Below are 41,844 nucleotides of genomic sequence, written 5' to 3' on the forward strand. Positions count from 1 at the left end.
CCGCCGCGCTGGCGTTGATGGCATTGCTGCGCCTGATTTATATTTGGGGTGTGCTACAAATGCTTAATTTGGACAGCCAGTATATTGGCTGGTTTCAGATGAATGACTTTAATCTAAAAATGGTTGAGCATTTACACCGCTATTTTTCGCCATTTATGCTGGTGTTTGTTACTTTGATGACGCTGGTGCTGGATTTTTTGCGCATGTGCCGCTATTTGATTATCGCGTCATTTTTGGTCAGTTGGGTGGTGTTTTTTAGCAATAAAATGCCACCAGCGTTTACCATGATCGAGCAGCTGAGCCAGCCGATCATCGCGCCGTTTCGTAAGCTGCTGCCCGCTACAGGCATGTTGGATTTTGCACCGATGATTGGCTTTTTTGCCATCACGTTGTTGGAACTGGTCGTGCAAACCATGGCGGTATATTTGCTGACTTTGACTTAAAAATATAGCTAAGTGGTTAAAAATTTTAACTAAAAATATTAGTTAAAATTATGGGTAAAAATACGGACAAATCAGCCGCGCTGCAACACCACTTCAAGGACAAACTTGGTACCAAGAAACGCGATTGCCAACAATGCCACGCCGTACAGGGTCATATTCGCCGCGCGCCCCCCACGCCAGCCATAGCGCCAATGCCCAATCAGCAACGCGCCAAATACCAACCACGACAACACGCTAAACACCGTTTTGTGGGTCAAATGCTGCGCCAATAAATTGGTCGTATCAGCAAACCCAAGCCCCAGCGCAACCGTCAGCAGCACAAAACCTGCGCCAATCATATCAAACAACAACGCTTCCATGCTTTGTAGTGCAGGCAGGCGATTGACCCACAGCGGATGCTCACGCACGCGCTTAAGTTCAGCAATTTGTAAGCGAAGCACCACCGCTTGCACCGCCGCCATCACAAGTAGGCAATACGCCGCAATCGAAGCCACGATATGCGCTTGCAACATCGGTGAGAGTTGATAAATCGCATGATACGGCGCATCGGCAAGATAGCCCACCATCGCCCCACCCAGTGCCAGCGGCAACGCCAGTACGCCAAGCGCGACAATCGGACGCAGCAGACAAAAACCAACATAAAACAGCAGCACCAACCACGAGGTCAGCGACAGCACATTATATAGGTTAAAATTTAAGCCAAACGGCGTGGCGATTTTGGGATACAGCACCGCGGCGTGTGCCACCAAACCCACCACCGTCAGTCCCAGCACCAGCTTTTTTGACAGCAGTTGCCCGCGCAATAAGCCTTTGACGATATAGCCCATCGCCAAGCCATAGCACACCAAGCACACCCACCACACCGCTGTCATCATGATTACAACCTGACTTTGCCAAATCTTGATCGTTCACTGTCGGCACAGCGTTACGCAACACGCAGGGCAGATTGGCTTACCCACCGCCATTGAAAACGCCGCGCAAAGTCCTATTTTAACAGCAAATCATTAGCAGTTTTGGCATTTTTGTCATAAAATAGCAAAATATTACTGCTTATATTCAGCGCGGATTGGTAAAATTTTGCCAAGCGTTTGACAAAAAAATTTTAAGGGTGTTGTCAGCCAATGCTGATTTACACACCGCAATCAGTTAGGACGTGTTATGTTTGAGACGCTCACCGAACGCCTATCCACCAGCCTACGCAACATCTCAGGCACGGGGCAACTGACCGAAGACAACATCAAAGACACCTTGCGTGAGGTGCGTATGGCGTTATTAGAGGCGGATGTTGCCTTGCCCGTCACGCGTGATTTTGTCGCCCGTGTCAAGGAAAAAGCATTGGGGCAGGCGGTGCTCAAAGAGCTTGCCCCAGGGCAGGCGTTTGTCAAAATCGTCTACGACGAGCTCACCGACATGATGGGCAGCGCCAACCAAAGCCTTGAGATGACAGGCAAGCCACCAGTTGTCTATTTGTTGGCAGGCTTGCAAGGTGCAGGTAAAACCACCACCGCAGGCAAGTTAGCCAAGCTTTTGCAAACCAAACACAAGAAAAAAGTCATGTTGGTGTCAGCAGACGTGTATCGCCCTGCTGCCATCAAGCAGCTTGAGCAAGTCGCCAGTCAAGTCGGCGCAAGCTTTGTACCCTCTGATGCCAGCGAAGACCCGATTACCATTGCCAAGCGTGCCATCGAGCAAGCAAAAATCCAGTACCAAGACATTCTCATCATCGACACGGCAGGGCGGTTACACATCGATGACACGATGATGGACGAAATCAAAGCCCTAACTGCCGCCGTCAATCCATCTGAGACACTGTTTGTTGTCGATGCCATGACAGGGCAGGACGCCGCCAACACCGCCAAAGCCTTCAACGATGCCTTGCCGCTGACGGGCGTGATTTTGACCAAAACTGACGGCGATGCGCGCGGTGGGGCAGCATTGTCCGTGCGTGCCATCACAGGCAAACCGATTAAGTTTTTGGGACGTGGAGAAAAGCTGGACGCGCTTGAGCCCTTTCATCCTGAGCGTATCGCGCAGCGTATCTTGGGCATGGGCGATGTGCTGTCGTTGGTTGAAGAGGTTGAGCAAAAAATTGACCGCGAAAAAGCCGAAAAAATGGCGCAAAAAATCCAAAAAGGCGGTGAATTTGACCTTGAGGATTTACTGACCCAATTTCAGCAAATGCGTAATTTGGGCGGCATGGCAGGCTTTTTGGACAAAATGCCAGGCATGAGCAACGCTGAGGTACAAAAGGCAATCGAAGAATCACGCCCCGAAGACAAAATCAAAGAAATGGAAGCGCTGATTCACTCAATGACCCCGTATGAACGGCGCAACCCTGACAAAATCAACCCCAGCCGCAAACGCCGTATCGCCGCAGGTGCAGGCAAAGAGGTGCAGCACGTCAATCAACTGCTCAAACAGCATAAGCAGATGGCAAAAATGATGAAAATGCTGGCAGACCCAAGCGGCATCGAGCGCATGATGAAAGCCGTACAAGGGCTTGCCAAAGGCATGGGCAGCGGCGGACCATTGTTTGGCGGCAACCAACAAGCTGCCGATGGCAGCGCGGTGCAAATGCCAACCATGCCCAACGCAGGTGTTAATTTGGGCAATGGTAGCACGCCAAACTTGCCCAATAGCCCCAACAAACCGCGCTTTAAAACACGGTTTTAAGCCGTTAAAACCGTGAAACAAGCCATCAGTTGGGCAATAAAAGCCCAATAGTTGGTGCTAAATGATAGGGTGTATTGAGCCAAAAGGTTGGTTGCCAAGCAGCTGACCTTTTGGCGACACAGCCCCTTGAGCGATAGGAGTGTGCGTGACCAAACCTTTTTTAAAATGGGCAGGGGGCAAAGCCAAACTTGTGCCATTTATTGAGGCAAATCTGCCCAGCCATAAACGTCAGCGTTTGATAGAACCCTTTTGTGGTAGCGGTGCGATGAGTTTTGGCATTGATTTTGACAGTTATTTACTGGCTGACACCAATGCCGATCTTATCAATCTGTTTGCCACGTTAAAACACGAAAAACAAGCCTTCATCGATTATGCGCAATCGTTTTTTGTTGATGATAACAACCAAGCCGCGCGATTTTACGCACTAAGAGAACAGTTTAATCAATCCAGCGACATAGTAGAACGATCAGCGTTATTCATCTACCTAAACCGCCATGCGTACAACGGCTTATGCCGCTACAATCGTAACGGCATTTTCAATGTGCCGTTTGGCCGATACAAAACGGTTTATTTCCCAGAAGCTGAAATGCAAAATTTCATTGCCAAATCCAGTCGGATTGAATTGTTGCATGGAGATTTTGCAACCACCTTTGGCAAGATTGAACGCCAAGATTTGGTGTATTGTGACCCACCTTATATACCTTTGAGTCAAACCGCGTCATTTACAGCGTATTCAAAAGACGGTTTTGGCTACCACGATCAAGCGCGTTTAGCCCAGCTGGCAAACCAGATGGCAAGCAACACCGAAGGCATTTTGATATCAAACCACGACACCGATTTAACCAGAACGCTTTATCAAGGGGCGGATATCAAAACCATAGCTGTTCAGCGCAATATATCTTCAAAAGGCAACGGGCGCACCAAAGCCAAAGAAATTTTGGCGATTTTTAAATGACTTTCAGGTAATCATGGAACGCAAAGAAGCTATTGAAAAAATGCAGGCGTTGAAAGGTAAAAACCTACATGAGCTTGCATTAGAATACAATGTAACGGTATTAAGCCCACTTGGCAAAGTAAACAAAGGTTGGGCAGGTCATGTAATAGAACGATTTTTAGAACTGCCTCTAAATTCGGCACAATCACCAAATTTTGGATCATGGGAATTAAAATCAATCCCCATCAAGACTTTAAAAAATGGTAGATTGGCGTTCAAAGAAACTATGGCAATCACCATGATAGACCCCGTCAATGTTTGCCAAAAAGAATTTGAAGACAGCCATGTACTGGCCAAGCTTAGAAAAGCTGTGGTTGTCGCTAGAACCGTTGGCTCACATTATAGTGACGCTAGTTTTGTTTATGATATTGTGGAATTTGACCTTGATGAAGGAACGCCGTTGTATGAAGCGGTTAAGGCTGATTATGACACCGTAAGAAGTGCCCTGCTTGATCCGCAAAGAGGTTTTAACTCACTTACTGGTAGTATGGGCGTGTATATTCAGCCGCGCACCAAAGGCGCTGGGCATGGCTCAACTTCAAGGGCGTTTTATGCCAGACCGTTATTTTTATCACAATTTATTAAACTCAATTAAAAATAAAATACCGATTGTTAGGAAAATGTTTTCAATGCCGCCGATTATATGCCATTTTTGACTAAATAAAGCCTATCTTATAACAAGACAGCCTAATACGATTTGACTATGATGATGCAATCATGGGTATCTTGATCAGCCATGATGGTAACATTATTTGCTCAAAATTTGCTCAAAAGGAATTCGGCTGTATGCGCTCACACCCTGTTAGTTTACGTTCAATTTTTTCAACCACCTTGACAAAACCGCTGCTTGGCTTGACGGCACTAAGCCTTGGCGCATTGGCTTTGACAGGCTGCCCACGCGCGCCCACCCAACGCGCTGCTGACAATGCGGCGACTCAGACCGCCAGTCAGACTGCCACCAGTGACACCACCACCGCATCAACCAACCCCAATGAAATCCTCAACGTTTCTTATGATGTGTCACGCGATTTGTATAAAAAATATAACGACTGGTTTAGCCAACAATACAAAACCCAACACAGCACCGCGATTAGTATCAAGCAGTCACATGGTGGCTCAAGTAAGCAAGCACTTAGTGTCGCCAATGGCTTGCCTGCTGATGTGGTGACGATGAACCAAGGCTCAGACATCGCCATGTTGGTCAAAAAAGGCCTGATTGACCCAAATTGGCAAGCCGCACTGCCCAACCAAGCCGTGCCATACACCACCACGATGGTGCTATTGGTGCGCAAGGATAACCCCAAGCACATCAAAGACTGGGACGACTTGGCGCGCGATGGCGTAAGCGTGGTCATCGCCAACCCAAAAACCAGCGGCACTGCGCGGTATGGTGTGTTAGCCGCCTACGGTTACGCGCTCAAACACGGCGATGAAACAGCCGCCCAACGTACCTTGCAGCAAATTTTGTCACACGTGGCGACCTATGACAGCGGTGCGCGCGCCGCAACGACGACCTTTGCCCAGCGGCAAATCGGTGATGTGCTAATTACCACCGAAAACGAAGCGCATATCAGCCAACAGCAGTTTGCCAACGATGGCTTACAAATCGTGTACCCCAGCTATTCGGTACGGATCAACAACCCTGTCGCCGTCGTCACCGCAGTGACTGACAAGCGCGGTACCACCCAACTGGCGCATGATTATTTGGCTGGACTGTGGAGCAAACCTGCTCAAACGCTGATGGCAGAGGAATACCTCCGCCCCGTCGATGCTGAGGTATTGGCAAAATTCCGTGACCGCTTCCCCGATATTGCCACGTTCGATGCCAATGAAACCTTTGGCGATTGGGACACCATCATGGATAAATACTTCAAAGATGGCGCATTATTTGACCAACTTGCCAATCCTGCTAGTCTTGCCAGTGCGACAAAATAACACCTTTAACCATGCCACGATCTAACGTGCGGCAAGACTGTCCAAATCGTGTTGCAGCGCGTCAAAACACACGGAAGTATCAAAGCCGCGATATTGCAAAAAACGTAACTGACGGGCTTTTTCTTTTGGCGTGGTGGGTACACTTGCGCCAAATTTTTTGACGCGTGTTTCGACGGCAAGCGTCAGCCAATCGACGTTGGCAGCATCAGACTTAGCAGCATCAGATGCGGCGGTATCAGCCGCTGTGGGTGGGGTATCATCTTGGCTATCAGCTGGGCTAATGGTGGCGTTGTCATTGGCAGCAAAAAACTCTGCGTGCTTGCTCATCCAATCATCAATATCGCGCGCGCTATGCAAGGTTGTAAGCCCATGGCGTTTGATATCGTGCCAGATGCGCGTGCGCCCATGTCCTTTGCGCACACCTGCAGCAATCAATGCGGCGGTCATGCGTGTGTCGCTTTGGTAGCCCTCAGCGGCAAACTCAACCAGCAATGCCTCAACCCGCACGGCATCACACCCCTTTGCCAGTAGCTTGTCGCGCAGCTCTTGCGCCGAGTGTTCACGCCGCCCAAGATAATAAAACGCCAACCAACGCATATACGCGTCTTGCTTGATTTGGGCATGATAGGCGGCGCGTTCATCATCTGTCATCAGTTGGGCTTGGATATCTGCCAACAAATCGGCAGGCGCGTCGGAGGTGGGTTGGTTCATGGCGTTGTGTTGATGGGTGATGTCAGGCAAAATAGCAAAAGCCTAGGCGATGTACCTAGGCGGTGTGGTGTGCCAGTACGCTGGCTTATGATTCATCGACCAAAACTTCGTCTTCAGTGTCTTCGTCTTCATTGACGGTAGGCACATCAGCGAATTTTTCGGCGCGGATTTTGGCTTCAATCTCTTGTGCGATGGCAGGATTTTCTTCCAAAAAGCGGATCGCGTTGTTGCGCCCCTGTCCGATTTTGCTGTCTTGATAGCTGTACCACGCGCCCGATTTTTTAACCAAATCCATATCCACGCCAATATCAATCAGCTCACCCAAGAAATTGGCACCCACGCCGTACAAGATGTCAAACTTGGTTTCTTTAAACGGTGGCGCAAGCTTGTTTTTGATGACCTTGACGCGTGTTTCGTTACCGATAATGCTGTCGCCATCTTTGACCGAGCCAATGCGGCGAATATCAAGGCGCACTGAGGCATAAAATTTCAGCGCGTTACCGCCTGTTGTGGTCTCAGGTGAACCAAACATCACGCCGATTTTCATACGAATTTGGTTGATGAAAATCACCATACAGTTTGAGCGTTTGGCATTGCCCGTGATTTTACGCAAGGCTTGGCTCATCAAGCGCGCTTGCAAGCCCATGTGGCTATCGCCCATTTCGCCCTCAATTTCAGCTTTTGGCGTCAAGGCAGCGACCGAATCGACCACAATCAAATCCACCGCGCCCGAGCGCACCAGCATATCGGCAATTTCAAGCGCTTGTTCGCCATTATCGGGCTGGGTGACCAGTAGCGCATCGACATCCACGCCGAGTTTTTGCGCATACACAGGGTCAAGCGCGTGCTCAGCATCGATAAACGCACACGTGCCGCCTTGTTTTTGGCATTGCGCGATGGCTTGCAAGGTCAATGTGGTTTTGCCTGAGCTTTCAGGACCGTAAATCTCAACAATACGCCCTTTGGGCAAACCGCCGATACCCAGCGCGATATCTAACCCCAACGAACCCGTTGGCACCACATCAACCTTGACCTTGGCAGACTCATCACCAAGGCGCATGATGGTATTTTTGCCGTATTGCTTCTCGATTTGCGACAACGCGGCGGCTAACGCTCTTGCTTTATCTGCGTCCATATGGACTCCTTATTTAGTAGGTAGATTTTTGTTAAACTTAAATATAACTTAAAAAATGCCTATAAAATTTTTACTGATTGTTAAACGTTGATGAAGCTATGATAGCAAATTTTGGACTAAAAAAAAGCGCATGGACGTGGCAAAACGACATATCTTGTCGTATGAAAAATCAGACTATTTGGGCAACCAAATACCCTAAATAGTGCTGAAACACCGCCAAAACAAGCCACGTATGCCTGTAAATCATGTTAAAAACTGCTAAAACCAAATCGGCGCGAGCATTGGCTATTGTTTTGCCAACGCTTGTAAAACGGTGTTGTCGTCAAACACAAATCCTTGCGCCAACAATGCTTGTGGCACGACTTTTTGTCCATCAAGCAGTAGGGTTGCCATTTCACCAAACAATGTTTTAACGACAAAGGCAGGCAAGGTTGCCAGCGTTGGGCGGTGCAGCCATTGCCCCATCGCCTTGGTAAATTCGGTATTGGTGACGGGCTTGGGATTGGTCAGATTATAAATTTGCTGATGATCGAGCGGTTGGCGCAAATTTTGCGTGATAATAAACATCACCGCACGCACCCAGTCATGGCGGCTAATCCAGCTCATCACTTGCTTGCCGTTGCTAAGTTTGCCGCCTAACCCTAGCTTAAATGGCATTACCAGTCGTCCGACCATACCGCCGTTTGGGTCAATCACCACACCCGTACGCACGATAGCAACAGGCACAATACCTTGCACGCTCAACGCCAACTTTTCCCACACGGCGCAAATCTCGTGGGCAAAATCGGCTTTGACGGGCGCGTGATGCTCAGTTAGCGCGGTGGTGTCAGTTTCATCTTGCGCGCCGTACCAACCAATTGCTGAGCCACTAACCAGTAATTTGGGCTTGTCACCCATACGGGCGATATAATCGACTACCGCTTGTGTGGGCTGTAGGCGGCTTGCAAACAGCTGTTGTTTACGCGTATCTGTCCAGCGGCTATCGGCAATGCCTGCGCCTGCTAGGTTGATGATGACCGCATAGTATTTGTCGGTGCGGGCAAGGTCATTATAGCTCATCACTGCATCGGCGATATCGCGCTGCTGTTCTTGGATAGGTGAGCGCGACACCCATGTGACGTTTACGGTATTGCCATCGATGCCGCAGTGTTGTAACGCATGGGTCAAAGCCGTGCCTAAAAATCCTGAACCGCCTGTAATTAAAATATCCATAAATGATCCTGATAAAAATTTGTGTGCGTGAATAAAATCTTGTCACTGCTGCTTTTGTCATTGCTTTGATGACATCGATGAGAAGGGCGTAGATCATGGGCTAATGATCCCATGTATCATAGCAGACATGGCTGCCGATATAGCCAAAAAACTGCCTTGCCCCCGTCTTTAACCCACACAAATTTGCCACTTGTAAAACCAGACAATCACCCAAATAAAGCGTAAAGTCAAACAGTTGCTGCAAGCTTATGCGCAACGTCTAGACAGCCTAACAGTCATTTAACAATCAACACAAATTTTACTCACTTACATAAGATCAAAGATGAATAACTTTCAATATTACAACCCCGTGCGCATCGTATTTGGTGAAGGGCAAATCGACGCGCTTGCCGATTTGGTACCCGAAAACGCGCGCGTGCTTATCACCTATGGCGGTGGTTCTGCCAAACGCACAGGCACGCTAGATGAAGTCAAAACCGCACTGCAAGGCAAACACCGAGAAATCTTTGAGTTTGGCGGCATTGAACCAAACCCCGAATTTACAACCTTGATGAAAGCGGTGGACATGGTGCACGCCAACAACATCGATTTTTTATTGGCAGTCGGTGGCGGTTCGGTGCTTGATGGCACCAAGTTTATCGCGCTGACGGCAACGCTTGATGATGATGCCGACCACGAAAAAGCGTGGGAGGCACTCAAAGGTTATACCCGTGACATCAAACAAGCTTTGCCATTGGGTACTGTCTTGACAATTCCTGCCACAGGCTCTGAGATGAACTCAGGCGGCGTGATCAACCACAGCGAACGTAAAGCCAAATTGCCGTTTGGCAACCCGTTGGTGTTTCCACAGTTTTCTATCCTTGACCCTGCCAAAACGCTGACCTTGCCCGAGCGTCAAGTCATGAATGGCATTGCTGATGCCTTTGTGCATGTCATGGAACAGTATTTGACGTATCCTGTAAACGCCAAAGTGCAAGACAGCTACGCCGAAAGTCTGCTCAAAATCTTGATTGAAGAAGGGCGCGCGGTCAAAGCCGATCCCAACGACATGGCAACGCGTAAAAACATCATGTGGACAGCGACCATGGCACTCAACGGCTTGATTGGTGTTGGTGTACCACAAGACTGGACAACCCACATGATTGGGCATGAGCTGACATCGTTGCATGGCATCGACCATGCGCGCACCTTGACGATTGTGCTGCCTGCAGTGATGCGTGAGCTCAAAGACAGCAAAAAAGACAAACTGCTGCAATACGCCGAAAACGTTTGGCAAATCCGTGACGGCAGCGATGAGGACAAAATCGAGCAAGCGATCAGCCGCACTGAAGCGTTTTTCCGCGAGCTTGGCTTGCCTGTGCGTTTGTCTGACGTTGATTTGGACGCATCTGCAATCGCGCCGATTGTCAACCAACTCAAAGAACACAACATGGTGCAACTGGGCGAACACCGTACCAATGATTTGGCGGTCTCTGAACGCATTTTAAACACCGCGGTTTAATTGGTTTGATCAGCGCTTAATTATTTAGCCATCATGTCATAAAAAAAGACCTAAGCGCGCTTAGGTCTTTTTTTTAAGCCGCTAGATTTTGCGGCTGAGTGTTGCCAAATTATACGTGTTTTGGTGGGCGCGCGTTGGCTTCTGCTGCCGCACTGCCCCAAGTGATTAGCTGTTTGGTGTAATCATCGTGATCGATTTGGCATTCAATCAACACAGGACCGCCTTTGTGAGCTTTGGCTTGCATGATAGCATCGTTGAGCTCGCCTGCTGTCGTCGCCGTCAAGCCCAAGCCCTTGCCGTCTTTACCATTAAATGCGTTCATCAATGCTGCATAGTCCCAGTTTTGGTAGTAATTGTACGGGCCTTCGTGGATGGCTGATTCAATCACATAACCATAATTATTGACCACCACCATGATGATTTCTTGTTTTAATTCAATCATCTTAGAAATCTCTTGCACGGTCAATTGGAATGAGCCATCACCAATCATCAGCACCACGCGGCGCTCAGGCTGATCGCCTAACGCATAGCCGAGGCTGGCAGGCAATGACCAACCGATTGAGCCGTACTGCATTTCAATTTCAAACCCTGCACCATTTGGCAAACGCATATACATGCCATTGAACCAAGAATCGCCCGTTTCAACGACCAACGTGGTGTCTGCATCAATCAACTTGTGCTCAATTTGATTGACCATTTCGGCACGGCTTAGACGTGCATCGGCGGCTTGTGGGGTGTAATCCACCACCTCACCGATTTGGTTATCGCGGTTGAATTGCTCAAGGGTGGTTTTGTTGGCATTGACATGGGCCACCAAACCATCAAGCACCTGCGCCATGGGCACGTTGGTGAAGTCGGCTTCAGGCAGCTGTACATCCCAAGCGCGTACATCAATCATTTTTTCACGCTCTGGCAATGCCATCGTCCAGCCTACGGTTGAATAATCGGTGAACACGCCACCTACTGACAACACCATGTCTGACCATTCCATGATGGCATCACAACCAGGGCTGCTAACCTTGCCCAAATATACGCCGATAAATTGCGGATGATCTTCTGGGAAAAAGCTTTTAGCGTTTGGCAGGACAGCCACCGCACAGCCTAAAGCCTCAGCTAAGCGGCGAAACGCATCTACCGCACCAAATGAACGCAAATGCGGCCCTGCCAATAGCACAGGTTTTTCTGCTTGATTAAGCTGCTCGGCAATTGCTTTGATGGCAGCATTGAGTGCTGCTTCATTAACAGGCAGTGGCGTGTTACCACCTACAGGCGCGTCAAGTAGCAACGGCTGAGGAGCCGAACACTTAGCGGTTGATAGGTTGGCAGGAATTTCAATATACGCAGGCTTACGCTCACGAATCGCGGTGCGAATAGCGTTATCAATCTGAGCGGGTGCGTTTTCAGCGTGTAAAATCCGCTCTGCCGCGCACGTTACGCGTTTGATCATCTCATATTGATAGCTAAAATCATGCGTTGCAATACTATGATGGACAAAGCGATTAGAAAAAATATCATTGCTATTGGGTGCTGAGCACACAAAAATCACAGGCAACCGCTCGGCATACGCACCAACGATGCCATTGAGTGCCGAAAAAGCGCCCACGTTAAACGTCGTAATCATCGCGCCTGCGCCATTAGCACGCGCATAGCCTTCGGCTGCATAAGCGGCGTTTAGCTCATTGCAGTTACCAACATACTGCATGTTTTTGTTGCTTATAAGCTCATCAAGCAAAGTTAAGTTATAGTCACCAGGCACGGTGAAATAGTATTTTAGCCCGATTTCCTCTAGCCGAGTAGCTAGGTATTTACCAATGGTGGTTTGTTCCATGGATAACCTCGTATTTAGGTAGTTAAAAAATGCCCAAGTTGTAATGAAAAATGTCAAAACGGAGCGATGACTGGATGGTTGATTGATTTGATTAATATAGATTGATCAAAACACCAATTTAAAACGCATTTTTAAGTATAACAAACCGCAACACATTAAACTAAGCCTAAAAAGTTTCTGCACGTAAACATCGGTTTGGTTTTTAAACGGAGCGTTATTGGCGCTGATTATGCAATTTTGGAAGGCTAGGCTGAATAATTAAAAAAATATTTTGTAAAATGAAGACGTTATGGCAACCTAATGATTGCTGACGATCTATAAAACCGCGTAAATTAAGTATGATGTGGATCATCACATCCATGTATTGTTACACCCAAAGCCAAAGGATTAAACTTAAAACTACACAATACCTAACAAATTTTCACAAAATACTTTAAGCAATATATTGTGCAAAACCATTGCATATTTTACAATACAGACCATCAAGGGGAGTAACTTCCTACTTTCTTATAAGTTTGTCTTTCTTATAAGTTTGTGGCTTATCGTCATTACATAAGACATATTGGTTTGTCCTTATCGGTAAGTCAGCTATTGTCAAAATAGTTAGCCAGACCTTGACCTGTTGAATCACTTGTGGTTGGCATGGGTCGAGGTCTTTGTGTATTTGGCTGACTGTCTTTCATCGCTCACTACAAGATTGTCACATTTTTGATGATATGTAAGAGGAGCGAGTATGCTACTTGTCGGTTTATCGGATGCAGCATCAGCGGTGGCTATTGGTAGCCCGATGTTGTACGCGGTGTTTTTTGCCATCGTCGCTGCGCTGTTGTTGGTCGATTTTTTTACCTTTAAAACGCCCGGGGCAGGCGAGGCGGTATCTTTGCGCCAAGCAGGACTGTGGAGTGCCATTTGGGTGGGGGTGTCGGTGCTGTTTGCTGCAGGATTGTGGTGGTATATACAGCAGTCGGTCAGCACGGCAGTTGCCAATCAAAAGGTTGGTGAGTTTTTCACAGGTTATCTGCTTGAAAAGTCATTGGCGGTGGATAACGTATTTGTGTGGTTGATGATTTTTGGCGCGTTTGCAGTATCGCCTGCCATGCAGCGTAAGATTTTGTTGTATGGTGTGATTGGTGCGATTGTCATGCGTACGGTGATGATTTTTGCTGGAGCGTGGCTAATCCAAGAGTTTAGCTGGATTTTGTATATTTTTGGCGCGTTTTTGCTGTACACAGGGGTGAAAATGTGGCGCAATCATGAGGAGCAAAAAGACCCCAAACAATCTGGTTTGTACCGTTTTTTGCAAAAACATTTACGCGTGACTGATGATAGCCGTGATGATACTGGGCAAGAGCGGTTTGTTGTCGTTAAACAGGGCGTGAAGTATGCCACGCCGCTGGCAATTGTGCTGATTTTGGTTGAACTGTCCGATGTGATTTTTGCGGTAGATTCGATCCCTGCAATTTTTGCTGTCACGACCGATCCGTTTATTGTGCTTACGGCTAACTTATTAGCGATTTTGGGCTTACGGGCGATGTTCTTTTTGTTGGCAGGTTTGGCAGATAAGTTTCATTTGTTGCCGTATGCGCTCAGTGTGATTATGGTGTTTATCGGCGTTAAGATGTTGCTACTTGATGTGTTGCATGTACCGATGGCAATTTCGCTGGGCTTTATTGTGCTGGTCTTGTCTGTCACAGCGATTTTGTCGGTCAAGTTTCCACAATTGGGTAAAGTCTAAATTGGGTAAAGTATAAGTCGAGTAGAGCAGAAACTGCGCGCCAATGGCTGCTAGCTAAGGCGCAACAGGATGTTATGATCCAATAAGCCTTTGCCATAAAGGCTTATTTTTTGCTTGTTGTTGTCACGCCGTCTATCGCTAACCGCTATTTGGCGGGTGTGACCTTTGTGGTATTGCCAGCTAATCGATCACCTAAAATTATTTTGGATTGACCAGTCACCAAATGATCAGGTAAAACCTTACTAAAGGTGGGGATTTGTGCTAAGATGAAATTGATGGTTACGCTATTGTCGTTTTACTGCTCTTAAAAAACCATGTACAACAACAGGAGAATGCCATGAGTGTCATCAAGTCAATCACATCCCCGATGAAATTTTTGATCCAAGCCAATTTGCTGTCACAATTGGGTGAATACCTCAAGCCGTATGGTAAGGCAGGTCTGTTGGTTTGTGACCCTTTTATTTTGCAAAAAGCCCAACAAGACACCGAAGCAACCTTTAAAGAACACAATATCCAAGCAGTATTTAGTAAATTTAGCGGTGAGACCACAGACGATGAAATCAATCGTTTGCGTGCTATCATGGATGACAACAACGCTGAATTTGTGGTCGGGCTTGGCGGTGGTAAAACCCTAGATACTGCCAAAGCGGTGGCGTATTATCAAAAAGTGCCTGTGATTATTTTTCCAACACTGGCTTCGACTGACGCGCCTTGTACGGCTTTGACTGTGGTGTACAACAACGACGGTTCATTTAACCGTTATTTGTTCTTGCCCAACAACCCCGATGCGGTGTTTGCCGACACCAAAATTCTTGCCAGTGCACCTGCACGCTTCTTTGCAGCAGGGGTGGGTGATGGCTTGGCGACGTATTTTGAGGCACGCACGTGCTATGAGACAAACGGCACCAACTTGGTCATGATGAAACCAACGCTCACGGGTCTAGGCATTGCCAAGATGTGCTATGAAACTATCCGAGACTACGCGCCACAAGCTATGAGTGCTGTGGCAAGCAAAAGCGTCACCCCAGCATTAGAGCGCACCATTGAGGCGACGATTTATATGAGCGGCGTGGGTGCAGAATCAGGCGGTTTGGCGGCTGCCCATGCGATCCATAACGGCATGACTGTGGTGGAGGACTTGCACGCTGCCATGCACGGTGAAAAGGTGGTGTTTGGTTTGCTGACCCAGCTTGTTATGGAAGGCGTACCGCAAGCAGAGCTTGATGAGGTCATCGGTATTGTCAAAGCGGTGAATTTACCTTTAACGCTAGAGGATATGGGGCTTAAGGCGTTTAAAGAGTCTGAATGGCGCGAGGTTGCCAAGCTTGCCTGTAGCGAGGATGAAACCATTCACAATGAGCCGTTTGAGGTCACGCCCGACTTGGTGTATGACGCGATTGTGGCAACCAATGCCTTGCTACACGCTTATAAAGACAAATAACCCACGGCGTATTTTGTCCAAAAGACGGTCAGCTGACCGTCTTTTTTGGTTTTGGTGTGAGTGTCTTAAGCAATGTTTTGAAAAGATAATTTAGTAGCCCAACGCCTTGCCGTCAGGATTGCGCGGATCTGAATAACCATAAAAGCCTGTATCATCAGCCTGAATGATCTGAACGCGTCCCATGGGTGCTTTGGTGACGACTTTATGCCCTTTTTGCTCAAGTAATTTGATTGTATCGGGACTGATTCCGTTTTCAATACGCAGCTCATCAGGCAACCACTGGTGATGCACACGCGGCGTGACAATGGCTTCGGCAGGGTTCATACCGTGATCAATGGTATTAACGATACTTTGTAGCACTGTGGTAATGATCCGCGCACCGCCTGGGCTACCTGTAACCAGCCATGGTTTGTTATCTTTCATGACGATAGTGGGGGTCATCGATGACAAAGGGCGTTTTTTGGGCTCAATGGCGTTTGCGCTACCGCCAACCAAGCCAAACGCATTGGGCACGCCAGGTTTGACCGAAAAATCATCCATTTCATCATTAAGTAAAATGCCTGTGCCTGTTGCAACGATGCCGCTACCAAAATTAAGGTTAAGTGTATAAGTCACGGCAACGGCATTGCCAGCGCTGTCCATCACCGAAAAGTGAGTGGTCTGGTCGCTTTCGTAGGCCTGTGGTTTACCAGGTTTGATGGTAGTCGATGGCCGCGTGTGATTGTCATCGATAGTTTTGACCAGTTCGGTGGCGTAGTCTTTTGATGTCAAGCCTTTGATGGGCACTTGGACAAAATCTGGATCACCCAAATATTCTGCTCGATCAGCGTAAGCAAGCTTCATGCTCTCTGCCAAGTGATGGATATTGTTTGCGCTATTGACACCATCAGACTTGATGGGAAAATGTTCAAGCATATTAAGTATTTGTACCAAATGCACCCCACCTGAGCTAGGCGGCGGCATGGTGACGATTTTATCATTCGTTGCCGTAAAACCACCGACTTCAGGCGGTGGATATAAGGCAATTGTTAGAACCTGTTCACGATTAAAAAATATGCTAGGATAAGCGACATAATCGATTAATAACCGAATCAATCACCATGAGAAAATCCTATCCAAGCGACATTAGCCGAAAACAATTTGAGCACATACTACCGATTTTAGAAAGTGCAAGGAAGAAGACCAAACCAAGATCGGTTGACCTTTATGACGTATTTTGTGGGTTATTGTATGTACTAAGCACAGGTTGCCAATGGCAACAGCTGCCCCAAGATTTTCCCCATGCTATCTGTATTACCACTGCCAATATCACCGACCGAGAGAGTGCTACAACGTTACTTCGTCAAAATGCTAAACGCTTAAGTCGCGTAAACAATGTGATGGTTGATGGCAGTTATCGAGGTGAGCCATTTGCCAATAGTGTAAAGACCCTTTTAGGCGAAACCGTTACCACAGAAGTTGCCAAAAGAGATGAATTGCACAGGTTTAAGGTCATACCGAAGCGATGGGTTGTAGAACGTTCGTTTGCTTGGCTTGAGAAAAATAGACGCTTATGGAAAAACTGTGAGCGTCTTTTAAATTCGAGCCTTCAATTTACCAATCTCGCTTTCATCGTTTTATTGTTGAAAAGATTGTGAACAGGTTCTTAGATTATTGGCTTGCATTTTTTCCATCACATGCGAGCGGTGTACTTCTACTGGTCGTACCGAGACATTAACCCCCACCTCTGCACACGACAGAAACACTAAACTAAATTTGGCAAATACTTAGCAGATAAAAAACGAAGCAATTGATTGAATATGGCATAATCCCTACTGATAATAAACCGTCTAAAGCCATCAATCAAGCAATCAAGCCCAATAGCGAAAATACTTGCCAGAGGGCGACCATTGGTTTTAGGGCGACGTTTATAATGATTGGGTTTTTCGCTTAGCTTTACTAAACCTGCTTGATATGCCCAATAAAAGGCTAAAGCGGTGATAGCAACAAGTTTACTCACCCTATCTTGTATTGTTAAATGCGTGTCCTCAAGATTAAAGCCACGTCCTTTAAAACAAGAAAACAGCGTTTCAATCTGCCAACGCTTGGCATAAGTTGCCATCGCATCATCATCGTCAAAATCATTGGTCACCACAATCACATAATCGTTGTCGCTATCAAGCTTGGCGGATACCTTAACAGAGCAGTCATCAACCATTAAAGTTCGGTGTCTGCTAAAAACCGTTGTATGCGTCGGTAGTTGCTGTCGGTTTGTGTTGTATTGGGAAAGTGCCTTGCTATCTTTTTTAGGTTGCTACTTTGGGCGGTTATCAAACCTATTATCATTTGGCTGATGCAGTTGATTTTTGCCTTGTGTAGCTTTAGGTTTTGGGCTAATATAGTTTCTAGTCTGATAAGATTTGGCATGGTTTAATTCGTCGAAAAAATTACTATTATGCCTTGTTTTATCAGGCTTTTTTATTTTTTTGTCGTGTGCAGAGAAATTGTTTATAAACCATTAATAGTTTTCAAAATCAGTATCAGTGCCATAAATTATTAAGACTGCATTTAATCGCGTCTTTATCAATAGCTCTTTTTGCACTATCTACGGCGGGAGCATAAATCAAAATTTATCCCACTTGTTTTTAAGTGGGTGTTAAGCTGACGCTGGTTAAAAATTAACCAAGGCACAATTTGGGCACAAAATGGGCACACAAAAATTTTTAAGCGATTTTTCTGTGCCCAAAATCAGAAAAGTGGTCAAAATTTTCAACCACTAAAAATCGCTCAAACACTTGATATGACTGCAATAAAAAAGCCCCGATCGACTGACTGGGGCTTTTGGAATGTGGTAGGCATAACTAGATTCGAACTAGCGACCCCCACCATGTCAAGGTGGTGCTCTAACCAACTGAGCTATATGCCTAAATGTGGGAACGAATTATAGCATAACCATGCACAAACGCAAGTAATTTTTATGCCTCAATCTTTACGACACGAATAGATTTTGCAATATCTTTTTTGCTACAAAGTTTGCTAAGATAAGATGATGGTTTAGCCAATTTAGCCAATTTAGCCAAATAACAATCACACGATTAATCATCCAATCATGTCAAACGCCAAACCTAAGTTTTACAAACTCATCACCTTTGTGCCAGACTCACATATTGAGGCCGTCAAAACCGCGTTGTTTGCCGTAGGGGCAGGCAAGTTAGGCAACTACGCCGACTGCTGTTGGCAGGTGCTTGGGCAGGGACAATTTCGCCCGTTGTTAGGCAATCAAGCATACATCGGCAATACCGATGAGCTCACGCAAGTGCCTGAATGGCGCGTCGAGGTATTGGTCGCCGCCGCGCACGTTCGGGCCTGTATTACCGCGCTAAAATCTGCGCATCCGTATGAAACGCCTGCGTTTGAAGTCATCGCTTTGGTGGATTTGGCAGATTTTGATTAGACAAAATTTTAACCGATCGCTTTTAACAGTGACAGTTTAACCGCAAACATCGAACCTAAATATTCAACCCAAGGGGGAGCTTATGGCAACAAAAAAACCAACCCGCACGCAAGAGACACAAAATAACCAAAATAGTCCTGACGCTACCGAAACCATTGACCAAGACTATACCACGGACAGCCAAACGCTTGAGCAGCGCATTGAGCAAGAGCGCGCCGAAACCAAAGCATACATCAAGAAAAACGCCCTTGCCAGTGCCGCCGCCGATGACACACTGAACCCCGATGCGATTGCCACCAAGCAACAACGCCTACAAGCCTTGATTGATGGCATGTCAGTCGATGAAATCAGCACCGTACAAACCTTGCTCAATCAAGCCTTAGCCGAGCAGGACACAGATCGTGACGACGATAATGCGGACCAAACCAAATCCAAGCACGACAAAGATGACGAACTTGCCCCCAACTGGCGCGAAGGGGGTTATCCTTATAAAAACCGCATGTCACGCAAAAATTATGAGGCGCAAAAATACCAGTTACAAGTTGAGCTACTCAAAATGCAGCGTTGGGTACGCCAAACGGGGCAAAGAATTGTGATCTTGTTTGAAGGGCGTGACGCAGCAGGCAAAGGCGGTACCATCAAGCGTTTTATGGAGCACTTAAACCCACGCGGTGCCAAAGTCGTCGCGCTAGAAAAACCCACCGAGCAAGAACAAGGGCAGTGGTATTTTCAGCGTTATGTCGCGCACTTGCCCACCAAAGGCGAAATCGTGCTGTTTGACCGCAGCTGGTACAACCGCGCAGGCGTTGAGCGCGTGATGGGCTTTTGTACCGATGAGCAATACCAACGTTTTATGGAACAAGTGCCCGAATTTGAAAAACATTTGATCAGCTCAGGTATCTATTTGATTAAACTGTGGTTTTCGGTCAGCCAAGCTGAGCAACGCCGCCGATTTGCCGAGCGTGAGGCGCACCCACTCAAACAATGGAAGCTGTCACCGATTGACAAAGCCTCATTGGACAAATGGGATGACTACACACTGGCAAAAGAAGCCATGTTTTACAATACCGATAGCGCAGAATCACCATGGATTGTCATCAAATCCGACGACAAAAAACGCGCGCGCCTCAATGCCATGCGCTATGTGCTCAACAAAATCCCCTATGACAACAAAGACACCAGCGTCGTCGGCTCAGTAGATCCGTTGATTGTTGGGCGTGCAGGCGCGTTGTATGAAAAAGATGAAAAAAACGACTTGACGCTCAATGCACCAACGGCTGACAAAGACAAAAAAAATAACCGAATGATTGGAATAATATAGCCATGCACAAACGCCGCTTGCCCGATAAGCGGCGTTTTTTTTGGGATGCAAAAGTATGCAAAACAAATGGCTTACCTTGAAGCCAAATTGATGAATTTTTGATGAAATGTTTGAAAATTAATAAACTAAAAGGGATAATAAGATTGATACCCATATTTGCATAGGGGATTTTTGAATCGGCTTTTTGGCAAGATAAAAATTTAAACAAACTATGCCATTGATTGATGTTATCCAATAATTGTTTATCCAAAAAAAAGGTGCACCATGACCATACCAAACCCACCGCCAAACGATATGGGCAAATCCAACCCACCCAACAACACACAAGCTGCAACACCAAACCAAACCAACGCGGCACCCAGCGATCACAATCCTAACAACAAAAACTCTAATATCAACCAACCTAAGACCAATCCCAATAAATACCCGATTGGTTTTGCGCCCATCCCGATGGCGATTGCGGTTGCCATCACGTTACTGATTTGGTTTGTCGTCCCTGTGCCTACTGGTGTCAAGCCTGAGGCGTGGCATTTGTTGGCGTTGTTTGTCGGTACGATTGCGGCGATTATCGGCAAAGCCATGCCGCTTGGTGCGTTGTCGATTATCGCCATTGCACTGGTTGCCATCACGGGTGTGACCAACGACAAGCCTGCCGACGCACTCAAAGATGCGCTGTCAAGCTTCTCTAATCCGCTGATTTGGCTGATTGGTATTGCGGTGATGATTTCGTACGGTTTGACCAAAACAGGGCTGGGCGCGCGCATTGGCTATTATTTTATTTCGCTGTTTGGCAAAAAAACGCTTGGCATCGGCTACGCGCTGACGCTGGCAGAACTTGTGCTTGCGCCGATCACGCCTTCAAATACCGCACGCGGCGGTGGGATTATCCACCCGATTATGCGCTCGATTTCGCACGCGCTGGGCTCGGATGTTGAGGACGGCACGCAGAACAAAGTCGGACGGTATTTGGCACTGGTCAATTACAACGCCAACCCGATTACCTCAGGCATGTTTATCACCGCGACCGCGCCCAACCCGTTGGTGGTCAAACTGGTCGGCGAGGCGACAGGGCAGCAGGTACAGCTATCATGGACGACATGGGCGGTGGCGATGTTTGTGCCAGGTATTGCGTGTTTGTTGGTTATGCCGTTGGTGATTTATAAGCTGTGCCCACCTGAGCTCAAAGCCACGCCCAACGCGCCCGAATACGCGCACGAAAACCTTAAGGAATTGGGCAAAATCCACCGTGATGAAAAAATCATGCTCGGTGTGTTCGCGTTGCTGCTGCTGCTGTGGGCAAACGTGCCTGCGATGATTTTGGGTGATGCGTGGAAGGTCGATGCCACCACAACGGCGTTTATTGGCTTATCGGCGCTGCTTTTGACAGGCGTTTTGACGTGGGATGACGTGCTCAAGCAAAAATCGGCATGGGATACGATTGTGTGGTTTGCCGCGTTGGTCATGATGGCGACGTTTTTGAGCAAATTGGGCTTGATCGATTGGCTTGCCAATGTGATTAAAACAGGCATTGGGTATTTGGGGCTAGGCTGGGTCGGTGCGTGCATCATTTTGACGTTGGTGTATTTGTACACGCATTACATGTTTGCCAGTACCACTGCGCACATCACGGCGATGTTTGCCGCGTTTTATGGTGTGGGTATTGCGTTGGGCGCGCCGCCCATGCTGTATGCGCTGATTTTGGCAGCGGCGGGCAACTTGATGATGAGCCTGACACATTACGCCACAGGCACCGCGCCCGTGATTTATGGTTCGGGCTTTGCCACGTTGGGTGAGTGGTGGAAAACAGGGTTTGTCATGAGCGTAGTCAACTCAGTGATTTGGCTGGTGGTTGGCTTGGCATGGTGGAAGCTGATGGGCTATTACTAAGTTTGCTAAATTTTTAGCCAAATGGGCAAAATCGGTTGAATTTTGCCCATTTTTTTTCTGCTGGTTTTGCTACTTATTGGATAGGCAGGTTTAATGAGCAAACGGATTGCCCAACGCCACCAAATCCACGTTTTTTCCCGTCCACAAGGCAAAACTCAGCGCACCTTGATGAATCAGCATACCTAAGCCATCACTGGTTTTTGCGCCATGTTCGGCAAAAAACTGCAAAAATTGCGACGGCTTGCCGTACATCAAGTCATACGCTTTTGCCGCGCGTAGCTGGCTGTCAAACGGTAACGACGCGTCTGCCTCTGCCGTCAATGCGCTTGAGGTGGCGTTAATCACCAAGTCAAATGTGTGCTGTGGCAAATCAAACAGCCCTGAGGCGGACAAATTGGCAGATAGGGTATTTGAAACGTTGTCTGTGGCAAATTGCGTCACGATGGCTTGTGCTTTGGCAGGCGTGCGGTTGGCAATGTGAATCCGCGCCACGCCTGCATCAAGCAATGCCCACACGACACCGCGTGTCGCCCCGCCTGCGCCCAAAATCAGCACATTTTGCCCTGCAAGATCCCAGCCCAATTCACGCATGTGATTGACCAAGCCGCGCCCGTCGGTGTTGTCGCCGTACAATGCGCCATCTTGCCATGCCAGCGTATTGACCGCGCGCGCCGCTTGCGCTGCCTGTGATAACGTACCGCGCGCCTGCACCAAGTCAAACGCGGTTTGTTTAAACGGTACGGTGACATTCGCGCCCGTGCCACCGCCTGCAAAAAATGCCTCTATCACAGCAACAAAACTTGCCTCATCCACGGGGCATAATTGGCGTTGATAGCGCAGGGCAACGCCCGTTTGGGCGGCAAATGCGTGGTGTAAGGCAGGCGATTGGCTATGGGCGATCGGGTTGCCGATGACGATACAATGTAAGTTTGGCGTAGATGTTTGCTGGGTCATAGGTAAATAGATGTTTGCTAGGCCATAGGTAAAATGTTTTAACTCATCGTGCGTATTCTCCACCTATAACCTTTGATTTAGGTGGAGATATAAGAAACTTTCGCCCTAATCAGGGCGTTCTTGTTTTTCGATACACTGCCTAATTGTATCAATCGTAGCACCCCCTGTCGTGAGCAAACAATATGCCCTAGTCCAAAGTACAGGCTTGCAGTAAAAGTGAGCTAAATGCTTTGCAAATTCCTTTCTCATTAGTCGGCTAGTCACCGTTTTTAGATTATTGATAAATTTACTTGGCACGATATTGGGGGGCATATCTAGCATAGCCCCAGTAAAGCATTTTCTACGATACTTTGTGACTAACACTAAATGAAAGGTAATCTTATAAACACAATGATAATGGGATTTTAGTTGATTATTCATAATTGAAACTAAATAAAAATAATGCTAAATTATACCCATATTTCACTCAACTAACAAGCCATGCTCAAAGCCTACAAATACAGAATTTACCCAAACAGTGAACAAGCCTCGCTAATCGAAAAGCATTTTGGCTGTAGTCGGTTTGTGTTCAACTGGGCATTGGCATTGCAAAAACGCTACCATGCCATGTTTGGCAAATCATTATCTCGTACCCAAATCCAAAGTCAGTTAGTTAAGAAAAAGAAAACAGGCAAATTTGCATGGCTAAACGAGGTTAATAGCCAATCGTTACTTAATGCCTTGCTAAATGTCCACACCGCCTTTACCAATTTCTTCAAAGGACGTAGCCGCTTTCCACGGTTCAAATCTAAAAAAATCCTAGGGCGTAGCTACCAATGCCCCCAACATTGCACCGTAAACTTTGAGCAAGGCATTATCAATCTACCCAAAATCAAAGGCATTAAAACCATATTTAGCCGTGAATTTGTTGGCAATATTAAAACCGTTACGATTAGCAAAACCGCTACAGGTAAATACTATGCAAGCGTGTTGGTAGAAAATACTGATATATTGCCAACACCAACCACCATTGAGCCAAATTTGACTGTGGGTATTGACTTGGGCATCAGTCACTTACTCAATCTATCAGACGGTAGCAAGTTTGATAATCCAAAGCATTTAGCCAACGCCAGTAAGCGACTGGCGATACAGCAAAAAATCTTTGCTCGCAAACAAAAACAAAGTAAAAACTATCAAAAACAAAAATTAGCCGTTGCTCGTATTCACGAAAAAGTACGCCATCAACGCCTAGACCTACACCACAAAATCACGCATAGCCTTATCTGTGAAAACCAAGCGACAAGCTATGCACTTGAAGATTTAGCGGTGAAAAACGTGGTAAAAAATCGAAAACTTGCCAAAGCGATTCATGACGTGGGTTGGGGGCAGTTTGTTACCCTGCTTACTTACAAGGCGAATTGGCATGGTAAAAATATTCTAAAAGTCAATCGGTTCTTTGCCAGTAGTAAAATTTGTTCGCATTGTCATCACAAATTAGACAGTCTGCCGTTGTCAGTCAGAAATTGGACGTGTCCTAGCTGTCAAACACACCATGACCGTGATACCAATGCTGCGAGCAATATACGAAAGCAGGCATTAGCTGATGTAGCAGGACTTGCTACTGTGTAAAGAGTTCCCCCAGTGCAATACTTATCAGCGTAAGTGCACTGGCGAAAGGTAACAACTCAATCTAGGTTGGCGTTGTTATGGGTCGCAAAGATTCCCCCACCATAACCGCTAGGTTTGGTGGTGGGAGTATGTCAACTATCAAGCAATGGACAATCAAGGCGCGACCACAGGCAAACCAAGCAGTGGCAATACACCATCTAAGCCGCTGTGATTGATGGCATAGTCGGCTTGCGCACGCACGACAGGCTTGGCATGATAGGCAATGCCAACATCGGCGGTGGCAAGCATGGGCAAGTCATTCGCGCCATCGCCCACCGCGACCACTTGGCTGGTTGAAATCGCCAACCGCGCCGCGGCTTCTTGCAAAATTTGGGCTTTGCGCGCGCCATCGACAATCGGTGCGACAACCTCGCCACGGATTTTACCGTCTTGCACATCAAGCGCGTTGGCATACACCTCGTCAAGCCCAAGCTGTGCCTGCACATGGCGGGCAAATGGCAAAAAGCCGCCCGATACCAACACGGTGTGATAGCCGTGTGCTTTAAGTGTGCTAATCAGCCGCTTGCCGCCACGGCTTAGCGTGATATCCTGCGCGATAATGTCATCAATCACTGCCGCAGGCAAGCCATCAAGCAATGCCACGCGCCGTGTAAAACTTTCGCTAAAATCAATCTCACCGCGCATAGCAGCTTCGGTGATAGCATTGACCTGCTCACCGATACCTGCACGTTTTGCCAATTCAACGATAACTTCTTGCTCAATCAAGGTTGAATCCATATCAAACAGCGCCAGTTTGTGTGCACGCTGCCACGTTGATAGCGGCATGATATTGACATCGACATGGGCAAAGCGTTGGTCGGCAAATGCCGCTTTGAGCGTAGCAGGCAAGGTGTGCGCCGCGCTGTCATGGACACCTGCCAGCAGCCATTGCACGCACGTGACAGGGCTGATTTGCTCATGGGCGGCAAGTTTGTCATTGTCACGCCACGCGTATTCATCCACCGCGGTGTGCTGAGCCAGCACGCGCACCGCCGAGCCAAGCTGAGTCAATGCCACGCCGACGTGCGCAAGCAGCCCAAGCTCAAGCTTAGCCGCGCTTAAGCTTAAAATCCAGTGGTTGGTTGTATCGGTGTGTGGGTGGTTGGTCAGCCAATGCGCCCACGTTTGCCGCCCACCTGCCAGATAATTGGATAAATAATTCGTTGTCATGGCATTTGCCCCTTGTTTGCCCAGCCAATAAGGCTGATAATGTAAGCCGATTTGTGCCTGTTACGTTTTTAACTTGCCTTAGATTGCCGTTTTTTTCCTGTTGAGTCTGTCAGTTTAGCACACCTATGAATCAATTAGCCCCACGTCAAGGTATTTTTGCGGTTATTTTGTTAATTAGCTTTTGTTTACATTTAGTCGCGCTGATGCTCAGCAGTGAAAAACAACAATACGACGCACGCAGCGCGAAAGCTGAGCAAATCGTCCAGCAGCTGAGCCAAGAGGCGATCACCGCGCTGAGCAACCAAGACCGCATTAGCTTGAGCGTGTTGGCAAATCGTTATCAGATTGACCCCGACGTTGCGCGTATGGTGATTACCGACCCAAGTAAACACGTGTTGGTACAAACTGGACAAACCCAAACCGAATCAGGGCAGATCATTGAGCAGCCGATTATTGCCAACAGCCAAGTGCTTGGCTATGCCAACTTGACCATGAAAGCGGTGTCCAAAGGCGAGCTGGTTGCCAGTCAATGGCTGTTTGTGCTTGCCTCAGCGGTGCTACACGCATTTTTGTGGCTGATTTATGGCTACGTTGCGCGTCCAACCGCTGCCCAATTGGCACAAATCGGTGAGCGCGTGCAGCAAAAAATGGCATTGGCGCGTGGTCTATCACCTGCTTTAGACAAACCTGCCCCTGATGCTACCACCACCGTGTACGCGCCGATCCATGATGGCGACACAGATGAACACACAGCCGACGATCGCGCGCGCGGCGGCAAAACCATCCAAGATTACCTCAACGCCCAACGCAACGCCCAGTCGCAAGCCGACAGCGCGTCCAAAACCGCCGAGCCCATATCATCTAAGCCAGTCACAGACTTGAGCGCGCAAGCTCCCGTTACCACCAGTACAAGCGGTTTTGCAGCAGACCCTATGCATGGGCAAGCTGTGGTGTTGGTGCAGTTTTATGATGAGTTTAACCTGCTTGAGCATCTAGCACCTGAGGTGGCAACGCCATATTTTGCGCTGTGCCAAGCCTTGTTGCAGCGCGTGGTTGAAAGTTTTAATCCGCCCAAAGGTGCGCTGCGCCGTTATGCCAACCGCGTGCACATCAGCGAGGTCGGCACGTTTGACCACAATGGCGCAACGCTACAGCTGACAGGCGATACGAACCAGTTGGCACTGGCAAGCATGTTGATTGGTAAGCTATTTATCATGTTGGGCCAAGTGGTATATGAAAAACACCGCGAATTGTCACGCTTTGCTCTGCCTGTGTGCGTGGGTGCGGCAGGTGCTGACCAACAAGCTGACCTTGCGCGTGTGCTTGCCAAACGCAGTAAAGCCAATGGGTTGTTGGTGCTGTTTGCTGCGCCGATGCTGCGCCCACTAAGCAGCAGTGTGCGTTTAGAAAACTTGCGCCAACCGACCACACCTGCCGAGCGCGAAGCCGCGTTCTATCAAGGCTTGACCGCTGACATCATGCAAGCGCTGATTCATCAACGCGATGCCATTTTGACCAGCCACAGCGAGCACTAAGCCAAGCACCAAACACAGGCGCCAGTTTTTGCCAAATCTTTTTAGATAACCAAAAAAATTGCGCCTCTGCCCTTGACAATTTGCCAAAAAGAACTTATAAGGCAAAACAGCAACCAGTTGCTGGCGCGGTCAATCACCGCGCCCAAATTTTCCCAAGCATTTTTTATCACCGCAAGCAATTCCTTCACCACATGACGAGGGCAAGCATGGCAAGTACCGATTTAGACGACAGCTTTGAAGACGATAACTTTGATGATGACGATGACGCGCGACTGGTCGATGATGACGCGGTTGGCAAACGCAGCAGCCTAGAAAAACGCCGCTTGATTGACAGCCTGCTAGAGGAAAAACGCCTAGCGCGCTCACTCAAAGACACGTTTGATGATTTTGATGAGCTAGACGATGATTTTGACGATTTAGATGATTGATTGGCCGTCTAATTACACGACCAACCCACGGTGAGCACCATCAACAATAACCACCATCAGGTAACCCAAACACAAATAATCTACACAAGTGAGAACAACGATGGAATTTGATGATTTAATCGAGTATTTGGACAGCGATGCCAACGAATTTGGGCTAAGCGCATTGGCAACCCACGGCTTTTTGACGGCAACCTTGGTTGGTAAGCCGTTGGCAAATTGGCAAGCGATGTTGTTTGAAGGGCACCAAGCGCAGGTATCGCCCGATGTACTGACCGCGATCGGTGAATGGCGTGATGAGCTGCAAGCTGCCTTGCAAGAAGACCACACCATTGAGCTGCCGTTTGACATCGATGAGCTAGACGAACTGATGGGCGCAGAGGATTTTGATATCGATGACACCGCGTTGGCAGAGTGGTCGGTTGGCTTTGTGGATGCCATGTATGCCAGTGAGGATGAAGCCGATGACTGGTTTGCCGATGCCGACACCGAAGAAGATGTTGCCATGCTGACCTTGCCGATGGTGCTATTTAGCGGCATTGATGAGGAGCAAGACGATATGCAGGCTTTGCTACAAGACCAAGACACCGTGCGCCAAATGGCGGCGGCGATGGAGAAAAATTTGGTTGAGTTGTATTTGCTGTTTCATACCAACGATTAAGGTTGGCATATGATCCAAAAAACGCGGCTATCGAGGGGATAACCGCGTTTTTTTTGAATGGATTTTGCTTGCTGGTTTAAGCCTTGCTAGTTTAAGCTTTGTTACGCGCTGATTTTTTGTGCTTTCTGGCTTTTTTGTCCTGCATGGCTTGCAAAGTGGCTTGCACCTCACCGTCTTCAAGCGCGGCAAGCTGACGCAAAATATGCAGCACGTCAAGTTTTAAAATAAAGCCTGCACTTTGCGCCATGTCATCCATGCGTGTATCAAACTCAATCAAATCATCTGCCGACAGCGTGATATAGCCTAGGCGTTCAAGCGCGTCCAAAAAGCTGCTAAACAGCGCACGGTCAAAGAAGTCTGGCATATCGTCTTCATACAATGCAGACACACGTTGACCAAGCAAATAGCCCAAATCTACGGTTTGTGCCTTAGTCAGCTTGCCTGAACCTTGCTGGCTAAGCAGTGCCAAAATCATAAAATAACGCTCAAGGCTTGCCTCAACAGCGTTGGCAAGTACGGCAAGCTGCTGATAGCGGCGCGTATTGGGTGCAGGTGGGGCAAAACGGGTGTGCGCATCGATGGTGTTGTGATCAATCGCAGCCAGCATGGCGGTGGGCTGCGCGCTAGCGTTTGTCTGCATGACAATCAGCCCTTCATCCGCCAACACCGCCAAATGCTGACGCAGCGTGATGTCAAGCTCACGCGATGGGTATTTTAAAAACAACTCAGCTTGCAAAAACGGATACATCACGCCGACCACACGCGCGATATCGGCATACGTCATGCTGCCATTGCGCTCGACCAAACAAGCGCACAGTGACAACAAAATATACACATGCAAAATATTGTTGCGAAAATAGCTCAATAGCGCAGCTTGCCCATCGGCAATACGGATCAAATCGCCAAGCATGTGCGGTGTGCGCTCAATCAACTGTAAGCGAATGCCATAGTCAATGATAGCTTGCGGTGTCTCAGTAGTAACAGAGGTATCCTCATCGTACGGCAATCGTTCGGCAAGGCGTTGGTACAGTGCCAGCTGCTCAAGACAGCTTTGTTCATCAAGCGCGCCGTGCGGTGTATCAAGCAGCACCAATGACAGCAGCGATACGGGGTTAATCACCACCGCGCGGTTGATGCCCTGCATGATTTTGATGCTTAAATTATCAATCATCTGCATGGCGTTGGCAGGCATGGGGGCGTCGGTGCGGTCATGCGGCAGGCAGGCAGGCGCGACATCATATTTTTGCATAAAATCCGCCAAAAACAACGGCTGCCCAAAGCTGACATGTACCGTACCAAAAATCCGCTCGATTTTACGCGCCGCTTTGAGTAAACCTAACAGCGATTCGCTTTCTTTGGGCTTGCCTTGTAGCTCGCCGACGTAGGTGCCGCCTTCCATGATGCGCTCATAGCCGATGTAGGTTGGCATAAACACAATCGGCTTGCCTGCCTCACGCAAGTGGCTTTGTACAGTCATGGCAAGCATGCCTTTTTTGGGTGGTAATAGCCGTCCTGAACGCGAACGTCCGCCCTCAATAAAGTACTCAAGCGGTGTGCCACGCACCAAAATACTGTGGACGTACTCACGAAACACCGCGCCGTACAGCGGATTGTCCTTAAAGCTGCGCCGCATAAAAAACGCGCCGCCGTTTTTCAAAATTTGTCCCAAAATCGGAATATTAAGGTTGTCACCTGCCGCGATATACGGTACGCGCAAGCCACGGTTAAAAATCAAATACGACAGCAGCAGATAATCCATGTGGCTGCGATGGCATGGCACATACACGATTTCATGATCCACCGCCAACGCGCGCACGCGCTCAAAGTGGCGCACCTCAACGCCGTCATACAGCTGCGTCCACAGCCACGTCAAAAAACGCTCCAAAAAACGCACCGTGGCGTGTGAATAATCGCTGGCGATTTCATTGAGATAGCCACGCGCCAATTGGCGGCTTTCGGCAGTGCGGCGCTGATTGGTCTGGCTATCAAGCTCGATGGAGTGCTGCACGGCAGGTGAGTACAACAGCTTATCAACAACATTACGGCGGTCGGACAAATCAGGGCCCAAAATCGCCGCTTGCTGTTGGTCAAGATACACCTGTAAGCGCGTTTGCACCATACGCGCTAGGCTGTCAATGGCGGCAGCTTGTGAAATCAATGCCGTGGAAGTCACCGCAAATTGTGCTTGGCTGGTATCGGTGAGATCATTGGTCAAAATTTGGTTGGGCTGGTGGTTTGGCGTGGTGTCGGTTGGGACAGCGGCTTGTTGGGTGTTGAGTAGCGTACGCAAATCGATGGCAGGATGAAATTCAACAAACGTATCGCGCCCTTTTACCCCAATATTAAACAATTGTTTGCCAATACTGGGCACTTGCCACTCATCGGCGGTCAATAGATTAAACAATGAGTCTTCTTTTTCGGGCGCGCGTCCCCACAAAATTGTCACAGGAATCAAGCGTACATTGAGCGTTGGGTGCGACAAAACGGCGGTAATCAGCCGCAACAAACGCGGCGATGTGGTGACATGCTTGTGACGGTAGTGGTGCAAAAACACCATCGCGGAGGATTCGCGAATACCGTGTGCGCTATCGACCACATCTGCCAGTGCAGGCGGCAAGTTTTGTTGCTTGGTTTCGCGGTCAATCACCAAATCAATCAAAATACTGTTGCTGCGTGAGTATTCCTTGAGCACATAAAACGTCAGCCCATCATCGGCAGCGTGGGCGGGCGGTTGTGGGGCGTCTGTCGCTGTATATGCCGTGGTTTGGGCTGTTTGATCGGCTGGCGCAGACGTGGCGGTGTCGGTTGGTAATTCGCCAATCAGTTGCGGTTTGACGGCAAGCCCGAGCAGATTGCCCGACAAACGGCGGTAGGCTTGTTTGAGCCATGGGTTCAGCCGTTCGGTAATGGGCTGGGTGAAGGGCGCTGTGCGGTTTTTTTGGGGGGTTGGGCGTTTAATTGGCATACCGATGTCCTGCGATTGGTCAAAATCCATCGCTTATTTTTGATTTTGTGTGTAAAAATAAACCGTTATTGAACGTCAAGTCCGCTAAGGCAAAGTACAAATGGCTTTATCATGCCACAAAATGTTAAATTTCTAAACCATGTAGCACAAAATTTGTTGCGTTTGTATAATATCAAACAGGCGTTTTGCGCCGCTATTTGTCTTGTTGCTGATATTGACCCATTGTTTAAGCGGTTAATGTCAGCCAAGCTGTCAATCACTGTCACTGCCATTGTTAAAAAAACCAAAAGAATCCGCCATGCTTGAGCCCACCGCCACCCCTTGCCCATCATCCAATCAGCCCAATGCTGCCAACACGCCACCGACAGATGCCGATTATCGCGCGTTGGTCGCGCAGCTGCTTGAGACCTTAACACTGGTGCCAACGGGTGCAGCAGGTGGCTTTGTTGGGCAAAGTTATGACTACGTTGGCGCGCGGATTTTTGGTGGGCAGGTGCTTGGACAGGCGTTGATGGCAGCCAGCCACACGGTCGATCACGCCAAGCCGTGTCATTCATTACATGGCTATTTTTTGCGCGGTGGTGATGTGCGCCGCCCTGTGTATTATCAGGTTGAAACTGTGCGCGATGGGCGTAGCTTATCAGCGCGGCGCGTGACTGCTCAGCAGTATGACGATGACCAACGCCCGACGGTGATTTTTTCGATGATGGCATCGTTTTCGCCCATCGAGGCAGGACTGGATTACCACAGCGCGATGCCAAGCTATCCGTCGCCCGACACGCTATTGACTGAGCAGCAAATCAAAGACAGCGTGATTGGCAAAATTCCCGACGCACTCAGGGCACGTTATATGCGCCGCCGTCATGTCGAGATTAAACCTGTGACACCGCGTGACCCAATTCACCCCACACCCATGCCGCCCAAGCAAGCCAACTGGATACGCATTCCGCAGCTTGGCGCGCAATCCATGCAGATTCAGCAGGCGTTGTTGGCATTTTGTTCAGACTTTTATTTGGTTGGCACGGGGCTGATGCCGCACGGGATTAGCTTTTTGACCAAGGGTTTGCAGGCGGCAAGCATTGACCACAGCATGCATTTTCATCGCCCGTTTGATTTAAACGATTGGCTGCTGTACGATATGTGGAGCGACAACAGCTTTAGTGCCAAAAGCCTCAATCACGGACAACTGTGGCAGCATGGCACGTTGGTCGCCAGCGTCCAGCAAGAAGGCTTGATGCGTTTGCATAAGGATTAGGACGTGTCCCTAATTTAGAACAAAATATGCTGGTGATTTTGTCAATTTTTAGCCACATTATGCAAACACGGACACGCTCTAGTAGTATACAACCAAAAAGGACAAGGACGATATGACCACCCACCACACCATCCCCGACCAAACGCTGAGCGCGCAAACCTTGAGCCACCCTGCGCTACAAGACTACGATGTGATTTATCCACAGATCGTCGATTGGGGCGACATGGACGCGTTTAACCACGTCAATAACGTGGTATATTACGACTACGCCCAACGCGCGCGCGTGTATTTGCTCCAGCTGCTGGGTATGTTTAATCAGTACAATACCACCGTGGTTGTCGCGTCATCGTGTCGTTTTGTGCGTCCTGTGGTATTCCCTGATACATTGGCGATCGGCATTCGTATTACCCACATCGGTACCACCAGCATGACGTATTCGTACCATTATGTCAGCCAAGTGCAACAAGAAGTTGTCGCCACTGCCGAAAGCGTGTTGGTGTTTGTTGATCGTAATGGACAAAAACGCCCGATTAGTGATGATGAACGTCGTGATCTGATGAAATATTACCAAGCACCCAGTCACGCTTAATCCAACATGCTTAGTCCAATACAACAAGCCTAAACGTTCGATGTTTAGGCGTGGGGCGCGGCAAGATTGTGATGGCGGCTACAAATCTTGCGGACTTGCCACGTTTTCGACCACATTTAGACCAAAGCCCGATAACGCATTAAACCGTGTTGGCGATGACAACAAACGCATATCACGCACGCCCAAATGGCGTAAAATCTGTGCGCCCACACCGATACTGCGGTAGGCTTGTGGCGGTTGCTGTTGGCTTTGGGCTTGGATCTGGCTTGCCGTTGCCGATTGGCTTTCGGCGAAGCGATCAAGCGCGTCACCCAAATTCAATGACGATTGCCCACCAATCCAAACGAACACCCCCTGCTGCGCGTCTTGAATGGCTTGCAAGGCGTTGTGCACGTCCCATTGTCCGCCGCCCGTTGTGCTTTGTACGCCAAACAAATCACGCAATGCCTGCAGCGTGTGCACGCGCACGGTTGAGACACCTGCCCGTGGGTCGCCTTTGACCAGTGCCAAGTGCGTATCTGCCGAGCCCAATTCGGCAAAACGGTATGCGGTAAACTCACCAAACTCGGTATTGAGGGCAAAACTTGCCACCTGCTCTACCGTTTTTTCGTGGGTAATGCGGTAGTTAATCAAATCGGCAATCGTACCGATTTTGATACCGTGTTCGGCGGCAAATTTTTCCAAATCATCACGCCGTGCCATCGTACCATCGGGGTTGATGATTTCAACAATCACCGCCGCAGGCTCAAGACCTGCCAGCCGCGCCAAATCACAGCCTGCCTCGGTATGCCCCGCGCGATGCAGCACCCCACCTTTTTGCGCCATGATGGGAAAAATATGCCCAGGGCTGACGATGTCCGATGGCTTGGCAGTCGCTGATACCGCTGCTTGCACAGTACGCGCGCGATCAGCCGCCGAAATACCTGTGGTTACGCCTTCTGCCGCCTCAATCGACAAGGTAAAATTGGTGCTGAATTTGGCACCGTTTTTGTCACTCATCAGCGGCAAATCAAGCTGACGGCAGCGCGCTTCGGTCAGTGTCAGACACACCAAGCCACGCGCGTGGGTAATCATAAAATTGATATCCTCGGGGCGCACGTGGGTCGCCGCCATGATCAAATCGCCTTCGTTTTCGCGGTCTTCGTCATCCATCAAAATGACCATTTTACCGTTTTTGATGTCATCGATGATTGCAGAAATGCTGTCGAGTGCCATACGTCACCTGTTGTTAAAATGCTTAAAAATTTTTGTTCAAACCCGATGGGATAAATGAAAATCGTTTAAATTTAGCGATTATTATAAAACGAATTGGCGCGCATCGCAGGGGCAAAGTTGGGTGTTTGTGTTAAAAGCGTCAGAGCAAAAAAGGTTAGGAATTAGATTGGGTGGACTGCTTGAGCCATTGCATAAAAGCATAGCTTTGCTGCTCTTTGGCGTTATCGGCAAAGGTATAAAACTGCGTGCCGACAAGGCTGTCGGGCAAATACTGCTGGGGGTGGTAGTGGTTGGGGTGGTCGTGTGGATAAACATACGCCGCGCCATAGCCTTGCGCTTTCATCAAGCCTGTTACGCCGTTGCGCAGGTGCAGCGGTACGGGCGATTGGTCACGCTCGGCAAGTGCCATGGCTTGATTGATGGCGCGATAGCTTGAGTTGGATTTGGCACTGGTTGCCAGATACACCACCACTTGCCCCAAAATAATCCGCGCCTCAGGCATACCGATGCTTTGTACACTGCGCAAAGCGGTGTCTGCCAACAGCAGCGCGTTGGGGTTGGCAAGCCCGATATCCTCACTTGCTGCAATCACCAATCGCCGCGCGACAAACGCAGGGTCTTCACCTGCCACCAACATCCGCGCCATCCAATACAACGCTGCGTCGGGGTCACTGCCGCGAATGGATTTGATCATCGCCGAGACGATGTCATAATGTTGGTCGCCATCGCGGTCATAACGCACCAGTGCCGCGCCTGCCACTCGACTGACCGCTGCATCATCAACGACAATCAGCGTATTTGGGTCGGCAGAAGTTTGCGCTTGAATAGCAATCTCAAGCAAATTCAACGCTTTGCGCGCGTCGCCTCGTGCCAAGGCTTTGATGGCGCCCGACTGGCGCAAGGCAATATTTTGCTGGCTTAACACATCATCTTGCGTGATGGCGCGTTGCAAAATCGCGTCAATTTCAGCATCGCTGAGCGGCTGCAAACGATACACCTGACAGCGCGATAATAACGCGTTATTGACACTAAACGACGGGTTTTCGGTGGTTGCACCGATCAAGGTGATGTCGCCTGCCTCAACCGCACCAAGTAGCGCGTCTTGCTGTGCCTTATTAAACCGATGAATTTCATCCACAAACACCACAGGCGGAGCGGCAAACAAGCCGCCACCTGCGTTATCAACCTCAAGTGCGGCGCGTAACTCCTTAACCCCTGCACGAATCGCCGACAATGGACGAAACTCACGCCCCACTGCATCGGCAAGTAGCATCGCAAGCGTGGTTTTGCCAATGCCTGCTTCACCAAACAAAATCATCGACGGCAAATAGCCCTGCGCAACAATCCGCGCAATCGGTGCATCATTGCCCAACAAATGCCGCTGCCCGATGATGTCGGCAAGTTGTTGTGGGCGCATACGTTGGGCAAGCGGAATTTGGGGGTTCATGGGTGGCTGGTGGTTTAAAACGCGCTAACTAAAATGAATACTAAAATAAAAGGCTTGTTGGGTGAAGTCAAGCGTTTTGGTGGTAAGGTTTGATGCTGTGTATGGCTGAACTTATGCGGCAGCCATGCTAGACTATAAGCCATGCTAAAATATAAGAAGCCATGCTAAACTATAAGAAGCCATGCTAAACTATAAACCATGCTAGACTATAAACAGTCAAACTAACGATAGCAGCCCACCCAAAATCCACCGCCATGCCCCGATTACCCTTTTCCAACCCATTTACCCTGCGCCAACAATCGCGCCTTTTGACAACAGGCGAACGCGCCATTGCCGACAGTGTGTTTGGCGACTCGTTGGCACTCGATGATATACGGCTAAAAACCGCGTGGTGGGTACTCAAGCATTACGCCGTAAGCCCCAATGGCAACATTTACTTTCATCCCGATGACTGGGTGGCAGATTTTAGCCAACAAAGCATCGCCCAGCAGTCGTGGTTGGTGCATGAGCTGACCCACGTGTGGCAACTACAGCAAGGCATTGCGGTATTGCGCCGCGCCGCGTTTGACCGCCGTTATCGCTATCAGCTCATAACGGGTAAGCCGTTTTTGGCATATGGTGTTGAGCAGCAAGCGCAAATGGTGCAGGATTTTTTTGTCCAACGCGCCCGTGGGCAAGACTGCAGCGCGTTGGCGGCGTGTATCCCGTTTGCGCATGCGCAGGCGGATATTGCTGGATGACTAAGAGCCGTTTAGTGGTTAATTGTCATCACCACCTTATAGCCAGCAGGGTGGGTTAAGACCAAACGGCTGGGTAGGGTGTTGGGCGCGGCATTTTGGGTCGCGTAATCAAACGCGGCTTGCCAATCGCCATTGGTGGCTCGGGTTAGGCGGTTTTGCGCGTCGCGCTCGGCAGCATTGTCACTGGGTGCAGGTTGCCCCATCATCCAAAACGGTAGTTGTGAAATCGGTGCTTGAAAGCCCAACATGCGGCGCAGCAACGCCTCTGGGCTGTCGGCTTGGCGTGTGCGTTTGCCATCGGTCAACGTCGCGGAGGTGCCATCGTAGTGGATTTGAGTTTGCCCCATGCCAAACGGTGCGGTCAATTCAATATCAAATCTAACGCCTGATTGCACCCAGGTGTACAGCGCGCTACCGCCACCTTTGGGGCTATTAAAGCCCAATTTGCCGTTGATGTTAAAGCTTGGTGGGATAGGCTGGGTGGTGCTAACAGGCGTGGTTTTGGCGTTGGCTTCGGCGGCGACAATTGGACTGGTCGTTGGCACGACAACCACAGGTGCGCTAGATGTCGGGGTAGGTGCGGCAGGCACAGGTAGCGGCGCAGGACTAGGGCGTTTGGGTGTGGTTTGACACGCGGTAAGCAAACTGGTCAGCAATAAAACAGGATAAATTGGGCGCATAGGTACTAACCATTAGACGGTTGAAAAACGTGTATCATAAAACAACTTGTTGGTACACAAGCCAATTGCTTAGCAGTCATTGGGCAGTCAGTGATGGGTGATGGTCAGCGTTCGCCCGACTGCAATAAGTCTTGTAAAATCTTATCCACGCGTGTGGCTTCTGCGTGGTTGCCAAGTTTGTTGTACGCCTCGCGCAGCAACAAACCGCTGATGATATCGGGCAAGATGTCAAAATTATCCTCTAGTAAATTCACCACTTGCGTATATTGTTGTTGGTGTAAGGCTTGTTGCGCCAAAATTTGACGCGCCTTTAAACCAACCTCGCGGTCATTGATCAGCGGCATTAATAAGGCGTTTACTTCATCGCTACGGGTTTTGAGGCTAACCAATGTGCGCGCGTACTCTAGCTGATAATCGACTTGGTTGGGCGCGGTGCGCACAAGCTCGGTAAGCAAAGGCAGCTTGGCAGCAGGGTTAGTGTCTGGCATCAATAGCACTTTGGCAAACACGATATCACGATTGTCGGGCAAGGCAGCCTGTGCGCTGTTAAGCGTGTTGATGGCTTGTTCGCGTCGCCCTGTACGTGCCCACACATCGGCTTCTAAAATATAGCTTTGTGCGGCAAAACGGTCAAAATCGCGGCGCAATTTGACCGCGCTTGCCAGTGCCTCACTGTAGCGTTGTTGTGTTATCAGCAGATTGATTTGGCGTTTACGCGCTGCCAAGACCAAATCAGGCTGCATGACGTTGGCATACGCGGCAATCGCGCGGTCATCTTGGTGTTGGCGTTCGGCACTGGTCGCCAAATAGTAGTAGGCTTGGCTGCGGTATTCGGGGCTTTGGGTCAGCTCAGTCAGCCAGTGCTCGGCATCTGTGTAGCGCTGGCTGTCGATACCAACCAATCCTGCCAACAGCTTGATGTCATCATCTGCCAAAAACGCGCGGTTTTTGTCATCGTTCAAGTTCTGCCATGCACCCAATGTGTCGCCTTGTTCAATCAAATACCGCGTTTGGTACAAAAACAGGCTTTTGTTGTCGGGTAGGGTGCGTCGTGCCTCGGCAATAAAGCGTTTGACCTCAGCAGGCTGTGCCAATGTCTGCAAAATATCGGCTTTAAGCGTCAAGTACGCAGGGCTGGTAGGACGTTGTTTTAACGCCCTGTTGATGGCATCTAGCGCGGCTTGCGATTCATTAAACTGCAACAATAAACCTGCTTTCATCACAAGCAGCGTTGGATTGGTTTTGATATCCAGTTTTTGTAACGTGTCTAGCAGTTCGCGCTGTGACTGGCGATCGGTCGGATAAATCCCTGCCAAAATTTGGCTCAAATCGGCGTTGGGGTCGTACTGCAAAATCTCGTTGAGTCGCTCACCTGCCAGTTCGTACTGATGGGCTTTGAGCGCCAAATACGTGACGTAAAACAGCGCAGGCACATCATCGGGATGCTGAGTCTGCCACGCATGAGCAAAGGTTAAGGCGCTGTCAGGCGTGTCATAGCGCAGCGACAAATCCAGTGCGCGCTCAAACACAGGCGCGGCATTTTCCAAAAACGCTTGCTGACGGTAAATTGCCAATGCCTTGCCGATATCGCCACGTTGGGCAGCAAATTCAGCCAGCATAATGTTGTATAGCGCAGGCTGGCTGGTTGCGGTTGGGTTGGCGGCAGGCGTGATGGCTGATGCCGCGCTTGTATACGATGACGCTTGCATAGGCGCGGCGTTTATTTGCCCCATGCCCACTGCCAACACCATACCAACAGCCACACGCTTGAGCGCGTCAGTAACGGTTGGCAAAGGTGGGTATAAGCTTAGCACAAGCAAGTTCATGGCGTTGGTTTCTTGTGTTAAATCTGCTTTATGATCACATCTGCTTGACACATAAGCAAACAAATTGGCAGAAAATTTTTAAAACGATATCAATTGAAATCTTAAGATAAAACAATAAAAATTTTATTAAATATTTTATCAAAAAATCAGCATGAAGCGTATTATAACGTGATTTTAACGCCGAAAATAGCACAGCTTGGCGACGGTGGCACGCCAGTGACAGAAAAATATCCGACGAGGGTTGAAGGTTTTGCTGCTAGGCGCAACATGGTATAATACACGTTTTGCAACCAAGCGCGCGTAAGCCTTATGCGTGGGTTGTAGTGCCGCCGATGAATGGGAGTCGGCGCGGGCATGGGGATTAGGCTGGCTTATGCGGCTGTTTGTTCTTGGGGTTAATCACAAATCTGCACCAGTTGCGCTGCGCGAGCAACTGGCGTTTGGTGGTGATGAAATCCCGACGGCGTTGGCGCAACTGGCACAACTGACAGCAGGTGCGGTGATTGTTTCAACGTGTAATCGCACCGAGCTGTACGTTCTTGCGCCCGATGGGCAAGCCATGAATGATCTGACCGCGCGTGTCATCGCGTGGCTGGCGCAATTTAAAGGCATTGATGCACAGCAAATCGCGCCGCATCTGTACTGCCATCAAGACACACAAGCCTTGACGCATTGGATTCGTGTAGCATCGGGTCTTGACTCAATGATTTTAGGCGAGCCACAAATTTTGGGGCAAATTAAATCCGCTGTGCTACAAGCCGAAGACGCAGGCAGCTTGTCGCCTAAACTCGGTTGGTTGGTGCAGCAAGTGTTTGCCGCCGCCAAACAAGTGCGCAGCGAAACACAGGTCGGCTCACAAGCTGTATCACTTGGGTTTGCTGCCGCACGATTGGTCACGCAAATTTTTGATAAACCTGCTGCCACCACGCTATTGGTGGTAGCGGCAGGTGAGATGAACCGACTGGTTGCGACCAATATCGTAGGCTTAGGTGTGGCGCGGGTCATCATTTGTAACCGTAGTCCTGCTCGTGCGCAGCTGCTGGCAGACGCATTACGCGGCATGGTGGCACAGATTGACACCATCAGCCTTGCTCAATTGCCTGAGGCGTTGCCGTTGGCGGATATCGTGACCAGTTGTAGCGGCAGCTTGTACCCGTTGATTGACAAAAAAATGGTCAAACAGGCGCAAAAAAAACGCCGTTATCGTCCACAGTTGATGGTGGATTTAGCCGTACCGCGCGATATCGAGCCAAGCGTTGGTGGTTTGGACGATGTGTATTTGTATTCGATAGATGATTTACAACACGTCATTGCAGGCAATTTAGAACAACGTCGCCAAGCGGCGGTTGAAGCAGAACTGTTGGTCAGCCAATTGGTGGTTGGTATCGAGCGGCGAATTTTAGTGCGCCGCGTTGGGCAAGATATCCACGACTACCGCGAGCAAGCACAGCACCATGCCGAGCGTTTGCTTGCGCATTCGCTACAACGTCTTGCCGATGGGCAACCTGCCGAAACGGTCATCACTGAGCTAACCCATCAGCTGACCCAAACCCTGACCCATGCGCCCTCACGGCTATTGCGCCAAGTTGCCAGTGAACAGCCTGCCGATACGGTCAGCTTCGTTGCCCAACAGCTTACCCATGCGTACCGCCCTAAGCAAAATAAAGTCTAGACGCAACGCAAAACCAGCGCAATAATGCGCGGCTGTCGTCATTTTACCCCTTACAATCCCAATACACATAAGACTTTCAACGACTTTCTAAAAAAGACAAAAGCTTTAAAAAGATAAAAAAAGATTTTTTGTTAAAAATTTTGAAAAAATAAAAGAAAAAACCGTCCAGAAGGACGGTTTTTTAAGATTAATTTAAATAAAAAAGATATAAAGTGTTTATCATTTTGTATATTGCATATAAAGCTACAAGTAATAAAATCATTCCAGAGAGCTTATTTATAATATTGACAATCTTATTATTACTTATTTTTGAAAAAACAAAAGAGTAGGTAGAAAGAATAGAATAATCTAGTATTATCCAAATAATCACTAGGATAAACATAGATATACCTATGTTGTTTGGATAAACACTCAAAAACATTGGGAAAAAAGCGATGAAGAATAATATGTCTTTGGGATTAGAAATACCTATGAGAAAACCATCTTTAAAGTGATTTTTCGTAATTTTATTAGAATTCTCATCAATAGTTCTTTGTATATCCACTTTGTCTCGTATGATACCTATTGAAAAGTATAATAAATATAAAGACCCTATTAGGGTTAGCCAATTTAAAGCTATCTCACTTATAGAGAATACACCTTTAATTATGATAAAAGAAATAAAAATCAAAATTAAAGAAGCTGTATTAGTTCCCATAACAGTTTTTAAACCTGCAAGAAAACCATCTTTAATGCTTGCACTAACTACTAGTACAGTAACTGGACCAGGCGTACCTAAAAAAAGTACGATAGATAGGATATAAGTCGTTAATAA

General features: G+C 48.6%; 36 protein-coding genes and 1 tRNA gene (1 of these 37 cut by a window edge). 20 read left to right on the top strand and 17 right to left on the bottom strand.

Annotation, left to right across the window (positions count from 1 at the left end; translation table 11 throughout):
• Positions 1 to 443 carry the 3' portion of a YggT family protein gene (locus tag MA2_RS06370; RefSeq protein ID WP_067058065.1) on the top strand. 193 nt of this gene lie to the left of the window's left edge, so the window shows 443 of its 636 coding nt (coding positions 194-636); the start codon falls outside the window, past its left edge; the stop codon is at positions 441 to 443.
• Positions 444 to 514: 71 nt separating this feature from the next.
• Here the strand turns inward: MA2_RS06370 and MA2_RS06375 are convergent, their stop codons facing one another.
• Entirely contained in the window at positions 515 to 1,318 is an 804-nt protein-coding gene (locus tag MA2_RS06375) for a cytochrome C assembly family protein (protein ID WP_245945270.1), read from the bottom strand.
• 283 nt (positions 1,319 to 1,601) lie between these two features.
• Here MA2_RS06375 and ffh point away from each other — a divergent pair, with 283 nt between their 5' ends.
• The 4 genes from ffh (at position 1,602) to MA2_RS06400 (ending at position 6,045) form a co-directional block, all read left to right on the top strand.
• Complete coding sequence (gene ffh / locus MA2_RS06380; protein ID WP_067058068.1) at positions 1,602 to 3,116, top strand: signal recognition particle protein; 1,515 nt, start codon at positions 1,602 to 1,604, stop codon at positions 3,114 to 3,116.
• Between the two features lie 145 nt (positions 3,117 to 3,261).
• Positions 3,262 to 4,071 carry a DNA adenine methylase gene (locus MA2_RS06385; RefSeq protein WP_067058069.1) on the top strand — a complete coding sequence of 270 codons (810 nt, stop codon included), beginning with the start codon at positions 3,262 to 3,264 and terminating at the stop codon, positions 4,069 to 4,071.
• A gap of 13 nt (positions 4,072 to 4,084) precedes the next feature.
• The gene (locus tag MA2_RS10895; RefSeq protein WP_079352042.1) at positions 4,085 to 4,705 is read left to right on the top strand and encodes a MutH/Sau3AI family endonuclease; all 621 of its coding nucleotides are present in this window, start codon (positions 4,085 to 4,087) and stop codon (positions 4,703 to 4,705) included.
• A gap of 191 nt (positions 4,706 to 4,896) precedes the next feature.
• Positions 4,897 to 6,045, top strand: a complete 1,149-nt coding sequence (locus tag MA2_RS06400) for a sulfate ABC transporter substrate-binding protein (protein ID WP_067058151.1) — start codon at positions 4,897 to 4,899, stop codon at positions 6,043 to 6,045.
• A 21-nt stretch (positions 6,046 to 6,066) separates the two neighbouring features.
• Here the strand turns inward: MA2_RS06400 and MA2_RS06405 are convergent, their stop codons facing one another.
• The 3 genes from MA2_RS06405 to MA2_RS06415 all read right to left on the bottom strand — a co-directional run bounded on the left by MA2_RS06405 (position 6,067) and on the right by MA2_RS06415 (position 9,103).
• Complete coding sequence (locus MA2_RS06405) at positions 6,067 to 6,786, bottom strand: regulatory protein RecX (protein WP_245945271.1); 720 nt, start codon at positions 6,784 to 6,786, stop codon at positions 6,067 to 6,069.
• Between the two features lie 55 nt (positions 6,787 to 6,841).
• Entirely contained in the window at positions 6,842 to 7,891 is a 1,050-nt protein-coding gene (gene recA, locus MA2_RS06410) for a recombinase RecA (RefSeq protein ID WP_067058073.1), read from the bottom strand.
• A gap of 285 nt (positions 7,892 to 8,176) precedes the next feature.
• Positions 8,177 to 9,103, bottom strand: coding sequence for a TIGR01777 family oxidoreductase (locus tag MA2_RS06415; RefSeq protein ID WP_067058076.1), 927 nt, complete (start codon positions 9,101 to 9,103; stop codon positions 8,177 to 8,179).
• Between the two features lie 322 nt (positions 9,104 to 9,425).
• Here MA2_RS06415 and MA2_RS06420 point away from each other — a divergent pair, with 322 nt between their 5' ends.
• Positions 9,426 to 10,604: an iron-containing alcohol dehydrogenase gene (locus MA2_RS06420; RefSeq protein ID WP_067058078.1), complete on the top strand. Its 1,179-nt coding sequence runs from the start codon at positions 9,426 to 9,428 to the stop codon at positions 10,602 to 10,604.
• Between the two features lie 109 nt (positions 10,605 to 10,713).
• Here MA2_RS06420 and MA2_RS06425 read toward each other — a convergent pair whose 3' ends face one another.
• Positions 10,714 to 12,432 carry an alpha-keto acid decarboxylase family protein gene (locus MA2_RS06425; protein WP_067058080.1) on the bottom strand — a complete coding sequence of 573 codons (1,719 nt, stop codon included), beginning with the start codon at positions 12,430 to 12,432 and terminating at the stop codon, positions 10,714 to 10,716.
• Positions 12,433 to 13,165: 733 nt separating this feature from the next.
• Here MA2_RS06425 and MA2_RS06430 point away from each other — a divergent pair.
• Both MA2_RS06430 and MA2_RS06435 read left to right on the top strand, forming a co-directional pair.
• Positions 13,166 to 14,167 carry a TerC family protein gene (locus tag MA2_RS06430; RefSeq protein WP_067058082.1) on the top strand — a complete coding sequence of 334 codons (1,002 nt, stop codon included), beginning with the start codon at positions 13,166 to 13,168 and terminating at the stop codon, positions 14,165 to 14,167.
• Positions 14,168 to 14,504: 337 nt separating this feature from the next.
• Positions 14,505 to 15,608 carry a glycerol dehydrogenase gene (locus tag MA2_RS06435; protein WP_067058084.1) on the top strand — a complete coding sequence of 368 codons (1,104 nt, stop codon included), beginning with the start codon at positions 14,505 to 14,507 and terminating at the stop codon, positions 15,606 to 15,608.
• Positions 15,609 to 15,698: 90 nt separating this feature from the next.
• Here MA2_RS06435 and ggt read toward each other — a convergent pair whose 3' ends face one another.
• Positions 15,699 to 16,703 carry a gamma-glutamyltransferase gene (gene ggt / locus MA2_RS06440; protein WP_245945272.1) on the bottom strand — a complete coding sequence of 335 codons (1,005 nt, stop codon included), beginning with the start codon at positions 16,701 to 16,703 and terminating at the stop codon, positions 15,699 to 15,701.
• 5 nt (positions 16,704 to 16,708) lie between these two features.
• On the opposite strand from ggt, the gene MA2_RS06445 reads away from it, so the two are divergent.
• Entirely contained in the window at positions 16,709 to 17,245 is a 537-nt protein-coding gene (locus MA2_RS06445; protein ID WP_067058087.1) for a transposase, read from the top strand.
• A gap of 107 nt (positions 17,246 to 17,352) precedes the next feature.
• On the opposite strand, the gene MA2_RS06450 is transcribed toward MA2_RS06445, so the two are convergent.
• Positions 17,353 to 17,739 carry a transposase gene (locus MA2_RS06450; RefSeq protein WP_373279759.1) on the bottom strand — a complete coding sequence of 129 codons (387 nt, stop codon included), beginning with the start codon at positions 17,737 to 17,739 and terminating at the stop codon, positions 17,353 to 17,355.
• A 697-nt stretch (positions 17,740 to 18,436) separates the two neighbouring features.
• Positions 18,437 to 18,513: transfer RNA gene (locus MA2_RS06460), tRNA-Val, on the bottom strand.
• Positions 18,514 to 18,696: 183 nt separating this feature from the next.
• Between MA2_RS06460 and MA2_RS06465 the strand changes: the two genes are divergently transcribed.
• From MA2_RS06465 to MA2_RS06475, 3 genes are all read left to right on the top strand, one after another.
• Complete coding sequence (locus tag MA2_RS06465) at positions 18,697 to 19,041, top strand: YqfO family protein (RefSeq protein WP_067058093.1); 345 nt, start codon at positions 18,697 to 18,699, stop codon at positions 19,039 to 19,041.
• A gap of 82 nt (positions 19,042 to 19,123) precedes the next feature.
• Complete coding sequence (gene ppk2 / locus MA2_RS06470) at positions 19,124 to 20,362, top strand: polyphosphate kinase 2 (RefSeq protein ID WP_067058095.1); 1,239 nt, start codon at positions 19,124 to 19,126, stop codon at positions 20,360 to 20,362.
• Between the two features lie 429 nt (positions 20,363 to 20,791).
• On the top strand, positions 20,792 to 22,249 hold the full coding sequence (locus MA2_RS06475) for an anion permease (RefSeq protein WP_067058153.1): 1,458 nt from the start codon (positions 20,792 to 20,794) through the stop codon (positions 22,247 to 22,249).
• 90 nt (positions 22,250 to 22,339) lie between these two features.
• On the opposite strand, the gene aroE is transcribed toward MA2_RS06475, so the two are convergent.
• Both aroE and MA2_RS11555 read right to left on the bottom strand, forming a co-directional pair.
• A complete protein-coding gene (aroE, locus tag MA2_RS06480; RefSeq protein WP_067058097.1) occupies positions 22,340 to 23,203 on the bottom strand; it encodes a shikimate dehydrogenase in 864 nt (287 codons plus the stop codon).
• A 105-nt stretch (positions 23,204 to 23,308) separates the two neighbouring features.
• Complete coding sequence (locus MA2_RS11555; RefSeq protein WP_067058099.1) at positions 23,309 to 23,623, bottom strand: IS200/IS605 family transposase; 315 nt, start codon at positions 23,621 to 23,623, stop codon at positions 23,309 to 23,311.
• Between the two features lie 60 nt (positions 23,624 to 23,683).
• Here MA2_RS11555 and MA2_RS06490 point away from each other — a divergent pair, with 60 nt between their 5' ends.
• Positions 23,684 to 24,811, top strand: a complete 1,128-nt coding sequence (locus MA2_RS06490) for an RNA-guided endonuclease TnpB family protein (RefSeq protein WP_067058101.1) — start codon at positions 23,684 to 23,686, stop codon at positions 24,809 to 24,811.
• 153 nt (positions 24,812 to 24,964) lie between these two features.
• On the opposite strand, the gene serB is transcribed toward MA2_RS06490, so the two are convergent.
• A complete protein-coding gene (gene serB, locus MA2_RS06495) occupies positions 24,965 to 26,020 on the bottom strand; it encodes a phosphoserine phosphatase SerB (protein ID WP_067058103.1) in 1,056 nt (351 codons plus the stop codon).
• A gap of 125 nt (positions 26,021 to 26,145) precedes the next feature.
• Between serB and MA2_RS06500 the strand changes: the two genes are divergently transcribed.
• The 3 genes from MA2_RS06500 to MA2_RS06510 all read left to right on the top strand — a co-directional run bounded on the left by MA2_RS06500 (position 26,146) and on the right by MA2_RS06510 (position 28,641).
• Positions 26,146 to 27,555 carry a hypothetical protein gene (locus MA2_RS06500; RefSeq protein WP_067058105.1) on the top strand — a complete coding sequence of 470 codons (1,410 nt, stop codon included), beginning with the start codon at positions 26,146 to 26,148 and terminating at the stop codon, positions 27,553 to 27,555.
• Between the two features lie 206 nt (positions 27,556 to 27,761).
• Positions 27,762 to 27,983 (top strand): PA3496 family putative envelope integrity protein, encoded by a 222-nt coding sequence (locus MA2_RS06505; RefSeq protein WP_067058155.1) that lies wholly within the window; start codon positions 27,762 to 27,764, stop codon positions 27,981 to 27,983.
• A gap of 100 nt (positions 27,984 to 28,083) precedes the next feature.
• Positions 28,084 to 28,641 carry a YecA/YgfB family protein gene (locus tag MA2_RS06510; RefSeq protein ID WP_067058107.1) on the top strand — a complete coding sequence of 186 codons (558 nt, stop codon included), beginning with the start codon at positions 28,084 to 28,086 and terminating at the stop codon, positions 28,639 to 28,641.
• A gap of 91 nt (positions 28,642 to 28,732) precedes the next feature.
• On the opposite strand, the gene plsB is transcribed toward MA2_RS06510, so the two are convergent.
• Positions 28,733 to 31,606 (bottom strand): glycerol-3-phosphate 1-O-acyltransferase PlsB, encoded by a 2,874-nt coding sequence (plsB, locus tag MA2_RS06515; protein ID WP_245945274.1) that lies wholly within the window; start codon positions 31,604 to 31,606, stop codon positions 28,733 to 28,735.
• Positions 31,607 to 31,904: 298 nt separating this feature from the next.
• On the opposite strand from plsB, the gene MA2_RS06525 reads away from it, so the two are divergent.
• Together MA2_RS06525 and MA2_RS06530 are read left to right on the top strand one after the other, a co-directional pair.
• Positions 31,905 to 32,861 (top strand): acyl-CoA thioesterase, encoded by a 957-nt coding sequence (locus MA2_RS06525; protein ID WP_079352040.1) that lies wholly within the window; start codon positions 31,905 to 31,907, stop codon positions 32,859 to 32,861.
• A gap of 112 nt (positions 32,862 to 32,973) precedes the next feature.
• Entirely contained in the window at positions 32,974 to 33,450 is a 477-nt protein-coding gene (locus MA2_RS06530; RefSeq protein WP_067058111.1) for an acyl-CoA thioesterase, read from the top strand.
• Positions 33,451 to 33,528: 78 nt separating this feature from the next.
• On the opposite strand, the gene ribBA is transcribed toward MA2_RS06530, so the two are convergent.
• Both ribBA and MA2_RS06540 read right to left on the bottom strand, forming a co-directional pair.
• Positions 33,529 to 34,665: a bifunctional 3,4-dihydroxy-2-butanone-4-phosphate synthase/GTP cyclohydrolase II gene (ribBA, locus tag MA2_RS06535; RefSeq protein WP_067058113.1), complete on the bottom strand. Its 1,137-nt coding sequence runs from the start codon at positions 34,663 to 34,665 to the stop codon at positions 33,529 to 33,531.
• A gap of 154 nt (positions 34,666 to 34,819) precedes the next feature.
• Positions 34,820 to 36,112, bottom strand: coding sequence for a replication-associated recombination protein A (locus MA2_RS06540; RefSeq protein WP_067058115.1), 1,293 nt, complete (start codon positions 36,110 to 36,112; stop codon positions 34,820 to 34,822).
• A gap of 254 nt (positions 36,113 to 36,366) precedes the next feature.
• Between MA2_RS06540 and MA2_RS06545 the strand changes: the two genes are divergently transcribed.
• Positions 36,367 to 36,852, top strand: a complete 486-nt coding sequence (locus tag MA2_RS06545) for a type IV secretion protein Rhs (protein ID WP_067058117.1) — start codon at positions 36,367 to 36,369, stop codon at positions 36,850 to 36,852.
• 11 nt (positions 36,853 to 36,863) lie between these two features.
• Here MA2_RS06545 and lolB read toward each other — a convergent pair whose 3' ends face one another.
• Together lolB and MA2_RS06555 are read right to left on the bottom strand one after the other, a co-directional pair.
• Complete coding sequence (gene lolB, locus MA2_RS06550) at positions 36,864 to 37,532, bottom strand: lipoprotein insertase outer membrane protein LolB (RefSeq protein ID WP_067058119.1); 669 nt, start codon at positions 37,530 to 37,532, stop codon at positions 36,864 to 36,866.
• Between the two features lie 104 nt (positions 37,533 to 37,636).
• Positions 37,637 to 39,358 carry a tetratricopeptide repeat protein gene (locus tag MA2_RS06555; RefSeq protein ID WP_115253973.1) on the bottom strand — a complete coding sequence of 574 codons (1,722 nt, stop codon included), beginning with the start codon at positions 39,356 to 39,358 and terminating at the stop codon, positions 37,637 to 37,639.
• 373 nt (positions 39,359 to 39,731) lie between these two features.
• Between MA2_RS06555 and hemA the strand changes: the two genes are divergently transcribed.
• On the top strand, positions 39,732 to 41,030 hold the full coding sequence (gene hemA, locus MA2_RS06560; protein ID WP_067058123.1) for a glutamyl-tRNA reductase: 1,299 nt from the start codon (positions 39,732 to 39,734) through the stop codon (positions 41,028 to 41,030).
• A 187-nt stretch (positions 41,031 to 41,217) separates the two neighbouring features.
• Here the strand turns inward: hemA and MA2_RS06565 are convergent.
• Positions 41,218 to 41,844, bottom strand: a 627-nt coding sequence (locus MA2_RS06565; RefSeq protein ID WP_156470938.1) for a LysE family translocator, incomplete at its 5' end; no start/stop codon positions are given.

Origin of the sequence: Moraxella atlantae NBRC 14588 (genome assembly GCF_001591265.1) — a bacterium.
Classification (GTDB): domain Bacteria; phylum Pseudomonadota; class Gammaproteobacteria; order Pseudomonadales; family Moraxellaceae; genus Faucicola; species Faucicola atlantae.

What these genes read in the sequence shown, in the direction of transcription:
- ribBA (WP_067058113.1), bottom strand. Translation starts at nt 34,665, where the DNA reads ATGGCACTCGACAGCATTTCTGCAATCATCGATGACATCAAAAACGGT.
- MA2_RS06435 (WP_067058084.1), top strand. Translation starts at nt 14,505, where the DNA reads ATGAGTGTCATCAAGTCAATCACATCCCCGATGAAATTTTTGATCCAA.
- MA2_RS10895 (WP_079352042.1), top strand. Translation starts at nt 4,085, where the DNA reads ATGGAACGCAAAGAAGCTATTGAAAAAATGCAGGCGTTGAAAGGTAAA.
- MA2_RS06445 (WP_067058087.1), top strand. Translation starts at nt 16,709, where the DNA reads ATGAGAAAATCCTATCCAAGCGACATTAGCCGAAAACAATTTGAGCAC.
- MA2_RS06525 (WP_079352040.1), top strand. Translation starts at nt 31,905, where the DNA reads ATGCTTGAGCCCACCGCCACCCCTTGCCCATCATCCAATCAGCCCAAT.
- MA2_RS06375 (WP_245945270.1), bottom strand. Translation starts at nt 1,318, where the DNA reads ATGATGACAGCGGTGTGGTGGGTGTGCTTGGTGTGCTATGGCTTGGCG.
- MA2_RS06545 (WP_067058117.1), top strand. Translation starts at nt 36,367, where the DNA reads ATGCCCCGATTACCCTTTTCCAACCCATTTACCCTGCGCCAACAATCG.
- MA2_RS06490 (WP_067058101.1), top strand. Translation starts at nt 23,684, where the DNA reads ATGCTCAAAGCCTACAAATACAGAATTTACCCAAACAGTGAACAAGCC.
- MA2_RS06400 (WP_067058151.1), top strand. Translation starts at nt 4,897, where the DNA reads ATGCGCTCACACCCTGTTAGTTTACGTTCAATTTTTTCAACCACCTTG.
- ppk2 (WP_067058095.1), top strand. Translation starts at nt 19,124, where the DNA reads ATGGCAACAAAAAAACCAACCCGCACGCAAGAGACACAAAATAACCAA.
- MA2_RS06530 (WP_067058111.1), top strand. Translation starts at nt 32,974, where the DNA reads ATGACCACCCACCACACCATCCCCGACCAAACGCTGAGCGCGCAAACC.
- aroE (WP_067058097.1), bottom strand. Translation starts at nt 23,203, where the DNA reads ATGACCCAGCAAACATCTACGCCAAACTTACATTGTATCGTCATCGGC.
- lolB (WP_067058119.1), bottom strand. Translation starts at nt 37,532, where the DNA reads ATGCGCCCAATTTATCCTGTTTTATTGCTGACCAGTTTGCTTACCGCG.
- MA2_RS06505 (WP_067058155.1), top strand. Translation starts at nt 27,762, where the DNA reads ATGGCAAGTACCGATTTAGACGACAGCTTTGAAGACGATAACTTTGAT.
- hemA (WP_067058123.1), top strand. Translation starts at nt 39,732, where the DNA reads ATGCGGCTGTTTGTTCTTGGGGTTAATCACAAATCTGCACCAGTTGCG.
- MA2_RS11555 (WP_067058099.1), bottom strand. Translation starts at nt 23,623, where the DNA reads ATGAATAATCAACTAAAATCCCATTATCATTGTGTTTATAAGATTACC.
- ffh (WP_067058068.1), top strand. Translation starts at nt 1,602, where the DNA reads ATGTTTGAGACGCTCACCGAACGCCTATCCACCAGCCTACGCAACATC.
- serB (WP_067058103.1), bottom strand. Translation starts at nt 26,020, where the DNA reads ATGACAACGAATTATTTATCCAATTATCTGGCAGGTGGGCGGCAAACG.
- plsB (WP_245945274.1), bottom strand. Translation starts at nt 31,606, where the DNA reads ATGCCAATTAAACGCCCAACCCCCCAAAAAAACCGCACAGCGCCCTTC.
- MA2_RS06430 (WP_067058082.1), top strand. Translation starts at nt 13,166, where the DNA reads ATGCTACTTGTCGGTTTATCGGATGCAGCATCAGCGGTGGCTATTGGT.
- MA2_RS06540 (WP_067058115.1), bottom strand. Translation starts at nt 36,112, where the DNA reads ATGAACCCCCAAATTCCGCTTGCCCAACGTATGCGCCCACAACAACTT.
- recA (WP_067058073.1), bottom strand. Translation starts at nt 7,891, where the DNA reads ATGGACGCAGATAAAGCAAGAGCGTTAGCCGCCGCGTTGTCGCAAATC.
- MA2_RS06425 (WP_067058080.1), bottom strand. Translation starts at nt 12,432, where the DNA reads ATGGAACAAACCACCATTGGTAAATACCTAGCTACTCGGCTAGAGGAA.
- MA2_RS06415 (WP_067058076.1), bottom strand. Translation starts at nt 9,103, where the DNA reads ATGGATATTTTAATTACAGGCGGTTCAGGATTTTTAGGCACGGCTTTG.
- MA2_RS06555 (WP_115253973.1), bottom strand. Translation starts at nt 39,358, where the DNA reads ATGAACTTGCTTGTGCTAAGCTTATACCCACCTTTGCCAACCGTTACT.
- MA2_RS06500 (WP_067058105.1), top strand. Translation starts at nt 26,146, where the DNA reads ATGAATCAATTAGCCCCACGTCAAGGTATTTTTGCGGTTATTTTGTTA.
- MA2_RS06420 (WP_067058078.1), top strand. Translation starts at nt 9,426, where the DNA reads ATGAATAACTTTCAATATTACAACCCCGTGCGCATCGTATTTGGTGAA.
- MA2_RS06510 (WP_067058107.1), top strand. Translation starts at nt 28,084, where the DNA reads ATGGAATTTGATGATTTAATCGAGTATTTGGACAGCGATGCCAACGAA.
- MA2_RS06465 (WP_067058093.1), top strand. Translation starts at nt 18,697, where the DNA reads ATGTCAAACGCCAAACCTAAGTTTTACAAACTCATCACCTTTGTGCCA.